Origin of the sequence: Moraxella sp. CTOTU48841 (genome assembly GCF_032061225.1) — a bacterium.
Taxonomy (GTDB): Bacteria; Pseudomonadota; Gammaproteobacteria; order Pseudomonadales; family Moraxellaceae; genus Faucicola; species Faucicola cinerea.
On record NZ_DAMBFQ010000010.1, the window covers coordinates 1 to 57,671 of the forward strand.

Genomic DNA, 57,671 nt, shown 5'->3' on the forward strand with positions numbered 1-57,671 from the left:
AAATTAAGTGGTGATGACGGTCATATTGCTTACTTAAATTTACAAAATTTACAAGCGTGTAGCATTCAACTTTGATTACAATTACGCACTATTATTGGTTTACTGTTAGATTTTGCCTTTTATCCTACGAGCCTTTTATCTTACGAGATTGTCACATGTTAGCAAAGCTCATAAAACTATCGCCTTTATTATTAGTTATATCTATTAGCGCCTGTAGTTCTAAAACCGCTATTACTAGTGGAATGTATTCGGGTAAACTGCCAGAAGTCATGACGCCAGATCAACCTGTTTCATTTGTTGCAGATAATGGTATACGATTTAATGTGGCTGAGTTAAGTGTAAACAATATACCCGCTCCTGATATTTTTGCTAAAAGAACGGTCTCTTTTCCTCCATTGACAAGAGGCGGGGGTGTATATAATCGTATTGCTAGGGGAGATGTATTAGGAATTAATCTTCCGGGATATCCTGAAGTTGTCGGTACTAGTTCAGCAGCAGGTAATAGCATTTACGGCAGTGGCTTTTTAGTTGATCAAAGCGGTTATATTCAATTTCCAATGATAGGACGAATAAAGACAGAGGGGCTTACAGTAGCTGAACTCACTAGTCAATTAACTATTCGTTTATCACGTTATCTTAAACATCCAGATCCACAAGTTCGTATACTTTCCTACCGTGGTAATAAATTTTATGTTGATGGGCAAGTAAAATCGCCTGGACAATATGACATTGCGGATCAGCCTATCAATCTTTATACCGCTATCAGTATGGCAGGTGGTACGAGTGAAAAATCTGATACAAATAATATCCAGCTGATTAGAGCTGGAAGAACCTATAACTTTGGTTTCAAGTCACTGCAAAATGCTGGGTATTCTCCGAATCAAGTGATAATTCGTAATGGTGATACAATCAAAATCGGTGATTTGACTGAAAATAAAATTACTGTCATGGGCGAGTTTAATAAAATCAGTAATATTGAAATTCCTGAAAACGGTATCAGTTTGGCGGGCGTCATAGGGGAGGCGAATGGATTAATTGGTACTACCGCAAATGCTAAAAAAGTTTACGTATTACGTGAAAATTCGTCGAATAATGCTAATATCTATTATGTTGATATGACTTCCCTAACAAATTTTTCTTTAGCAAATCGCTTTAAAATGCAACCGGGTGATGTGGTGTATGTAGACCCAACTGGTTTAACACGCTGGAATCGTATTCTTAGTCAAATCCTTCCTTCAGCGGCATTACCTGGAGTTGTAAGACAATTTTAATAGCTAGGTTTTTATTATGTCATTTAAAAAAATTTTAGTGGTATGCGTCGGTAATATCTGCCGTAGTCCTATCGGTGAAGCGCTATTACAGAAACAACACCCCAATCTAATCGTTAAATCAGCGGGATTAAGTGCATTGGTGGGCGAAGGGGCAGATGACAAAGCCATTCAAGTGATGGATGAATGGAATGTTGACATTCGTAATCATCGCGCCCAGCAGCTTACCAAAGAATTGATGCAAACCTTTGATTTAGTACTCTGTATGTCCAAAGATCAAGAGAATTGGATGAAACAAAATTACTCAAGCCAACGTGGCAAAGTATATCGGATTGGTCACTGGATAAACGAAAATGTAGCCGATCCTTATAAACTGCATATTGAGAAATTTTATGAAAGCCGCGAATTGCTCAATAAAGCCGTAGAAAGTTGGAAGGATAAATTAGCGTAAATTCTGACGCTAGCGAGTTTTTCGAAATTATAAGAAAGATTTATTTATTCTGTAACAATTAAAATGTATTTTATCGTAGTTTAGCATCAAGTGAGTAAGCATGGATCAGAAAGTGAATGATGATGAAATTGATTTAAGAGCGTTAATCGCAGTTCTATTAAATCATTGGAAATTAATTTTATCAATGCTGTTACTTGGTTTATTAGGCGGTCTCTATTATGCCCAATCGGCAACGCCAATTTATAAAACTAACTCATTGATTCAAGTTGACAAAAAATCCTCAGGCGTTTCTGCGTTAGGTGAGGATGTTGCCGGTCTTCTAAACGCTCAAGATGGTTCTGCACAAACGGAAGTAGAAATCATCAATTCTCGCATGATTCTGTGGCCTGTCATTAACCAATTGCATTTGGATTTAACTGTCAATCAACTTAAAGACAGTTTTTTAGACAAATTACTTACCAAGAAAAGTGTTCTAGTTAGTCATACAGACAATGGTGTGGGTAACTTAAAGGTGGGGCTTTGGATAGCTGAATTTAATGTACCATTAGCTTATCAAAACAAGAATTTCGTGTTGACAGCAATTGACAGCCAAAATTTTAAACTGATTTCGCCTGATGGCGCTGAGTTTACCGGTAAAGTTGCAACAGCATCGCGTTTCAAAACGAGTGCGGGTAATATAGATATTCAAGTCACTTCATTAGCACCTGGTTATTCTTATAACTTGAGTAAACTTACACCGGCTAAGGCGATAGATAACCTTAGAGCAAATCTTGCGGTGGCTGAAAAAGGTAAACAAACAGGCATTTTAGACGCTTCACTTACAGGCGCTAATCAAGATGAAATCACCCATACATTAACGCGCATCGTTAAAATGTATGAAATGCAAAATCTTGATAAAAGTAGCGCGGAAACGACAAAAACCCTGGCATTTATGCAAGAGCAACTGCCTAAATTAAAAACAAAACTTGCCGAAGCGGAAGCAAAATTTAATAATTTCCGTGAGCAAAATGCGACAGTTGATATTGATAAAGAAGCGGAATTGGCTGTCAAAGTAAGATCTGAGATTGAAACCAACCTGCGTGAGCTTGAGCTAAAACGAGCCGAATTATCCGAGCGTTACACGGATGAATACCCAGTATTAAAGCAATTAAACATGCAAATACAGGAGCTAAGAGACAAAGAAGAAGCACTTAAACAAAATATTACGCGTATTCCAGAGGTTCAGCGGCAATTTTTGGAATTATCAAGTGATGTTAAGATTAGCAATGAGATTTATTTAAATATGCTCAAAAATTATGAGCAGCTTCAAATTGTCAAATCTGGACAGCTTGGCAATGTACGCATCATCGATTTACCGATTAACACTTATATACCAATTGCCCCTAAAAAAGCGCAAATTGTTTTAATCGCGACCCTTTTAGGGTTAATGCTAGGCATCGGACTGGCCTTCTTAAAGTCATTGCTATTCGCGGGCGTGAAAAATTTGGAAGAATTAGAGAACAATACTGATGTTCCGGTTATTGGTGTCATTCCTCATTCGCCTCGATTAACGCGGTTGTTAAAAAGTAAATCAACTAAAATTCCTTTGGTTGAGCAAATCGAACCTGAGGGGATGGTCAGTGAAGGTTTTAAATCCATTCGCACTCATTTATTGTTTAATGCAACAAAAACCGATGGCAACACGTTGTTAGTGACGGGTGCAGGCCCTGGTATTGGTAAGTCATTTATTGCCGCCAACCTTGCCGTGGCAATGGCGATGACAGGTAAACGTGTACTGTTAATTGACGCGGATACTAGATTAGGTCATCTACAAGATCGATTTAATTTGTCAAATATCAATGGATTGATCGATTATTTGGTTGATGATACGATTGATGCGGCTAATAGCAGCTATATGATTCAAACCACGCTATATAAAAATCTGCATTTTATACCCAGAGGCAAAGGAAATAGCCACGCTTCAGAATTGCTCCTAGGTAAAAAAATGAAAGCATTACTCAATTTTTATCGTCAGTTCTATGACTATATTATTATTGATACCTCTCCAGTGTTAGGTACTTCAGATGCACTATCGATAGGGCAATTGGTTGATTCAGTCTTATTTGTGGCACGTTACGATATATCAACTGTAAGACAAATCAATTATTCAATTGAAAGATTACAGCGTGCGAATGTGATAGTAGAAGGGATCATTTTCAATGATGCGAAACAATCGATAATTGGCAAGTACAATGAGCAATATAGTTATGAATACAAATCAAAGAACTAATGATATAAAAATCAATCATAGCCATATTTTCTACTAGGTTTTATATGAGTAATACAACCAACGCTGCTAATGTTACTAAAGCTACTAAGACTACTAAAGTGCCTTTAGCTGTTGGCGTATTATCCAATGCGATTGAACAGCCTCGCTGGCTAAAGGTAGTGAGTCTGCTGGTGATAGATTATATTGCATCTATCATTACGTTGGTTTTAGCGATTGCCCTACGCTATGCAAAATTTGACTTTCATACCAATCTTTTGTCAATTATGCTGCTTGCCGCTTTACCTGTTATCTTTTTAGCGGTTACTAAGTTTTACTCGCATGTTATCCGAGTTTTTCAAGATGAGCGTATGCGTTGGGCGCTGCTAGTTTTGCTAGGTTATTTGTTAATTAGTCAAATACTGATTTTTTTAGGGGTAACCCCTGAGATTCCGAGAGCGGCGACCGCTATCCATGTTTTTTTGTTTTATTTATGGATATGGAATAGCCGAATTGTTTTGCAATTTATTATTTCAAGAACATTACACCCTGAATTTTACACACAAAAAAAAGAAAATGTATTAATTTACGGGGTGGGTCACGTCACTAAAGATTTGATGCATGTGCTGCATCAAACGCACCAATTTAAAATAGTTGGGATTATCGATGTCAATGATAACTTTATTGGGGCTAGGGTATTAGGGGTTAAGGTGTATCCAAAAGATAACCTTGAGTCTTTAATCACAGACTTAGAGGTTAATCACGTGTTTTTTGTATTACCTAGCCATCAGCGTCATATCCAAGAGCGTATTGTCAAGCAGTTAGAAAACGTACCAGTTAAAATTAGTGAAATTCCAAGTTTGGAAGAAATCACCAGTGGTCGTATCAAATTATCAGATATTAAACCGGTTGATGTGCTAGATGTGCTACAACGCAATACGGTTAAACCGGACACATCGCTGCTTGCCAAGAATATCAAAGATAAAGTTGTGATGGTGACAGGAGCGGGCGGTTCAATCGGCAGTGAATTATGTCGCCAAATTTTAAAGCAGCAACCCAAAGCACTGGTATTATTTGAGTTATCTGAATATGCTCTTTATGCCATACACAGTGAATTGCAAAAACTTGCCAAACATATTCAGCAAGACCGACAACTACCGGCGGTGGCGCCGCTGTATGTGCATCTAGGCAGTGTTACCAATCAAAAACTTATTGAACTGCTATGCAACCAGTACGACGTTCAAACCATCTACCATGCAGCCGCTTATAAACATGTCCCTATCGTCGAAAGCAACGAATACGAGGGTGTAATCAATAATTTTGTCGGTACGTTTAATACGCTACAAGGCGCAGTCAGCGCGGGTGTGGAGACTTTTGTGGCCATCTCAACTGACAAAGCCGTCCGACCAACCAATGTTATGGGTGCGACCAAACGCATGGCAGAGTTGGCATGTCAAGCGATGGCTGCACACCAATCAAAAACCACTATCAGTATGGTCAGATTTGGTAATGTATTAGGGTCATCAGGTTCTGTCGTACCGCTGTTTAATAAACAAATTGCCGCAGGAGGGCCTATCACCTTGACGCATCCAGACGTGACAAGGTATTTCATGACGATTCCTGAAGCAGCTCAGTTGGTTATCCAAGCAGGGGCAATGGCACAAGGCGGTGAGGTATTTGTGCTGGATATGGGTGAGCCAGTCAAGATTATGGACTTGGCCAAACGTATGATTACGTTGAGTGGACTTAAAGTAAAAGACCAACATAATCCGAATGGTGATATTGAAATTGTCATTGCGGGTTTACGACCTGGTGAAAAACTGTATGAAGAGCTGATTATTGATGGGGATAATATAGAGAAGACGCAGCATCCTTTAATTATGAAAGCCAAAGAACATTTTTATAGTGTTGATGAAATTACAAACGTAATAAATGAAGTACAAACCCAAAATAACACTACCAAGAATACTCAGTGGCTTAGGGCGCAGTTCTTTAAATATGTAGAAGGGTATAAGCCTAAGCAATAATAATTTATGATGGATTTAATTTATGACAAATAAAAATATTTTAGTTACGGGCGGTGCTGGGTTTATTGGTTCAGCGGTAATTCGCTATTTAATCAATGAAACCAATAATAACGTCTTAAATATTGATAAATTGACCTATGCAGGTAACTTAGAATCTCTTGAAACTATCAGTAACAATCCACGCTATCAGTTTTTACATGCTGACATCTGTGATAAAGTGGCAATGACAAAGGCATTTGATGACTTTGAACCTGATATTGTGATGCATTTAGCGGCTGAATCGCACGTTGACCGCTCAATTGATGGGCCGATGGATTTTATTCAAACTAATATTATCGGAACTTATACTCTTTTAGAGGTTGCGCGAAATTATTGGCAAAATTTAACAGAAGATAAAAAATCGCGTTTTAAGTTCCATCATATCTCTACTGATGAGGTGTATGGCGATTTGGAAAGTACAGAAGACTTGTTTACGGAAGAGACGTCTTATAGTCCAAGCTCGCCTTATTCAGCTACTAAAGCTAGTTCTGACCATCTTGTACGCGCGTGGCATCGCACTTATGGTTTACCGATTGTGATAACCAATTGTTCCAATAATTATGGTCCCTATCACTTTCCTGAAAAATTGATTCCATTGGTAATTTTAAATGCCTTAGACGGTAAACCATTACCTGTCTATGGCGATGGTAAACAAATTCGTGATTGGCTGTATGTTGAAGATCATGCCAGAGCCTTGTATTTAGTAGCTACTACTGCTAAAGTTGGTGAAACTTACAATATCGGTGGCCATAACGAAAAACGGAATATTGAGGTTGTTAAAAAAATCTGTCAAATTCTAGATAATTTGAAGCCCCGTGAAGATGGTGAAAAGTACGAGTCGTTAATCACGTTTGTTAAAGACCGACCTGGACATGATTTGCGATATGCAATCGATGCTTCAAAAATCAGTAAGGAGTTAAATTGGCAACCGCAAGAAACCTTTGAATCAGGTATCCAAAAGACAGTTGAGTGGTATTTAGCAAACCAAGGCTGGGTTAATCATATAAAATCTGGTGAGTATCAACACTGGGTCGAAAAACAATACCAATAGTAAGATTAAATTCAATATAAAGGATAGTGAAGATGAAAATCTTATTACTAGGTAAAAATGGTCAAGTCGGCTGGGAGCTACAGCGTGCTTTACAGCCATTGGGTGAGGTGATTGCATTAGACCGTCATATCAATAACCAAGGTGATTGTGGCGATGTTAGTAATTTTGAGCAAATCAGTCAAACAATTGCCCGCATACAGCCCAATATTATTATAAATGCGACGGCTTATACCGCTGTTGATAAAGCAAAAAGTGAGCAACTGCAAAATGACTTAATCAATCATTTAGCCGTTAAAAATTTGGCTGAACAATGTAAACATATTAATGCTTTGCTCGTGCACTATTCAACTGATTATGTATTTGACGGCACAGGTGATGGAGCGTGGCAAGAAGATGATAGCACCGCACCAGTCAATAGCTATGGTCAAGCAAAAAGAGATGGCGAAATTGCTATTGAAAAAACGGGTGTGAAGTTTTTAAATTTTCGTACCTCATGGGTTTATGCCAGTCGCGGCAAAAACTTTATCAAAACTATGCTCATGTTAGCAAAATCTAAAGAACAGTTAACCATCATTAATGATCAAGTTGGTACGCCGACATCTGCATCATTAATTGCTGATGTTACCGCTCAAGCGTTACGCTATTATTTGTTGGCAAACGATGCAGAAAAAATACAATTGCTAGGGCATTATCATCTTGTACCGACAGGCGTCACGACTTGGTGTGAATATGCCCAGTTCATTTTTGATTTGGCCAAAAAACAGGGTGAAACTTTAATGATAAAAGAGGTTTTACCAACGACCACCGATAATTATCCCACACCCGCAAAACGACCCTTAAACTCTCGACTTAACAACCAAAAAATTCAGACCAATTTTCAACTATCCTTACCCAAATGGCAACAAGGCGTTGAACAGGCGGTGATAGAACTATTAGAGAAGGCATAAAAATGACACAAAAATCTCGTAAAGGCATTATTTTGGCAGGTGGGTCAGGTACTCGGTTGTACCCGATTACCATGGGTACGTCAAAGCAATTATTGCCAATCTATGACAAACCGATGATTTATTATCCATTATCTGTGTTAATGCTTGCAGGTATCAATGATATCTTAATTATTTCAACACCCGAAGATTTACCAAATTTTGAAAAATTACTGGGTGATGGCAAAGAAATTGGGGTCAAATTATCTTACAAAGTACAACCTTCGCCCGATGGTTTAGCACAAGCCTTTATTTTGGGTGAAGAGTTTATCGGCGATGATGATGTGTGTTTAATTTTGGGTGATAATATCTATTACGGTCAAGGTTTTAGTGAAAAATTAAAACGTGCGAGTGCACAACAAGTAGGCGCAACGGTTTTTGGTTATTATGTCAATGACCCAGAACGCTTTGGCGTGGTGGAATTTGATAACTCAGGTAAAGCGTTAAGCATTGAAGAAAAACCTGAAAAGCCTAAGTCCAATTATGCGGTAACAGGACTGTACTTCTATGATAACCGAGTAGTTGAGATCGCCAAAAATATCAAACCTTCGCACCGTGGTGAGTTAGAAATCACCGATGTTAATAATGTGTATTTGCAACAAGGTGGGCTTAATGTTGAGCTGTTAGGTCGCGGCTTTGCTTGGCTCGATACAGGCACACATGATTCTTTGATTGAAGCCAGCCAGTTTGTGCAAACCATTGAACATCGCCAAGGTCTTAAGGTGGCTTGTCTTGAAGAAATCGCCTTTAATAATGGTTGGATTACTGTAGATGAGCTAAAAGAGCGTGGTGAATTTTTCAAAAAAACAGGATACGGGCAATATTTGCTAAAGCTGTATCAAGAAAAATCTACAAAAAATTAGAGATAGCAATGAATATTATCGAAACCAAAATCCATGGCTTATTAATCATTGAACCGAAAGTATTCAGCGATGAACGTGGCTGGTTTATGGAAAGTTTTAATGAGCAAAAATTTGCCGAAGCTTTGACAGAGCGTGGGTTACCCGTGCCAAAATTTGTACAAGATAATCACTCAATGTCAAAAAAAGGCGTGTTACGTGGGCTGCATTTCCAAGTCCCACCCCATGCACAAGGCAAACTTGTACGCGTGGTTCAAGGTAAAGCATGGGATGTTGCCGTAGATATTCGTAAAGACTCACCAACCTATGGACAATGGGTAGGGGTGGAGCTAAGCGGTGACAATCATAAGCAATTTTGGATACCGGAAGGTTTTGCACATGGGTTTGTGGCACTAGAGGATAATACCCAGTTTTTGTATAAAACCACGGATTATTATGCCAAAGATTGTGAAGGGGCGATTGTGTGGAATGATAAGGAATTAGCGATTGATTGGCAAATAGATGATTCAGTTAAACTAATCATTAGTGAAAAAGATGCTCAAGCTGAGAAATTTAGCAAACTTATTTAGGGTCTGGTTAATCAAAGCATATGAAAATCCGTAGCGTGAAGGTTAATTATATTTTAAATATGCTAAGGTTGACCTCAAGCATTTTAATTGGCTTGATAACAATGCCTTATATTAACCGAGTAGTTGGTCCAGTTTATCTTGGTAAAATTGAATATATAAATGCGATTATAAGTTACTTTATTTTATTTTCTGGATTAGGTATTCCTATCTATGGGTTAAAATTAGTCGCAAGGGTAAGGGATAATGCTTTAGAGTTATCAAAAGTTATTTGCGAAATATTTATTATTCTATTGTGTACAAGTTTAGTGTCCTATTTAGTTTTATTTGGGATATTATTAAATTTACCTCTATTTGCCGACTATAAATTATTGATAATTATAATGAGTTCAATGATCTTATTGACAAATATAGGTTTAGAATGGTTTTTTCAAGGGATTGAAGACCAACTGTATATTACTATCAGAACGCTAGTTATTAGATTTATTACATTAGCATTAATTTTTCTTTTGGTTAAAGATGAATCAGATTATTTATATTATGCAATTATCGTTGTTATTAATACAGTTGGTGGGAACTTATTTAATTTGATAAAAGCAAGATCTTATATAGACTTTAAAAAAATTAAGTTTAGTGATTTGAATTTGATAAGACATATAAAACCTTCATTAGCCATGTTTTTAGCCTCTATATCTATTAGTCTATATTTGCAGATAGACACTTTTTTATTAGGGCTACTGGCGGGAGATAAATACGTTGGGTATTATGCGGCTGCTAATAAGTTAGTACGACTTGTATTAGTAATAATTACTACGGTTGGCGTAGTAATGCTACCTAGATTGACCAATTATTGGGAAAATGATAGAGAATCTTATTATGAGTTACTGCATAAAACATTTAATGTTTTAGTGCTTATTTCTTTACCGTGTGCGATTTATTTATTTATCTTTGCTCAAGATATTATTAGTTTAATGGCAGGAAGACAGTTTTACCCTGCTGTTTTAACCATAAAGATTTTATCACCTGTATGCGTATTAGTCGCATGTGCTTATTTTTTTGCTTTTTTGGTGTTATATATTCGAGATTATGAAAAAGTATATTCCTACATAGTTGCATTATCTGCGATAGCGAGTGTTGCAATTAACTATTATATGATTTCTCATTATGCTCATAATGGGGCAGCGATATCTCAAGTGATTTCTGAGTTGTTAGGAGCGGTTCTTTTAGTGTTAGCGACACTAAAGCTAGGATTACTTAAAGAAGCTAAAAACAAGCTTTTGGATATAAATCTATTTAAAATAGTATTTATTAACTTACTTTTATTTATATTATTTTTTTATATTACAACAATGGATACTTTTGAAAATGTAATTTTAAGCTTTATTGTAAAATCCAGTATATATTTTTTGTTTTATATAGTTTTACTTATGGTATTAAGAGAAAACCTAGTTCTCACAAGCTTTAATAAATTGAAAAAAATTTTTTAGCCTTCTAATTATGTATTAAGTGGTCTTAAAAATGAAAGTATGTTTTTTAATAGTTATTTATAATAAAGAGCTCTTGGATTCTTTGAGCTTGAAAACGTTGATTAAATTAATAAGACAACGTAATGAAAAAGCAATTTGTCGAATAGTAAATAATGGGCCTTTGGAAGTTAAAAAAATTGACTCTGATCAGTATCCAAAGAATTTAGTAATTGATTTCCAACAATCTATTTCAAATAGACCGCTAAGTAAGATCTATAACGAGTTTTTAAATGATTATGTTGATAATGATAGATTTGTTATATTGGATGATGATTCAGAGTTATCTGAAAATTATTTACATAGAGTTTTTGATATAGAAGAGTTTGATTTAGAATTACCTAAAATTTATAACGAAAAATTTGATCTTTTCTACCCCTTAGTTGATTGGAAAATAATTCACAAAAGCTTAACTTTAATGCCAGTTAATAAATCAGAAATATTCTCAATTGGTTCAGGATTGATTATTTCTCAAAAATTATTAAAGATTTTTCGAGATAATTCAAAAATGTTATTTAATGAAAATTTTTCTCTTTATGGAGTGGATTTTAGTCTTTTTTGGGAAATAAAATATATTAAAGCTTATAATGACATTACTATTACATCTAAATCTTATTTAATTCATAATATGTCATTGCATGGTAAGATAAGTTACTATAAGCGAAAAGAACTACTTATAAGTTTTGCACTTTTGTTTAGACATTATCCAGCAATGGTAAATTTTAAAAATTTTGCTTACAGACTAAGGGAAAGCTTAATTAATAGAGAATTTGAATTGGTGTTTATTATGATAAAAATTTATTTATCAGGTACTCATCCTAATTGTACTTTAAAGGTATAAATTTTATGGTATTAAGTATTATTATAGCTTTATACAATGCAGAGCAGTATGTACTTGAATGTCTAAAAAGCATAGACTTACAATTAAATAAATCAATTGAAGTTATTATTGTAAATGATTCTAGTGAAGATAGTTCATTAATAGTCGTTCAAAATTTTGTTAATTCAAGTACTTTCAGTGCTAATTATAAGGTTTTTTCATTTGAAAAAAATATGGGTGTAGGTTATGTTAGAACCTTTGCCACACAGCAATCTAAAGGCAAATATATAGTCTCAATAGATCCTGATGATATTATTAGGAAAGATTATATTCAAAAAATAAGTAATGTCTTAATTAATGAGTTACCCGACATAGTTCAATTCCATATTAATAGATTTGAAAAAGATATTGAGCAGTCATTAAGAATGTCTAAGTTTCCTATTTCAAGTGGAATGCATAATCTAGATAGTAAACTCAAACAGAAAATTTATGAACAATCTTTCTGGAGTTTTTGTACTAGAGTGATAAAAAGAGATTTAATCGATGGATTAGATTTTTCAATGTTAAGAAATTGCGAAGATGTATATGCATTACCTCTTGTCTTATTAAAAGCGAATTTTATATACTATTTAGATGAGGAGATTTATTATTATCGATATTCAAATATAAGTTTATCTAAATCAAGCTCTAAATTTAATATAATCAATACAACAAATTCATATATATATATTATCCATAAATATCTTCATCTAATAGAATCTGGAGAAGAACAATTATATTATGCTGTTATTCCTATTATAGGAGGTTATTTAGATTTTTGTTTAAAAAATTACCCCGTCAATTACTCTTATGATGAATGGTATAAATTTAAAAAATCACTAAAAAAAAATAATAAACAATTAAAACCATGTTTAAAAGTATCTCATAACTTTTTATTATATGGGGGCGTTACAGGTTTGAGACTAGTTAATAAATTACGTGGATTAAGATAAAATGAAAAAAATTTGTTTCCTTATTGGTAATTTAAATAACTCAGGTGGTACCGAAAGAGTAACAACGCTGATTGCCAATGCATTAGCTGAAAAAAAATACCAAGTATCTATTTTAAGTCTTGCGGATGGAAAGCAGCCTTTTTTTGAGCTAGTGCCGAGTATTAAAACATATTCACTTTATCCCGAAAAAATTTCATTCAAAAAAAACTTTTTTGGCTCTGTATGGCGTATTCGTCAGTTTGTTACACAGCATCAGATAGATACTTTGGTAGTCGTAGATAGTATTTCTTGTGTTTTTACTATACCTGCATTATTTGGTTTAAAGATCAAACATATTTGTTGGGAGCATTTTAATTTTAATGTTAATCTCGGGGTGAAGTATCGAGATATTGGTCGTAAATGGGCTGCTAAATATTGTGATTATGTAGTTACTCTAACTAAAAGAGATAAAGAGATTTGGGAGCAGGGTATTAAGAATGTTAAAGCGAAAATTATGCCTATCGCAAATCCCAGCCCATTTAAAGTACAGGAAAATATACCATCTTTAAACTATAAAACGATTCTGTGTGTAGGCCGCTTAACGTATCAAAAAGGGTTTGATCTGCTTATTACTGCTTGGGCTAGAGTTGCTCAGCAAGTACCTGATTGGAAAATTGTCATTGTGGGTTCTGGTGAAGACGAGTTAATGCTAAAACAAATGGCAAAAGACTTTGCGGTAGAAGATTCAATTGTATTCGCAGGACAACAAAAAAATATGGATCAATTTTATCGACAGGCTTCATTTTTTTGTATGAGCTCGCGTTTTGAAGGACTGCCAATGGCTTTGTTAGAAGCGCAAAGTTATGGTTTACCAATTGTTGCATTTGATTGTGATACTGGGCCTGCAGAAATTATTGACCATAATATAAGTGGACTTTTAGTAGCGCCAGAAAATATAAATGGACTGATTAATTCATTATTAGAGTTAATAAACTTATCTAATATTAAGTATGAACAAATGTCATCAAATGCCGTTAAAAATAGTGTTAGATATTCTGTCAACTCTATATTGAAACAATGGTTAAGTATTATTAAATAGAGTAGTTTATGAAAATACTATATGTGATTACTGGACTAGGCCAAGGTGGCGCAGAGCGAGTTGTTTGTGATTTAGCAAATAAAATGTATGAAAAAGGGAATGATGTTAAAATTGCTTATCTAACTGGAGATATTTTAACAAAGCCACATTACCAAGAAATTGAATTAATTAAAATTAATTTAAATAGTTTGCTGTTGTTTCCTCTTGCTTATATTAAACTTTCTAAAATAATTAAAAATTTTGAACCAGATGTTGTTCATTCACATATGGTACATGCTAATATTTTTACGCGCCTTGTTCGCATCACTACCTCTATAAAGAAACTTATTTGTACTGCGCATAATAGTGATGAAGGTGGGGGAATGAGAATGCTTGCGTACAGGTTTACACATAATATAGCTGATCTAACTACTAATGTTAGTAATGAAGCAGTACAAGCATTTATCAAAAAAAAAGCAGTGCCACACTCAGATATCATCACAACATATAATGGAATAGATCTGAGTAGGTTTTTTTATAACTCAGAAGCCAAAAATAAAATTCTGAATGAACTTAATATAAATACAAATTCTTATTTGATTCTAGCAGTAGGACGTTTTAGTGACCAGAAGGATTATCCAAATTTATTGCACGCTTTTAAAACTTTAAAAAATAAGAGTCTTGGAGATATTAAATTAATTATTGCCGGGGATGGGGAACTACGTTCAGAAATTGAAAAAATTATTGATGAATTGGGTTTAAAGCAAGACATTCATTTATTAGGAAGACGCAATGATATCCCAGATTTAATGAGTGCTGCAGATTTATTTGTATTATCATCTAAGTACGAAGGATTTGGCTTAGTTGTTGCTGAGGCGATGGCATGTAAGACTTTAGTCGTTGCTACAGATTGTGGAGGAGTTGCTGAAGTTTTAAATAATGAGCAATTCTTAATACCTCCATCAAACTCAAATGTATTAGCAGAAAAAATGTATTATGCCTTAACCCTCTCTCAAGAAGAAAAAAATAAGAATATTATAAAAAACTTATGTCATATAGAGAAAAATTTTTCATTAGAAAAAATAATTGAAAAATGGATATATCTATATGATGAATAATATTTTAAAAAGAGTATCAAATAAAGCTTTGTTTTTGTGTATTGTTTACTTGGTTTTTTTAAAGGTTTTTTTTTATTTTTTAATAAAAAATGATTATATCTCTTTAAAGTTGGGTGGTGGTAGCGACGCAAATTATTATCATGACTATGCTTTAGGTTATATTGATTTGGCAGTAAATTTTTGGCCAGTAATTTTGAGGTTTCTTAATGATTTTGGCTTCTATTCTCGTGATGGAATTTCGTATTTATTTTTGTTTACAAATTTATTTATAATTCCTTTTTTAGTGGCTAAATTGTCTGGTCTTAATTTCCAAAACAGTCAGAAGTATTACCTTTATAGTGTTCTAGTATGTCTAATCTATCCTACACTTTTTTTCTTTACATTCGATATTTACCGTGATGAGTTTATGGTGCTCTCCTTTTTGGTAGGGTGCTTAATTGTGAAAAAATGTTTAAGTCGTTCGAATTTTATTTCCTTTTCTTATTTTTATATCCTTGCTATTTTAATAGGGTTTTTTTTGTTGGCTTTGCGTCCTTATCTAGGTTATGCATTTTTACTGGCTTTAGTTTTATGGAAAATTAAGCTCACAAAAAAACGTATTTTTTTATTTGCTATTTTATATTTTGTTGCATTGTTCATAGCTAATTATATTGGCGTTCTTGATAGCTTAACAGAATATCGTTCTGGTTTTGAGGAAGCTCAGGCTGGCTCCACATTAGGTTTAGACTTCTCTAATCCCGTAATGTTTATCCCTAATTTTATTCTAAGTACATTAGGACAGCTTTTTGGCTTATATATTACCAACCCTTTAGCTATGATTTTGCTTTTGATAGAAACTTTCCCTTTTTTTATTATGCTGAAATATGTAATTAAAAATATTAAAATGGCAGATAGTTTTATACGATTTTTGTTAATATTTTTTGTATTTTATGGAAGTGTCTGGTTAATTGGTAATGACAATTTAGGTACAGCCGTAAGACTACGTATGTATAATTATCTTGCTATTTACATCAGCTTTTTTTATATCTTGAATTTGAAACGACAACAAGGGATTAAATGAAAATTATTATTATTGGTACTGTTGCCTCTAGTCTTTACACCTTTCGTAAAGATTTAATTTTATCTTTAATTGATAGAGGCTGTAAAGTTTACGCCTTCACTTCAGATAGTGATGAAAAAGAACTTACTAAAATTTCATTATTAGGTGCGATCCCTGTATTTTATAAACTGAGTCGTGGCGGTCTTAATCCTTATGAAGATTTATCTAACACGATAAGTCTTTATAAAAAAATCAAAAAAATTCAGCCCGATATCGTCCTTAGCTATTTTATCAAACCTGTCATCTATGGCACACTCGCTGCCAAACTTGCCAAAGTACCTAAAAAAATCGCTATGATAGAAGGCTTAGGCTTTGCCTTTACCGAGCAACCAAATGGCTACTCAAGAAAAGCCAAAATCGTACAACGAGTGCAAGTCGCTCTATTTAAACTGGCATTGCCATTAGCCGATAAAGTAATCTTTCTTAACCCAGATGACCCGATTGATTTATTAAAATCACACCACATTGGTGTTAAAAAAATTGAGGTTTTGGGTGGCATTGGCTTGAATCTAAAAGAATATCCATATCAGCCGATTAGTTTGGAATCTCAAACAAGATTTTTATTTATTGCTCGATTGATACGAGAAAAAGGAATTTTTGATTTTGTCGAAGCTGCTAAACTTGTGAAAAAAATCTATCCAAATGCTATTTTCACAGTGTTAGGTGGTATTGATGAACACGCACACGGGGCAATGACAAAATTTCAATTAGATGAATTAGTCCAATCGAATATTATAGAATATCCGGGGCAGGTGAATAATGTGTCTGAATGGATAGCTAATAGCCATGTTTTTGTATTGCCGTCATACTACCGCGAAGGTGTGCCACGCAGTACCCAAGAAGCGATGGCAGTCGGGCGTGCCATCATCACCACTGATGTGCCTGGTTGCCGAGAGACAGTGGTTGATGGGGTTAATGGTTTTCTGGTGCCAAAGTGGAATCCGCAAGCCTTATCCGCGAAAATGATTTATTTCATCGAAAATCCAGAGCAAATTCAAGTAATGGGTGAACAAAGTTATAAAATAGCCCAAGAAAAATTTAATGCTCGTAAAGTCAATGAGCGACTACTAAAAATTTTAGGAGTATAAATGCTAAAACGTACCTTTGATATTGTCGCTTCTGCGTCTGCCCTTGTGCTACTATCGCCTGTACTTGCGATTACTGCTCATAAAGTCAAAAAAGAACTGGGCTCACCTGTGCTATTTCGTCAAACTCGTCCAGGTTTATATGGCAAGCCATTTGAAATGATTAAATTTCGCACCATGAAAGATGCGACGGATAAAGAAGGTAACGCGCTGCCAGATAGCGAACGCTTGACAGAATTTGGTAAAAAACTACGTGCCAGTAGCCTTGATGAGTTGCCCGAACTGTGGAATGTGCTGAAAGGAGATATGAGTTTGGTTGGCCCTAGACCTTTACTCATAGAATATTTACCTTTATATAACGCCGAACAAGCCAAACGTCACAACGTGCGTCCAGGGGTGACAGGTTATGCCCAAGTCAATGGTCGCAATAGTTTGAGTTGGGAAGATAAGTTCAAGCTTGATACATGGTATGTTGAGCATCAATCATTGTGGTTGGATATGAAAATCTTGCTAAAAACCGTTAAAAAAGTCATTATCAAAGACGGTATCAGTGCCGAGGGTGAAGCAACGATGACAAAATTTACAGGTACACGGGTGATTTGACGATGTCACAATTAATTGGTATCTATGGTGCAAGCGGTTTTGGCAAAGAAGTCATGCCATTAGTTAGACAACAATACCCGCAACTCAACCAAGAAAATTTCGTGTATGTTGATGATGGCGACAAGCTTGACAAGCTTGATGATTATAAAGTATTAAATTATCAACAGTTTTTGCAACACTCTGCAACTAAAAAGTGCATAACCATTGCAATCGCTAATAGCCATGTCCGTGAAAAACTCAATGCCAAACTTGTACAAGATAATATTGAAATTATTAATGTGATAGCTAATAATGCTTTACAATATCACAATATCACTATGGGTGAAGGTAGTATTATTTGTGGTTTTGTTCACCTGACTTCTAATATCAAAATTGGAAAAGGTTTTCATGCCAATATTTATAGTTATATTGCCCATGATTGTGTGATTGGTGATTTTGTTACTTTTGCGCCACGCGTTAATTGCAATGGTAATGTACATATCGAAGACCATGCTTATATTGGAACAGGCGCTGTGTTACGTCAAGGTACACCAGATAAGCCATTAATAATTGGTAAAGGCGCTATCGTTGGCATGGGTGCAGTTGTGACTAAAGATGTGCCAGCAGGTGTGACTGTAGTTGGTAATCCAGCAAGAATTTTAAATAAATAAGTGAGTTATTATGAAAATCTGCATGTTATGTCGTATATTCTATTTAGGTGGAGTTTCTACACACCTTATTGATCTATCTGAACAATTGATTAAGAAAGGACATGATGTATATATCTTAACTGCTGGCGTACAATATGAAAATTCAAAGCCAAATAAAAAATTATTTAAGCAATTATTAGATCTTGGTGTCAAATATATACGAATAGATTTCCCAAAAAATTCGAATAAAAAATTTAATTATATGTATAAAATGTTAAATAGTGTAAACCAGTGCAGAAAAGTATTTAAGGATGAACGGTTTGACATTATTCACGTTCATACGCCTGTGCTTTCTTTTATACCTAAAATACTAGGTTATAAATTTATTAGAACATTTCATTTGAATTCAATGAATATGTCGATATTTGATATTCGTGCAGATTATGAAATTGCCATAAGTACAGAAGTTTATAATTTTGTAAAGAAAAAATATAATTACCAAGATAGTGAATTACATTTAATTTTTAATGGTATTTCAAGTAGATTCTATATTGATAGAGATAAACCTTATCGTAAAGAAATTATTAAATATGGTCTCCCGATTGAAAAAATATATATAGGGTTAGTAGGTAGCATTGACGAAAGAAAAGGGCAAGACTTACTTATTAAAGCTATATCAAAAATAGAGGAAAAAGTCCTTTCAAAAATTCATGTAATATTTTTGGGAGATGGTGAGGCAGGATATATAAATTCCTTAAAAGAGCATATCTCGTTCTTGAAGCTAGAGGAAATATTTAGTTTTATTCCATTTCAAGATCCAAAAGAAATTTATGAAATCCTAGATATACATGTCCTACCTTCAAGATTAGAAGGTTTTGGATTAGTCGTTATTGAAGCAATGCTATCAGGCTGTTGTGTAGTAAGAAGTAATACTGAAGGAGCTCTCGATCAAATAAAAAATGATATTACTGGATATATATTTAAAAATGAAGATATTAATGAACTTAGTAAATTGCTAAGTGTTTTAGTTAATGAGTCTGACAAAAGAATCAAAATTGCTAAATCAGGTCAAGAACATGCTTTACACAACTTTACAAGTGAAGTTATGACTGAAAAAACCCTAAAAGTTTACGAATTACTTAAGTGATAAATCATGCTAAACACCCAATTTTCACCCTGGCCTAGCTTTACCCAAGAAGAAGCCGATGCCGTGTCACAGGTGCTATTGTCTAATAAAGTCAACTACTGGACGGGCACAGAATGTCGAGAGTTTGAAAAAGAATTTGCCGCATGGGCAGGGACAGACTACGCAGTCGCGCTGGCAAATGGCACATTGGCACTCGATGTTGCGTTACAAGCCATGGGTATTGGCGAGGGTGACGAAGTGATTGTCACGCCCCGTAGTTTTATCGCCAGTGTCTCAACGGTTGTCAATACTGGCGCGACGCCGGTATTTGCAGATGTCGAAGCTGATACCGGCAATATCTCAGCGCGTACGATTGCCCCACATATTACCGACAAGACCAAAGCCATCATTTGCGTGCATCTAGCTGGCTGGCCTTGCGATATGGATGAGATTATGGCACTTGCCAAGCAGCATAACCTATGGGTCATCGAAGACTGTGCCCAAGCGCATGGCGCCAAGTACAAAGGTAAACCAGTGGGCAGTATTGGTCACGTTGGTGCTTGGAGTTTTTGTCAAGATAAAATCATGACCACAGGCGGCGAAGGGGGCATGGTCACCACCAATGACAAAGCATTATGGCAAAAAATGTGGGAGTATAAAGACCACGGTAAAAACTACGATAGTATTTATCATAAACAACATCCACCGGGTTTTCGCTGGTTACATGACAGCTTTGGCACCAATTGGCGCATGATGGAAATGCAAGCGGTGATTGGTCGTATTCAGCTTAAAAAAATGGCCGAGTGGACCAAGATTCGTACACAAAATGCCAAAATTTTGCGTGAAGCTCTAACACAGTTTGCAGGTGGGCAACAATTTTTACGCATACCAGATATAGAATTTCACCAAGTCATGGGTGGCGATTCTGTCCATGCGTATTATAAATACTATGTGTATGTCAGACCTGAAAACTTGCCAGAGAATATCAATCGAGATAGTATTTTAAATGCGCTTAATGAGAAAAAAATTCCTTGTTTCTCTGGCTCTTGTTCAGAAATTTATTTAGAAAAAGCATTTGACAACCATCCATCACGTCCCAACGCGCGATTGACAGTTGCTAAAGAATTAGGGGAAACCAGCTTGATGTTTTTAATACACCCGACATTGACAACAAATGAAATGCAAACGATTGCTAATACCACTGTTGATGTACTAACCACTCTATTTAATGCCAACACATAAACTGTGAGCCTTGTATGAAAAATAAAACGGTTAAATATCTCTCATTGGGTGTGCTACTTGGACTTTCGCAATTAAGTCATGCAGGTCAATTAGTTCAAATTGATAGTGAGCTACGTCAAACACTTGAGATTTTAAAAATCAATGGCGTTCTAAATGTTGATATATCAACATGGCCGATTAGTTCAGAAGCCATAGAGACAGCCTTGAGTCAAGCGCAGCCCAAATCAGACAATGATAAACTGTTATTGAATCAAGTTAAACAAAAGCTTGCAGCCAACGATGTATCTAAGCTACAAATAGTAAGCAATGTCAATGGTGACGAGCGGGCTGTGTTTAGCGGTTTTAATACCGAAGGCAATACGGTGACGCCTTTGGGTGTTAGTTTTTCTCATAGCTATGCAGGTGATAACATTGATTATAAAATTCAAGGCACCTTAAATGTTGATGATGATGAGCCTAGCAAGTTATCTAATCTGGATGGCAGCTACATCGGTACCAAATTAGGCAATCATCGCCTTGCCTTTGGTAGTATTCCTGTATGGTGGGGCAACGGGGTTAATGGCAGTTTAATTCGCAGTGATGCGGCTAAACCTGTCACGGGCTTTCTAATGCAGCGCGCCAATAATACCCCTATTAATTTTCCTGTATTATCAAAACTGGGTAATTTTAATTACCAGATTACTGCCGGTCAATTACAAGACTATAAGGCAGAGCCTCACACTAAATTGATTGGCATGCGAGCGAGTTTTCAGCCGCATGAAGCGTTTCAAATCGGCGCATCGCGTTCATTGATGTGGGGGGGGGATAATAAGTCCGAAAGCCTAAAGTCTTTAGGTAAGGCTTTAATCGGCAAATATGATAATGGCGGCGAAGATGAAGATCCTTCAAACCAAATCGCAGGAATTGATGCACAGCTGAATTTAAAACCCTTGGTGAATTTGCCGGTGAGTGTGTATGGTGAATTTATTGGAGAAGATGAAGCAGGTGGTTTGCCAAGTAAACATGCTTATTTGGGGGGGATAAAAGGTACGATCCCGCTGTTTCAGCAACCTTGGTTGTGGCACGCAGAATGGGCGAATACTTACTATGATTTGGATAAAACCAATACTATTTACACCCATAGCATTTATAAAGATGGTTATTATCAAAAGGGCTTGCCGCTAGGTCATCCGATTGGTGGGGATGGTGAAATCATTAGTGTGGGGCTATCAGGTAATATTAACGCTAACAACCAGTTCGGGTTAAAATACGCCAACGCCAAAGTGAATCAGTCTAATCAAGTGATTAATTCAGCTTTTCCATCCAAGCAAGATTTGGATATTGTCGAAGCCGATTGGAAACATAGATACAATGACAAAACCTCGGTTAAACTAGGTATTTGGGGTAAAAAAGACAGCATCAGCGATGATAAAGATGCGGGTGGTAATTTAATGGTGGAGTATACGTTTTAAGGTAATTAATAAAAAAGAGCCAAATGGCTCTTTTTTTAATTCAAATTACTGCTCAACTTTTACTATTCGGCTTTTACTGCTCAACAAAGGCACGTTCAACCACATAATCACCCGTGCCGCCCATGCGTGGCGAGGGTTTAAGGCCAAACTCATCGAGTAGTGCCGCCACATCTTTATTCATAGATGGGCTACCGCAAATCATTGCGCGGTCATCGCTTGGGTTGATGGGTGGCAATCCAATATCTTGGAACAACTTGCCTGATTTCATTAAATCAGTCATACGCCCTTCATTGCGAAACGGCTCACGCGTGACCGTAGGGTAATAGATGAGTTTATCTTTAACGTATTCACCCAGTAACTCATCTTCAAACAAGTCTTTTTCAAACATCTCACGGTAGCCTAGCTCACTCACATAACGTACGCCATGCACCACGATAACTTTCTCAAAACGCTCATACACTTCTGGGTCACGGGCAAGTGACAAAAATGGTGCCAAGCCTGTACCCGTTGCTAGCATATACAAATGCTTGCCAGGGTTTAGGTCATCAAGCACGAGGGTGCCAGTGGGTTTTTTGCTCACCAATAATTTATCACCCACTTTGATATGCTGTAAAATAGACGTCAAAGGACCATCTTGTACTTTGATAGAATAAAATTCGAGCTCTTCATCATAGTTGGTGCTGGCAATTGAGTAGGCACGCATCAAAGGTTTTCCATTGACTTCCAGACCAATCATGGCAAATTCACCATTCCTAAAACGTAAACCTGCATTACGGGTAGTTTTTAGGGTAAATAATGTGTCATTCCAATGATGCACATAGGTAACGGTTTCTTCATAAAATTTTGACATAGCACCCAACCTTGTATTGGTCATAGATAAAAATAAAACTGGATAAAGAATAAAAATAGCGGGTTAATATTGACATTCTGGGGCGATATGATAGCAAATTTTTGATGAATTAGTCGAATTTGGGCGTAAAAAAATGGCATAATCATAGTTTAAAATATCATATTTTAACGACCCATTATGTTACCACAACAAATTACCCTGCCGATTATCGGCATTGTGAACTCTCCACTTAAGCAAAAGTTTGGCACACCTCGCCAGCCCAATCTTGTCGATATCAACGCTACTATCAGCATGTTGCCGCCCTACAATGTGCTCAGTGCTTTTGAAGGTATTGCCCAATTTAGTCATCTTTGGATTATATGGCAATTTCATCAAAATCGAATCAATACCAATCAGTCAAATTTTCAGACAACGGTCCGCCCACCTAGACTTGGTGGCAACCAAAAGATAGGGGTTTTTGCCAGTCGAAGTATGTATCGACCGGCAAATATTGGATTGTCAGTGGTCAAATTTTCGCATATTGAAAACAGTGAGGGCGGCTTGAGGCTACATATCATCGGCGGTGATATGATAGATGGCACACCAGTCATTGATATCAAACCATATTTGCCTTATAGCGATAGTATCGATGATGCGATTGCTGGGTATGCCAGCCAAAAACCCGTTATCAAGTCAGTACATTGGCATCCCGATTTATTGCAGGATTTATCCAATATTGCAATAAAAAGTCAGCTCAAGCAAACAGATTGGCAAACCATCGAGCAACTCATTGCGCAAGATCCCAGACCTGGGTATCGCCAGCAAGAGCTTAATACCCCATTTGTCATGCGTTATCAGAATGTCGATGTTCATTTTAGCCAGATAGCGGATAGTGTTTTGCAAATTCAAACGATTGAGCTATTAAATTAAGCGGTGGCATGGATGATATGAAAGTTTTTACTTAGCCGTATATTGCTAAACTGTTTCAAAAAATTTTACTTGTTCACAAAATACTGACTATATAGCGTAATTATTCGCTATATTTTTTTTGATTATTTAGTATGATATGGGCTGTATTTTACTTAGATAACCTTAGGACACCGTATGATTAAACTGGGCAAAATCAGTCAAGCTATGATAGGCATGCTATTAATGGGCGTCACCGTGAGTGGTATCGCTGAAGATAAAAATAACGATACCATCGCAATCGATATGTCAGAATTATCGACTACCAAAGAAGAAGTGGCGGTATTACAAGTGTTATCAGAAATCTGCCCACCCATGCTAAATAAATCGCAACAAACAGGGTTTAATACCGCTTATAATGTTGAGCTAAAAAAATTAATGCCGACCATCAGCGATCCTCGTTTAGCGGTGCAGTACTTGTCCACTCAGCAAGATTACAAGCAAATTTTGAATGAAACTCGCCAATGGACGCTCAGTTATCCAAAAGCGGACAATCTTCAATTATGTAAAGAACTTGCCAGCAGTAAATACTAGTTTAACTCAAGCCGTGCTATCAACCCCCTAACTGATTTAGGGGGTTTTATTTATGATAAATCGTTGATTTTTAGACCGAATACAGTGTTGAATCACGATTTTTTTTGCTAATATAGGCAATTTGTTTTACCAAGCGGCCAACCCAACAGGTCGCATTTGATTTGAGCCAAGAGTGAGTGAGATGAAAGCAATCGCAATACCGCAATATACCCAACGTCTGATGGTCGGCACTTTTGTCGCCGCCAGTTTTTTTGCCACAACTGTACAGGCAAATGCCGCCATACAACAGCCTGAACTAGACAATTCTGCTTTTATCTTAATTGACTATGATACGGGTACGGTATTGGCTCAAAAAAATGCCGCGCAGCCATTCCCACCCGCATCATTGACCAAGATGATGACCAGTTACATCATTGAGCAGCGGCTGCTATCAGGGGCATTAAAAGAAAACGAACCCATCCTTATGACTCCTGAAGCTTGGTGTAAAGGCTCAAGTGAAGAGTCTTGTATGTATGTCCCTGTCAACACAACCGCCCCTGTGATTGATATGTTAAAAGGTATTATTATCCAATCGGGTAATGATGCGTCAAAAGCGATGGCACAGCACATCGGCGGCAGCGAAACCACGTTTGCAGATTTGATGAATGAAGAAGCCAAAAAAATTGGCATGACCCATACCCATTTTATGAATGCGACCGGTATGCCACAAGAAGGCCATCAAGCATCTGCCGAAGATTTGGCGAAACTCGCCCAAGCGATTATCAAAAACAGTAAAAAATATTATCCCATCTATAGCCAAAAACAATTTACTTATAATGGCATCACTCAGGGCAACCGCAATGCGCTGTTGTTCACCGATCCAACGGTAGACGGTCTAAAAACAGGGCATACCGACGAAGCAGGTTACTGCCTAGTAGCATCGAGTAAACGCGGTGATATGCGTCTGATTTCAGTGATTATGGGTACTAAAAGCGCTCAAGAGCGCGCAGACCAATCGCGCAACTTACTCAACTGGGGATTTAGTAACTTTGCTACTAAAATTGCCGCCCCTGCCCAAAAAAGCTACGGCAGCGTGCCAGTCAACTTCGGTGCTGTCGATAAAGTCAACGTCGTCAGCAAAGGTAATTTACAAGTACTAGTGCCAAAACTGGATCAAGAAAAAATCAGCACTGTGGTCAATTTGCCAGCCGATGTTAAAGCGCCGTTAGCGCAAGGTCAAGAAGTGGGTAAACTGGTGGCTATGCTCAATGGCAAACCTGTGGCGTCTGTGCCACTGGTCGCTGAAACCCAAGTTCAAGAAGCTGGAATTTTTAAACGTATGTGGCAACACATCGTACTGTTCTTTAAAGGTTTATTTTAAATTACAAAGAAAAATCACAAAAAAACCCTTCAAATGAAACGAAGGGTTTTTTTAACTCAAAATTTAACTCAATATATTGGACAACTCTTTGATATATTGATCGAGTCGCTCGTCTATGACTTCTTTTTTCACAAAATAATCCACCCCAGCTATTTTTAGTAATTCAATGGTATGCGGATTTAACGCTTTAGTGTCATAAACGCAGATAATGGTGACCCTGGCTTTATTTTCACGCTCACGAAATTTGCTGACGAAGTCTAACATCGCTTGATAATCGATATTTCGCGAGATAAATAACGCATCCACCGTATGAAATAACAAATAATCTTCAAGAAGTTCGCTACTGGTAAACGTCTCAACTTTAGCACCCGCATTTTCCATGCGTTTGGCCGTTTCGAATAAATCCTCATAGTGATACCAAGCGACAATATGTTTATTTAGCAATAAATTGCGTTCATAGTTGTGTTTCCAATCTTTTAGCAGTAACGATACCTGAAAATTGCTACCCACATCAGGTTCGCTAGTAACTGTGATGCTGCCTTTCATCAGTGCTAACAGTTTTTTCACCAAAAATAATCCTGCAGAATTAGTTGATGAGGAATGTTTTATTTCAGGATTAATTTGGAAAAAAGGTTCAAAAATTAGCTCTAAATATTCCTTTGCAATGCCTATGCCAGTGTCTTCAATCTGCAGCGTCCACCGTACTTGCGTTTGTAAATGTTGCAACTGCGAGGTGATTGTTATGCTGCCTTTATCGGTAAATTTAATCGCGTTTTCTACCAATGAACTAATAATTAGGGTGATTTTTTGAACATCGCCTTCTAGGACATAGTCGGCATGATAGGGCTTTGCCTTTAACGTAATATTTTTCTCGGCAGCCAGAGGCTGATAATCATTGACAATTTGGGTGATTAACCCCGTTGGACTAAATTGGTAGGCACTGACGCCTGTTTGACCTTTATCGATACGGTTAATTTGGATGATTTGATCAAGCTTAGCATTTAAATCATCTTTGCCCAAAGTAATAATTTCAACGGCATCTTTTTGCTCAGCGCTGATATATTGATTGTGTAATAGCTGTAGACCCGATTCGATACGACTTACAGAGGATTTGAACTCATGAATCAAAATATTTTCAAATTTTGAATTGTGCTCAAGCTGCTTAATTTGGGTTTCTTCAAGGTCATTTTTTTCTTGGCGCAGGGTGTTGATTTGGGCAATTTGCGCCTTGTGCTTGTTGAGCACATACACCAAGGCTTTTTCAAATACCCAAGCCTCATTACTTTTTGGCAGCTTATACGCCTCTGCTGCTAAAAATTCATCTTGCAAAATGTGATGGCTTAAATTTTCAAGTTTTGGTAAGCGATGGGTTAAATTTTGCACCTTTTGCAACACAAACCACAAATTGAACAGCGCAATAAATGATAACACCAGTACTAACGGCAAATGTTGCCAAAACCATTGCTGGCGAATGGTTTGTAGGTCAAGGGTGATATTGTTATAACCAATCAGCTGCTCTACTTTAGTGTTGTCTTGATGGGGCTTGAATGTCAATAAATTAATTTTAACAGGTTCACTCAATCCGTAATAGCGCTCAAAAAAAACCTCTGTGACTTTAATCGGATGGGTGGTTGGGTGCTGCTGCTGATCAAATGGAAAAAACACAATGCTTTCGTACTGCGGCATCTCGCTTAATAGTTTATCAATGCTAGCGGTTGTCACACCGTTAGGACTGTTGGCAGTAGACTGGGCAAGTAGATAATTAATCTTACTGGCCTGTTTGATTTCATATTGCACTGTTTGGGTCAAGTCGACTAAGGTATAAATCGCAAGGCAAATAAATAAAACCAATAAAAAGGGTATTGCAACGATACGCTTTACCCCAATTTGATAACCTAAAGTCTTCTGTACCATTCACTCATCCCTTAAAACGCCAATTAACATAACCTTAACGTTTTTTGCCGCGTTTTTTGAATTTTTGCACTTCTCGACGTTTACGTTCTTTTTGCGCATCCGTCATGGTATTGGTGCGACCTGCGTAAGGGTTGGCGTTTTGTTTAAACTCAACCCGAATCGGGGTACCTTCAAGCTTGAATACTTTGCGAAATTCGTTTTCTAGGTAGCGACGATAACTGTTTGGCACTTGGCTGGTTTGATTGCCATGAATTACAATAATTGGTGGATTATGCCCCCCCAAATGCGCAAATCGAAGTTTAATGCGTCGCCCGCCTACCATAGGGGGCTGGTGTGCAGTAACCGCATCTTGTAGAATTTGGGTCAAGCGACTGGTAGAAATATCAAACATTGCCGCATCATAGGCACGGTGAATCGATGGGTAAAGATTGCCAACACCCGTTCCGTGAAGCGCCGAGATTAAATGGACTTTTACATAAGGGATAAAGTTAAAACGTCGATCCATTTCAATTTTGACAAAGTTCTTTTGGTCTTGGTCAAGCCCGTCCCATTTATTGATGGCAAGCACCATCGCGCGACCTGCTTCTAAGGCGTAGCCCAACAAGTTCAAATCCTGATCGGTAATGCCTTCTTGCGCATCAATGACCACGATGACTACATGGGCATCTTTAATGGCTTGCAAGGTTTTGACCACAGAAAATTTTTCAACTTTTTCATCAATACGTCCACGGCGACGCACGCCTGCGGTATCAATCAACACATAATGTCTATTGTCACGCTCATAAGGGATATAGATACTATCGCGCGTGGTACCTGGCATATCAAAAACCACCACGCGTTCTTCACCGAGCAAGCGATTGACAAGCGTAGATTTGCCGACGTTGGGTCTACCAATGATGGCGATACGTAAACCATCAGGTGCTTGTTCTTCTTGGTCATCGGTGGGCATATTGGCAGTGACGGCTTCTAATAAATTGCCCACCCCACGTCCGTGACTGGCTGCCATGGGAAATGGCTCGCCAAAACCTAACGCATAAAATTCATGAATCGCCGCTTCATGGACGCCATCCATTTTATTGGCGGCTACAAACACGGGCTTGCCAAGGGTGTGAAGTTGTTTGGCAATGACTTCATCGGCGCCTGTGATACCTGCGCGGCTATCAACCACAAATACAATGATATCGGCTTCATGGATAGCGGTATGCGATTGGTGCGACATATAGTCATCAATGGTGCCGTCACCTTCATCCACTTCGCCAATACCACCGGTATCGATGACGATAAAGGATTTTTCTTCAAAGGTTGCATCGCCATATTGACGGTCGCGGGTAAGACCTGCCAAATCAGCAACCAAGGCTTGACGACTGCGGGTCAACTGATTAAATAGGGTGGACTTGCCAACGTTCGGACGGCCAATCAAGGCAACAACTGGTTTCATAAATTTAATTTCCAAAATTTTCAAAAAGCAAGATTTTAAACAAGCAAGATTTTAAACATGCTTGAAAAATTCATTATTTCTATAACTTAACAAACCCAACATCGCGCTGCAATGCTGGGTTGTCATTTGAACTCATACTTTTATCAGTATGGGCTTCTCATCCACTCGCCAAAACCGCTAAATGCGTAAACAGTTTAACAATTAACGATTTACTTGCCAAACACTAAATGCGCCATTTGCGCTTTGGGCAATCAAACGGTTATTGATAAACTGTAATACCGCCACGTCGGATTTGGCCTGTTTTCTGTCAACCAGTGCCCCTGACGTGCGGTCATATACATGCAAATAACCCATGGCATCACCAACCACCACATAGTTGCCGATACTCACCGCATTACTTAAGCCACGATAAGACAAATTATCGGTTTGCCAATTAACCGTGCCTGTCATTTTATCCATCGCCACCAATTCGCCATCGAGCGAAGTGGCGTAAACTTGGCTAGCATCTGTGCCGACTGATTTTAGGCTCGCCAACTCTTTGACAAAACTAAGCTGCTGGGAAGCCATATCGGCAGCGACTAACTGACCACTGTAGGACACAACGTACAGCATATTGCCATCTAGTACGGGAGTGGCGTCCACATCAGAAATTTTTTCGATATCGCTACTGCCTTTGCTGATACCAAAACGTTTTGACCAAATGGGTACGCCATTATCGATGTTTAAAGCATGGATACGACCATCGGCTGTCGAAACCAGCACCGTATTGCGATTGAACAAAATCGGCGTGGCACTACCGCGAACGCTTAAATTTGGATTTTGGGTGTTAAAAGTCCAAATAGGCGCGCCAGACTCTAGCGACAGCGCACTAATTTTACCATCATTGCCAAGGGTAATGACACGGTTTTGGCTGATGAGGGCAGGGGATAGGGTTGCGGTATCTAAAGGCGTTTGCCAAATAACTTTGCCAGTCATTCTATCTAACGCAATAATTACCCCTTTGCTGTCACTGACCACGGCTACGCGAGATTGTTCATCTAGCGCCACCCCTGACATTAGGCCTTGTTTGAGTTTGGTACTCCAAAGCGCTTTGCCTTGCCCATCAAACGCTTGCACGCTACCGTCTGCTAACGCATTCACATAGCCATTGTTGTCATACGCCACGCGAAACGCGGTAGGTTGTTGGCTGATGGTGGTTTTATTGCGCAAACTGCCAAAGCGTTGGCTAACTTTTGTATTACTGCCTTGACTAAATAGCGGAGAAATCACATTTTGACTGGTAGCGAGTTTCACAAGTGTGGCAGGTTTATGAACATTGTCAGATTTTTTAAACTTATCACAACCTGTCAGGGTCATCGCTACCACCAAGGCGGTTGCAAATACGGCAGGTTTCATTAAGTTTGTCGATAAGGGTGTCGATTTTGTTGTTGTTATGGTAGTCATTGTTTATCTCGTAACGTATGATAAAGTTTAAAATGTTGTCAGTTAAAAGTTTTGTCAGGTTAAGATTTTTTACCTAATTTGCACCTATTTTATGCTTGAGGCAACAGCAGGCGCAGATGCGGTTGCAGCAGCAGCGGCAGTATTTTCAGACTGGGTAGGTGCTTGGGTAGGCTTAGCGAGTACGCCACCTGTTAAATCAGGTTGTTTGACGCTTAAGCCTAGGCTTTCCATTTTGATACGCAGCAATGCACGGTCTTGTGGGTTTGGGTTGTTTTGATTACGTTGTTCAATCAATTGCCAAGCCTTTTGGTAATGAGTAGCAGCCGCTTTTTTATCGCCTTGTTGGTTGGCAATGTCCCCCAAAATCTCAAGTTTACTGGCTTCAAAGGCAGCGGGTAAGGGGCTTTGCAAGCGTTTTTGTGCCGCATCCGCTTGATTGTCCGACAACAGGACTTGTGCTTGGCGCAAAATGGCAATGGCCTTTAGCCCATCATCCTTCAGCGTTAACTGAGACGCTTTTTGTAGCGTTGCTGCCGCCGCTTTTAGATCATTTTTATCGGTTTGTTGTTTGGCTTGCAGCATTAAGGCTTGCCATGTATAAACCGAATTATCATGGTTAGCCACAAATTCGCCCAAGTCTTTGTCCAAATTGGTTTGCGCCGTAGTCAGTTGCGCTTGTGCCTTAGTATCGGTGGCAGCTTGGGTGGTTAGGGTCTCAATGTTGTTTTGGTCGCTTTGAATTTTGGCAAAATCGTTCGCCGCGGCGCTATCTATATTACCGCCATGCTTTTGCCAGTAAGTCCAGCCAAAATAACCCGCTAATACCAACATAATGGCGGATACAATATAGCCACCATATTGTTTAAGCGCGCCTAAGGATTGCTGTTCATCATTTACTAGCTTAGGTTGTACGTCTTTAACCATTACATAAAGCCTTTCAAAAAATTACTGATATAAGTTACCCATCAAATTTGGCTCAATCGGATAGATTAGATAAAATCTGGGTTTTCGCTAAAGAGCGTGTTACTCGCGACCGTAATTTGGTCACCGGTTGCCATTTTTTTGATGGTAATTTGCTGATTGGCGACTTCATCTTGTGCGATGATCACTGACAATTGCGCACCTGATTTGTCGGCTTTTTTCATTTGCGCTTTTAAACTCGTGGCACTCGCCATTTTCACGCGAAGATTTGAACGTCGTGTACGCAGCTCATGGGCAAATTTGATGGCATCGGTGTAAACATCAGGATGGGCGACCACAAATACATCACAGGCCGGCGTTGCCTCAAACGGCTGTACCTTTTGCATGAGTAACAGCAAACGCTCAAGCCCCATGGCAAAACCTACAGCAGGCTCGGAAGCGGCTGGTTTATCACTGCCAATGGATTTGATTTGTCCGATAAGACCGTCATAACGACCCCCAGCACACACCGTGGCTTGGCTACCCAACTGGTCAGTCGTCCATTCAAATACGGTTTTATTGTAATAATCTAAACCGCGTACCAGTTTTGGATTAATGACAAAATTGATGCCAACTGCTTTAAGATACTGTTGCAAGGCTTCAAAATGCTGCTGGCTTGCTGCCCCCAAAAAGTCAGCAAGCTTTGGGGCATTCTCTAAAATTTGTTGGGTATTTTTATCTTTACTATCTAAAATGCGTAGTGGGTTGGTGGTTAAGCGGCGCTGACTATCTTCATCTAATTGAGATTTTTTATCGGTTAAAAAATCCACCAAGGCTTGGCGATATGCCAGTCGTTCGTCTATCTCACCCAAGCTATTAATCTCAAGTTGCACCACATCTAAAATACCCAATTTTTGCCACATTTGGTAAGTCATGATAATGAGCTCAGCATCGGCATCCGCTAATTCACTGCCAAAACTCTCAACCCCTAATTGGTGAAACTGACGATAACGCCCTTTTTGCGGTTGTTCATAGCGAAACATAGGACCAATGTACCAAAGTTTTGGATTGTCACCGCGCAATAAGTTATGCTCCACCACGGCACGTACCGCGCCTGCCGTGCCTTCAGGGCGTAGCGTCAATGCCGTAGGTGGGTTGGATTTGTCATAAAAACTATACATTTCCTTTTCGACAATGTCAGTGGCATCGCCAATCGCACGGGCAAATAGCTGGGTTTCTTCAACGATGGGAATGCGAATTTGCTCAAAGCCAAATTGATTGAGTACATCGATAAGGCTGCTTTCAAGTTGGCGCCACTCACTCGATGGGCGCGTAGATTCTGTCTCAATATGTAAGATATCATTAAAACCTTTAATGGATTTTAACATGGTCAATTTCCCAAAAAATACAAACTAAAAAAATAAATGACACAAAAATTATTTAACCCGTAAAATTTCATTGGCGCGCTGCGCTTCTCGTTCAGCCACTTTCTGACGGACCATGGCTTCAATCTCATCAGCAAGCTTAGTGGTATCAATCAAATGTGATTTTTCCCCATTTTTGTAGACAAGGCTATTTGGACTAGCACCCACCACGCCGATATCTGATTCTTTGGCTTCCCCTGGACCATTGACTTTACAGCCAATCACCGACACATCCATTGGCTCACGGATATCTTCTAGGCGTTTTTCTAAGTCCATCATCACCCGAATCACATCAAACTCTTGGCGTGAGCAGCTAGGGCAGGCGATAAAATTCACCCCATTACTACGAATACCGAGTGATTTTAAAATATCAAAACCGATTTTAATTTCTTCTTCTGGCTCAGCGGCTAGCGAAATACGCATGGTATCGCCAATGCCTTCTAGCAGTAGTCCGCCTAACGCAATCGCAGACTTAACGGTACCGGTGCGGTACACTCCCGCTTCTGTCACACCTAAATGCAAGGGATTGTCAACTTGTGCAGAAATCAACCGATACGCATCCATGGTCAAAAACACATTACTGGCTTTGACTGAGATTTTAAATTGGTCAAAGTTATTACGATCTAAAATATCAATATGGCGCATCGCCGATTCAAGCATGGCTTCACCCGTGGGTTCACCATATTTTTTTTGGATGTCTTTTTCTAGCGAACCTGCGTTTACGCCAATGCGCATACTGATGCCATGATGTTTGGCGGCGGCAATCACTTCACGCACTTTTTGTTCATTGCCGATATTACCTGGGTTGATACGTAAACAGTCTGCACCTGCATCAGCCACCGCCAGTGCAATTTTATAATCAAAATGAACGTCTGCCACTAGGGGCACAGAAACTTGTCTTTTGATTTCGGCAAAGGCGGCAACGGATTCCATGGTAGGGGTGGAGACGCGCATCAGATCAGCACCGGCATCGACACAGCGCTGAATCTGTGCCACAGTGGCATCAACATCGCAGGTATCGGTATTGGTCATACTTTGCACACTAATGGGGGCGTCACCGCCTACTGCGACATTACCGACGTAGATTTTTTTGGTGAGTTTACGTTTGATGGGGTTATGCGCTGACATAGGCGTTCCTATTATTATAACTGTTATAACGAATGATTTAGCGTATTTTAAAAGTTATAAGCCGTTAAGGTTTTAAAGTAAAATTGGCTTTATCGTTTTGGGCATAATTGCTTAATTTAATCGGTTGTTTGTTCAAATCCAAGCTCACATTGCTGGCTTTGTCGATATTGACTTGAAACGGCGCTTGACCTGTCAATTGGTAACTACCGCGTGCTTGATCACCATCTAAAATCGTATTGCCTGTCGCATCCACAATGGTGATTTTGGTGGTATCTTTCACAAAAATGTCAATCGAAGCTTTAGCACCAGCTTGTCCTGTCGCTGCTGTACCACTGGCATTATCAGCACTCACCGCGACACCAGTAATGGCAGAGCCCGTGGCGGGTAACCCGCTGGCAGTGACTGTGTTAGTCACAATCGCGGAGCCTGCATTATTAAGCGACGCACCGCTGACTTGGTCTTGAGTTGGTATACTGGCAACAGCACTAGCGGGCGCTTGTTCAACCGAGTCATTATGGGCTTTGCTAACTTTATTAAAAATAAAAATCGCCAGCCCCAAAACCAATAAAATCCCACCAATGACAAAAGGGTTAATACGCACACTAGGACGCGCTTCACGATTAAGCGTGCCCATCGGCTGCATCGGGGCATTGATGACCGTGGCATATTTTTGTTTGAGGGTAGCGGGGTATTGGGCATCAAAACTTTGCGCGACCAGATTTTTATCCAAACCCAAAAAACGCCCATAGGTAGTGGCAAAACCGCGCGCAAAGGTAGGCTGTGGCAAGGCTTCAAAATCATTGGCTTCAAGTGCTCGAAGATGACTTTTTAAAATGAAAGTTTTGGCAGCGACATCCTCAATCGATAAGCCTTTTTTCTCACGGGCTTGTTTAAAACGCTGACCCAAAAGCTGGGTTGTGTCATGAACCGGGGTAGAGTTTTGTTGATTGTCGGTGTTATTGCTGTTTTCCATCTTATTTCCAAGTTGACGTTGGGGTTAAAAGTCCAGAACGAATCTGCTTTGCTTCATCGCTAAGGGGATAGCGATCCAAAAGCTGCTGCGCTAATTTTTGCGTTTCCATGGTATTGTTCGCAAGCTTGGCAAGCCTAATCCCTTGCGATAAAGTGCGCGGGTCAAGGTTGGCTTGACCAATAATTTTAACCAAATCATTATACAGCGCCTGTGCCTCCAAAAATTTGCCATCAGCCAATAAAATATCAATGAGCTCTGTACGGGCGACGATGCTTTGGCGGTTGGCATCGAGTGCTTTGATAAATGATTGTATCGCCAGTGGTTTGTTTTTGACCTTTAACGCTGTACGACCTAAATTCTCTAAGGCACTGGCACGACCCTCATACCCTAAGGCAGAACCCGCAATTTGAAACTGCGCAATCGCTTCTTGGTTACGACTGAGTTGGGCGAGATATACGCCATAGTTGTTGTTTGCTTGACTAAATTCAGGGTTAAGTGCGATGGCGTTTTTAAAATAAGCCTCGGCTTTTTGCATATTGCGCGGGCTGCCTTCTTGCTGCAACAACACGCCCATCATATCATTGGCTTCTGCTGACTTTGGATAAGACTTTAATGCACTTTCTAACTGTCGTTTGGCATCGTCTAATTTACCACCACGAATATATTCAGCGGCAATCGCGGTGCGAATTCTGGCGATTTCTTCTGGATTTTTTTCCCAACGACTTGGGTCACTGGCGGTGACTGTCTGCGTGGTGACTTGTCGGGTAGTGGTACAACCGGTTAGGCAAAGGGTGAGGCTTGAAAGGCCAATCATACCTGCGGCAAAAACCTTCGATAAAAAATTTGATTTGCCGGGCATTTTACCGTCGTCTATATCGTTGTCGTCTAATTGACACAAAATAGCAGGTTGACTGTGGTATAAATGAGTTTGACGTGAGTGACATGGTGGCATAACAAACTTACTCATAATCAAATGAACTAAATTGAATAATTAAAAATTTTGACAGTCGATAACGATTTTTAATTGTCGATAAAAGCCAATAGCAAAACAAGCCTATCATTAAAAATGGCTATTACTATAGCAAAAAAACCTTGATAACACCAACCGTTAAGGCTAACTTGCGCCTTTATCACGCCAAACTATTATAATGATAAAAGATTTAATGAGATGCTTTAGATTGTAATGTTTTGGACACTTTTTCTTGCCATTGTTTTGCTCGGCGGGTTTTATCGGTGACTTGTCCGACCAGCTGTCCACACGCCGCATCAATGTCATCGCCGCGGGTTTGGCGAATGGTACAGACAAAGCCTGCTTGGTTCAAGATATTGCTAAACGCATGGATGCGATTGTTACTAGAGCGTCCATAAGGCGCATGCGGGAACGGATTAAACGGAATCAAATTAATTTTGCAGGGCAAATCTTTGAGCAGATTGACCAGCTGACGGGCGTGCTCATCCGTGTCATTGACGTCTTTTAACATCACATATTCGATGGTGACATGCTTTTTATGACGGGGGTTTTCGTCATATACATAAGATTTGGCGGCGGCTATCAGCTCTTTGAGTGGATATTTTTTATTGATGGGTACCAGTTCGTTACGTAGTTCGTCATTGGGTGCATGTAGGCTGATGGCAAGTGCCACATCAATGTCTTTGGCCAGCTGATACATCTTTGGCACGATACCCGATGTAGATAGGGTAACGCGGCGTTTGGACAAGCCAAAACCAAAATCATCGAGCATCAATGACATACTGGCTACCACAGGCTCGTAATTTAACAGCGGTTCACCCATGCCCATCATCACCACATTAGTGACCCGATTTTCACGTTCAGTGACAGGCACATTTTCCATATAGGACTGGTTGGCAACCCACAGCTGTCCGATAATTTCGCTAGGCGATAAGTCCCGCTCAAAGCCTTGTTTACCGGTGCTACAAAACGAGCAGTCAAGCGCACAGCCGACTTGGGATGAAATACACAAGGTTTTACGTCCAAACTGTTTGTTATCGTCAGCTGGGATGAGTACGGTTTCCACCAGCGAGCCACCTGCTACTTCAAACACCCATTTGCGGGTGCCATCTTCGCTAAATTGTTTGAACTTGACCGTTGGGGGCGATACAGTTGCCACTTCATCCAATGTTTCTTGTAGTTTTTTGGACAAATTCGTCATTTGATAAAAATCGGTCACGCCAAACTGATAAATCCACTTCATGACTTGGGTGGCACGAAACGGTTTTTCGCCGAGCTTGGCAAAAAATTGTCCAAGCTCAGCCTTACTCATGCCAAGTAAATTGGTTTTTGCGGTAAGGTCTTGGGGATTGACCATTTCTGGGTTTTGAATGACAGGAATTTGGGTCATAGCGGTCGTATAAGCGTGTCAAATAAACAAGATAGTATACTAAAATCTCAACTATTTGTCATGGTAAAACATAGTGACTTGTTAGCGGTTTTATATACAATATCTTTACCTCCCATATGTTGCCCAAATTGGCATGGCTAAATGGGTAAAATATCGACAAATCAAATAGCGATAATAAGAATTATCATGATTAGGCATAAAAATGCCAATAACCACTTCCATTCAAGCGAAACAAAATCAACCATACGGCGAGCCACCCTAGCAGACCAATGGGGCAGCTGATAAACCACTTCGCCATTGACATGCTTACCGCCCCGATACCAAAGTTTAAGCTGTTTTAACATATGTTTATGCCCATTTCTATGTCTAAATCTAGGTCTAACAAATTGATGAGTATGACACTATTAAACTTCTATTGGGTTAAGTCTATATGACAAACAAATAAAAAATCGTAAAAAATTGATATAAAAACTCACCCGATTGTTTAAAAGAGGGGGAAATGGGGAGTATGATAAATGCGTAATATTTTTAGCCAAAGCATGGACAATAAAAGTTATAATGTTTCCCCATTTTTGAGCCCGTCATTCTTTTGTATTTATGTCCAACCATCCATTGCTTACTCCCCTCAATATCGGCGACCAGACTATCGCCAACCGCATCATCGTTGCCCCGATGGCAGGGGTCACTGATAAGCCTTTTCGCATGCTAGCCAAATCCTTTGGCGCAGGGCATGCCGTGTCAGAGATGATGACGTCTGATGCCACGCTATTTGCCCATCACAAAACACTGTATCGTGCCAATTTTGATGGCGAAATCGCGCCTATTTCTGCGCAAATCGCTGGTTCAGACCCAGAAAAAATCGCCGAAGCCGCTCGCTATCAAGTTGCCAATGGGGCGCAAATTGTCGATATCAATATGGGTTGCCCGGCAAAAAAAGTATGCAAAAAGCTTGCTGGTTCAGCGCTACTCAAAGATGAAGATTTGGTCAAGCGACTATTAGATGCCACGGTCAATGCAGTGGATGTACCAGTCACGCTAAAAACCCGTCTAGGCTATGCCAATGGCGAAGAAAATATTTTACGTGTCGCAAAAATGGCAGAAGAGGCAGGTATCGCCATGATTGTAATTCATGGACGCACCCGAGAAGATAAATATCTGGGCAGCGCTCGCTATGAGTTAATTAAAGAGGTCAAAAATCTTCTCACCATTCCTGTTATCGTCAATGGGGATATCGACAGCCCGCAAAAAGCCAAACAAGTATATGAGCAAACAGGCGCTGATGGCATTATGATTGGGCGGGCAGGGCAAGGGCAGCCTTGGATTTTTCGCGACATTGCGCATTATCTAAAGACTGGTGAAATCCTGCCCAGTCCAACGATGGATGAGTTAAAAGAGATTGTATTGAGCCATTTGCAGGAGATTTATGCGTTTTATGGCGAATACTCGGGGTGTCGTATCGCTCGTAAACATATTGCTTGGTATACCTCAGGCATTGCCAATTCTAATGCGTTTCGCCAAGCCATGTATGAAGAAGATACCACCGCTGGGCAGTTTAACGTGGTCGCGCAGTTTTTAAAGACCGCGGAATTTGATTAAAACCTCCACTATAGAACAGTCAATCGTAGGGTGCTTATGACTTTTTAGAAACAAAGATTCGCAAAAAGTCATGATTAATGAATTTAAAATCTGTTAAAATTTTGCTGAGTCTCTGTGATAGACCGATATCAAACAATAACCATATACGATTAATCAAATTATAAGGAGTCAGCGATGGCACAATTACGAATTGGCGACACGGCACCAAATTTTGACGCACAAACCACCGAAGGCAACATCAATTTTTACGATTGGCAAGGTGATAACTGGGTGGTTTTATTCTCACATCCCGCAGACTTTACCCCAGTCTGTACCACGGAGTTAGGACGCACGGCATCATTGGGTGATGAATTCAAAAAGCGCCATGTCAAACCGATTGCTTTATCAGTCGATAGTGTCGAAGATCACAAAGTTTGGGCAGGCGATATTTCAGAAACCCAAGGCTGCGAGGTGAATTTCCCCATCATTGCAGACGCTGACAAAAAAGTATCGGAAGCTTACGACATGATTCACCCAAATGCGTCAACCACGCACACGGTTCGTAGCGTATTCATTATTGATCCACAGCATAAACTGCGGTTAACTTTCACTTACCCAGCTGCCGTAGGTCGTAACTTCAATGAAATTTTACGGGTGATTGATGCCTTGCAATTGTCAGATAATTATGGCATTGCAACGCCAGTTGAGTGGCAAGACGGGGACGATGTGATTATCCCGCCGAGCGTCAAAAATGAAGAAATCGCCGCGAAATTCCCAAAAGGGCATACAGAAATCAAACCTTATCTACGCACTACGCCACAACCGAATAAATAATCGTTTATTTTAAGTTTGAAATCAAAAACCTAGTCGCTTGACTGGGTTTTTTTATGTCAACTCTTCCATTAAATATACGCAACTAAATTTAAACGTACTAAACTAAATTTACAGAACGGATGCTGAATAACCAAAAATATTTGGCTAAACTTCAATTAATGGCGTAATAATGGATATAAAGAATGATAAACAATCAAGTTAAAGGTGGCTTTAAAACGAGCGCATTGCTCATGCTTGCCCTGACGGGTTGCCAAACGGTGAATACTAACCCATCAGCGCCGAGTGAAAGAGTGCCTGATGCCCAGCCTGCGATATTTATTGGTAAAGCACCGACTGTTGATGATTTGCAAAGTTATCATTGGCAATTGTCTGGCATGAATACTTATCCCAACAGTACCAATCCACCGCCATCCGATCACTTGAAGCCGCAAATTGATAACCACAAGGTAACACTTGATTTCACCCAAAATCGAATCAGTTACAGTGTAGGCTGTAATCAATTATCGAGTGGCTATAGGTTACAAGGGGACAAGCTACAGGCAAGCACCAATGCGGTGACTACCTTGATGGGTTGCGGCTCTCTACAACAAAGTGAAACTTGGTTGGCTCAGCAAATGCAAAGCCAAAGTCAACTATCAATGATGATAATGAGCTGGCAAACACATGCAATGTTGCAACAAGATTTGGCAGACGGCACTGCGTTAATTTGGGATGGCATATTAAAGCCTGGAGTAAAATACGGTAAAGGGGAAACCGTATTTTTGGAAGTCAAACCCAAATGGCAGTATTGCGATAACGTGACCGATAGAAAATGCCTACAAGTGCGTGATATCAATTATGACACTCAGGGACTAAAAACAGCGGTGGGTCAATGGTATATTCTCGATGCGCCTATCATGGGTTATCGTCATGATGAAAGCGCACAGCGGGTTTTGCGCTTGACTCGCTATCGCACACCGCCCACCGATACCAAAGGCTATGGCAACCTTTATCAGCTTGATAGCGTGATTGAAACCAAGACTCTGGCAAAATAACCGAACTCATCAAAAAAAGCGAAGGCTAACACGAGTCATTGCTTTTTTATTGGCAAATTATTTGTGGCGAATCGCCCACGACTGGTGAATAGGGCGTTTACTATCAAAATCAAAGTCGATGGTTTGGTTGGTCATTTCTTCAACGTGATAACGGTTGCTGATTTCGTCATCTAGCACAAATTTGGTAAAGTTATTGGAAAAATACAACACGCCTTCAGCGGATAAGCGATTCATGGCACGGTTGATGAGTGGTACGTGGTCGCGCTGCACATCAAAAGTACCTTGAAATTTCTTGGAATTAGAAAAAGTCGGCGGGTCGATAAAAATCACATCGTACTGCTCGGTGTTGCTTTTAATCCATTCAAAAATATCTTGGGCAATAAACTGGTAGCTTGGCAAATCTGGCAAGCCATTTAGGGCAAAATTTTTGCGTCCCCAATCCAGATAGTTTTGTGATAAATCCACCGATGTCACCGCTTTTGCGCCGCCCAATGCCGCATGCACGCTGGCAGTACAAGTATAAGCAAACAGATTAAGCACTGTTTTACCACGTGATTTTTCTGCAATAATTTTTCGGATGCTGCGATGGTCAAGAAATAGCCCCGTATCCAAATAATCGCTAAAGTTCACCAAAAAATACGCCCGTTGGTTGTTGGCGGTTGGCTCGCTGACCACATGGAATTTACCCGAATTGGCTTTTTTCTCATACTGCTCATTGCCGGATTGGCGGGCGCGGGTTTTGATAAACACTTGCTCACGGTTTACTTGCAAGGCTTCACGCACGCCATGCAGCGCTAGATTAAAGCGTTTTTTGGCGGTCTCTAACGGGATTGATTTGGGGGCGGCATATTCTTGCACATGCACAAATTCGCCATATACATCCACTGCTACTTTAAAATCAGGTAAGTCGGCATCATACACCCGCAGATTGGTTACAGCTTGTTTGTGAGCAAGCTTACGCAGATTGGCAAGATTTTTTTGTAGTCGATTGACAAAATCTTGACCTTCTTCTACGGCGATTTCACGTTTTTCAAAACGCGTAATCAGCGGTGTGTCTTTACTCTTTAACAGCTCACCATAACGAAAATAAACGGTGATAGCACCGTTATGACAGCGTAGGGTTTTTGGCTCGGCAAGGGGTAGTACGTCAGCTTGTTCAACTTTGGCAGCGAGGACACCCAAAGTCACTTTGGCAGGGCTATCTGCAAACAGGGCTTGTAATTTTTTACCCAGACCTTGATACAAGGGTTTAATCAATTCTTCTTCACCCAAGCGCTCACCATACGGTGGGTTGGTGATAAACAAGGGATTGACCCAGCCATTGACTTGTTTTTCTAGTGCCAAATTAAGGGTCGCTAGTGAGCGCTGCTGCAAGGTAATACGGTTGATGATAGGCGTCAAACCTGCGGCGATTAAATTTTTGTGCGTGGCTCGAACCGCGCCTGAGTCCATATCAAAAGCAAATACCGCGGGCATCTCGCCATTTGCCATGGCATTTAAGCGATGATGAAAACGGGTTTGCGCGTCTTGCACCATAGCCTCCCAAAGGGCAGTATCATGATGTTGCCATGCATAAAACCCAAATTGGCTATCGGCTTTATCCAGTCCCACGGCATAATCTGCGCTCATCAGTAAGGCTTCAATAATCAGCGTGCCTGAGCCGCACATCGGGTCGACGATACTGTCAAATTGGGTGGTGTGAAAATTCACGCTATAGAGCAGCGCAGCCGCCAAGTTTTCTTTGAGTGGCGCTTCGGTCATCGCAGCACGGTAACCACGGCGGTGCAAACTGGTCCCTGATAAGTCTAAATACAATTCAGCTTGTTTGTCACCCACCGTAGCGACAATGCCAAAATCGGGGTTTTTATCGACATTGGGGCGACGACCGAACTGCTCGTTAAATTGGTCGGCAATCGCATCTTTGACACGCAGCATGGTGAATTGCTGGTTGGCTTGTACGCGCTTATCTAGGGTCAAACGAATCGCAAAGGTCTGTTCCAAATCAAATAACTGGGTCCATTTGACAGTTTTGGCAAAGGTATAGAGCTGATCTGCAATATCGTACTCGGGATTGATGTTCTTTTTGCCCAGTGGTAACAATACCCGTGATGCCACACGAGACCATAGACAAACTTGATAAATCTGCGCTAACGTCAATGTCGCCATCAGCCGACCCGTGCGCTCAATTTGTGTATCTATATCAAAGCTTGCCAGCTCAGTTTGCAAGGGAATCTCTAGCCCATCCGCACAAGTGATTACAATGTGAAAAGTTTGCCCAACGGGCGTTGTATTGCTGTCTGTCATAAATACTGCCAAAAAAAGTCAAAGTTGATTAATGGCGTATTTTAGCATGATTAGCAAAGGACAAATGACAGAATGTCTGAAATTATGGGGAAGTTTTTACCGATGGGGCTACTTCGTTTGGCATTGCGCTTGGCATTAAAAGCTGCATATGAGGATAAGGTGTAGCAATGCTGGCATCATCTAGTGCTACTTTGATTTGTTCGCGTAGATTTTCTTTGATAAATGGCATTCGAGACACGTGTGGCGGATTGACCCAAAACCGCACAATAAAAAACACCCCAAAATCGCCAATTTTGTCCACTGTCGCTGTGGGCGCAGGACGCTCTAATATCTCTTTGGTGTTGGCTAAAATATCAAGAATGATAGCGCGAGCGCTTTCAATATCCGCTTCCAACGCGATACGCACTTCAATATCAAAACGAATCAGATTTTTGGCAGTTAAATTAATGACTTCGGCTGAGGCAACGGTTGAATTGGGGAAAATCACGGTGATATTATCACGGGTCAAAATTTGGGTAGTGCGCAGGGCAATTTGCACCACTTTACCTTCTTTTTCATTAATGCTGACCCAATCACCGACTTGAAACGACTGCTCAATCAAAATGGTGATACCGGCAATAAAGTTGGCGAGTGTGGCTTGTGCCGCAAAACCCACTGCGATACCCGCAATTCCAAGACCTGCGACCACGGACACAATATCAAAACCAAATTGCGACATCACCGAGGCAATCCACAATACGATGATGAGCATGGACAACAAATTATGCAGTAGTTGTTCAATCGACGCGTTTAGCCCATAATTTTTGAGCATTTTTTGCATCAAATAACCGAGGTTGTACCACGCCATATAAAAAATCACTGACCAAATACCTGCTTTGGCAGTGGCTTTGACTGTTTCAGGTTCAAAATTAAGCTGACTCATCACCGCAAGCAAACTTGAAAACAACCACATCAACCGTGCGATGAGCCTTAACGATTGGCTGTATTTACTGTCTTTGGCGATAAAACGGGCAGAATTGATGAGCAATAAACTTAACCGATAGACCACGCCCAAAATTGCCAACAGCACCATAATTTTAATGCCTGTACTGGCAAGTTTGGATAGATACAGCGGCCAATTAACCGCTTCATCTTCGAGCGAACCACCGACTGCTTTATAAACGTCATAATACAAGTCGTGATAGATATTTTTAAAAAATTGGTTCACGGACATACAATGAGTGATCTCGAGTCAAAAAATCAAAATAAAAATAATGTAAGGCGTTTGGGTTAATTTAGGTTAGTTTGGGTTAAAGGGTGGGTAATATCGCAAGCAATTTATCCATATGCCCCTTGGCGCGGACATTACGCATCTCATGAACCAGCTTGCCTGCGTTGTCGAAAATTAAGGTTGAACGTACCACGCCAAGACTGACTTTGCCGTACAGTTTTTTTTCGGCAATGATGCCAAAATATTGGCAAAGCTGTTCATCGGTATCACTCACCAGCGCAAAATTAATCTGTTGGTTGGCGATAAATTTTTCATGGCTTTTGACACTATCTCTTGATACGCCAATGACTTGATAGCCAAGCTGCTGCAGTTGAGTCAAATGCTGGCTAAAATCTTGCGCTTGTACACTACAGCCTGAGGTGTTGTCTTTTGGATAAAAGTACAGAATCAAGCCTTTCTCTGACTGTTTGGCATATGCTGGCAGGTTGATTTGGCGCTGGATAAATTGCGGCTGCGCTGTGGCATGACGGCTGGTATCCGCTTCAACCGTGGTGACCAAAAAATTGGGTAGTTGAGTCATGGGCATTTCCCAAGCAAAAATTGAACTAACAATATCAGAAAGCCAGATTGAGTACAAACTTCTTCATGCGACAAAACAAAAAAAGACCAGTAAACAACTGGTCTGGTGGTGCGGCGCTATCGATTATTGACTTGATTGTAGCCGTTTAGGGACGGGCTTTGTTAAATTTAACGCCGTTGCCACACGCTTTCATACGAGCGCTGATGGTTTGGAAAGTTTTGTTTTGGCGAACATCTTTTCCACTTTTTACCCAAGTATCAAGCTCATTTTTTTGCGCTTGGGTGATTTTTGCTTGTTCATCTACCACACAAGTACATACTTTTTTTGCAGAAGCGGCATCAGTGATGTGTTTTTCGGTCATTTGGGTGGCGCAAGCATTGACATATTGTGGGTTGGCGGCATGCGCGGCAAACGGCAAAACCATGCTAGCAAATAGGGTCACGATGGCTGAATGTTTCATAGTTTATCCTCATAAGAGACAGCAGTATAGAACAGCAGGTGTTCAATCGTACAATGGCTAGCTTTACCGTTGACGCAATAAAGCTGGCAGGATTTAATGATGATAGATTACTGATAAATAGTTGGGTCATCTATTTCAGCTTGTAAAAAACCTTGCTGTCGTAAATAACAGCTATCGCAGTGCCCACAGGCTCGCCCTTCGCTATCTGCGCGGTAGCATGACACGGTCAAAGCATAATCAACCCCCAGCGATACCCCCAACTTAATGATTTCTGCTTTACTTAAATGCAACAATGGCGTTGCAATGTGGAGATGATTGCCCATCACACCGGCTTTGGTAGCGAGATTTGCCATCTTTTCAAAGGCTGCAATATATTCAGGACGACAGTCAGGATAGCCTGAGTAATCCACTGCATTGACGCCAATCACAATGGCATTGGACTGTGTCACCTCTGCCAATGCCAGCGCATACGACAAAAAGATGGTATTACGCGCGGGTACATAAGTAATTGGAATGCTGTCATTATGCTGATTATCGCTAAAATCTGTTTGTTTGGCATCGGGTACCACCAGCGAAGCATCGGTCAGCGCTGAGCCACCTAGCTGTGCCAAATCAATATCGATAATACGGTGGTTGACTTGGGCTGTCGCGGCGATTTTTTTGGCGGCATTAAGTTCGCTATTGTGGCGCTGACCGTAGTTAAAGCTTACCGCTGTGACGTTGGCATAATTGGCTTTTGCCCAGTAAAGGCAAGTCACGGAATCTAGCCCGCCCGAGAGTAAGACGACGGCGTTTTGTGGTGTGGTTAATGTACTCATAAAAATTTACTAACGACAAAAAGCGTATTTTATCAGAACTTAAGCAATTGTTAATGGGAAAATATTGGGAGAAAAATAGTCAACGCAATATTAGCCAAAAAACATTTCAAAAAACTGCTATCACTACCAGTAAATATTTGCGTATTCCACTAAAAAAACTTATAAAATAACAAAAAGTTTTAAACCGAGCTTTAAACTACGTTATCCGACACTTTAGCCCGAACCATACCATTGTCGTCATTGTACCATTTTTTATTTTCTTCATTTTTTCTTTGTTTAAGGTCACTCATGATAGTTCAAACCCATTTGATTAGCCATACTGCCATCTTATCAGCCGTGAGTGTTGGCTTGCTGTATTTGACAGGTTGTAGTGTTAAGCCCTCAACCGCCAAGCCCGATAGCAATACTATTACTATCCCTGTCACTATTCCTACCACCCAAGCGAACCCAGATACTCAAGCACTCACCGCGCGTCCGCTAGACAAGGCGCTACAAAAATGCGCCAGCGAGTTTTTGGAGAAAACCCAGCCGACAATGACCGCTAAGCTGTCGCAAAAAACCTATCCACTGTGCTTTAATGGCTTTGCGGTGATGTATTCGGGTGTGACCAAAACCCCTATTTGGGTCGCTGAGCATTTGACGCGACAACGAATAACGGCTGCCAAAACCTTGGTCAGAGAGGATAACTTTCATGAAGAAACTCGCCTGCCAACCGAGGTGCGTAGCTTATTGAGCGATTATACCCGTACCGGATATGACAGAGGGCATTTAGCGCCCAATGCTGATATGGCAAACCCAGACTCACAATTTGACAGTTTTAGTTTGGCCAATATTGCCCCACAAACACCTGATAACAACCGTAAAACTTGGGTAAAAATTGAAACACAAACTCGTAACTTGACCAACCAATACGGCTCAGCCTATGTGGTGACAGGGGTGGCGTTCTTAACACCGGAAGTCAAACGGCTAAAAAATCGCGTGTTGGTGCCATCGCATTTTTTTAAAGCGGTATATTTGCCATCACAACATCAAGCGATGGCATTTTTTAGCCCGAATGATGATAGCGGAACCGTTGAAAAAATTAGCCTAAGCACCCTTAAAAAACGCACTGGGGTAAATGCGTTTCCCAGTTTGCCGAGTAATGTAGCGACTATTGCACCATAACCACAATCAGTAATTAGCAAGTCAAAAACTAGCAAATCAGCAACTAAACAGGGGAAAAAGATGAGTGCTTTTAAACCATTTCAAAATGATAGCCAAAGCGTGGAATTGGGCGAATTTACCCTTGAGAATCAAGGAGAGCAAGTCAATCTATATGGTAGTGCAACGTTTACGTTGGATAAACAAAGTTTAGCCACGGCAAAACAATTGCAAGATGTGTTGAGCCACATCATTGCGTATTTAGAAGCCCATCAAGCGCAAACGGTGGAAAAATCTGCCACGCAACAACAGCAAGCGTCGCACGTGGACGAAGTGAATAACCCTTTTTTATGAATAAAAGAAGCGCAAATCAAACAATTTGCGCTTTTTATGGGCAAGCTAAGCTTTAAAATTGATAATTAAAGCCAATTTTAGTTTTGCTATCGACACGGTTATCAACCAGTGGGCTGTCTTTTTGCTCATCGCTCAAATATTCTAAATGCTGACTGATAAACGCACTCCAGCGTGGTGAAATGGCGTAACTGGCACTGACATTGACATAGGGGGTAACGCTACTATCAGCGTTATAAGCTTTTATCCCGGTGCGTAGCGATTCTTGCTCAGAAACACCAAAGTAGTAGTTGTTGTACTTATCATTGTACCACTGCAGTCCTAACTCAGGATAAATGGTGATTTTATCATCCATTGCTTTAAATCTGCTCAAGTGCGCCACTTTTGCGCTGGTACCATCACTGCGGCCTAACGCATCAGTTTCCAGTTGTGCTTTAAAGCCACCATACGGGGTTATGCGCATATAGCTAGTGCCCACCATAGCAGACCATTTACGCTCATCGAGTCCTTTTAACGCCGCTGTGCTCGCATCGTCTGGATCAAATGAACGGCTATCGTAGCTTGCAGTCAATCGCCATTCGTTTTTTGCATCTTTGTAGGGATAATAACCCGCTTCACTGCCTTCAATGTAGAGTCGATTGTTGTCATAAAATGCCTGTGGCATGATAGTAACATCATTGTCCTTGTCGTACGCATAATGATTGATAGACGCGTTTAACCCCAGTTTAAAGCGGGCATTGGTATCCACTGGCATAGAGGCTGCGTGGGCAAATGTTGTGCCCAACATACTGGCAAGTACCAGACAAGGTGCGAAAAATTGTTTCATAAAAACATCCTGTGAGAGTGGGTCATACAAAAAAGTGCTGACAGGCGTAAAGCGTAGAAAATAACAACCGATTTGCCTGTGAACCATACAGCAAGGTGATAAATTTATTATGGCATAAAAAGGTGAGCGCAAATAGTTGAATTTAAAGCTGCGATAGATGAAATCCAAGGCAGCATAAATCCTTGAGCTACCTTGAGAACACCATTAAAATGTTATAATATAACATTTTAATATTCTCAATACTTGATTTGGCGACCCAGCATGATAAACGCATTGATTAACAAATATGCTTTTTTTAGCCGACCTTTGCTACTACTAAGGCTACTAAAAACCCCCACAATTGCAGGGGTAACATTGACGATGAGCCTATTGGGGGGATTAACAGGCTGCCAAAAGCAAACTGATAATCAATCCACTTCAACGCAATCAGCCTCAAATCAATCCGCATCAAATAGCTCAGCTACAACAGTCTCATCAAACACCGTTATTAATACCCAATTACCCACGGTGTATGCCACTACCAATGTGTGGGGTTCGGTGGCTAAAGCGGTCGGGGGGGATAAAGTTAATGTGATTGTGGGGGTCAATGATTTATCACAAGATCCGCATGATTATCAAGCCACAGCGACCGACAAGCTTAATATCACCAAATCCGCTGTTATGCTGGTCAACGGTGGCGGGTATGATGATTGGGGTATGAGCTTAGCTCAGTCGGTAAGTCACAAACCTGTAGTGATTAATGCCGTAGCACTTTCAGGACTGTCGGCTAACACGGACAATGCGGCAGATGAGTCTGCCAGTGAACAACACCAACACGATACCCAACACGAAATAAAGACCGCTGATCCGCAGCCATCAGATCATCCTCACGTGCCCAGTGAAGGGCATAGTGAAGTACATGGTCACTCGCACGGTGACTTCAATGAGCACGTGTTTTTCTCCCTCGATACAGCAAAAAAAGTGGCTGAAGCGGTCAACAAGCAATTGGCTGCAACATCACCTGCCAATCAAGCAATTTATGCAAAAAATACCCAACACTTTATCCAGCAAATTGATGCGCTTAAAGTCAAAGCCCAACAAATCGGACAGCAAAAAGCCATCACTGCCTTTGCTACTGAGCCTGTCATCGGGTATTTGCTAGCCGATATGGGCATCAAGGATGTGACACCAAAAGCCTATGTCGTTCAATCAGAGACGGATGCAGGGGTGTCGGTCAAAGTGCTCAATGACAGCAAAAGCCTGCTGAGCAATAAACAAGTCGGTTTGTTGGTGGTCAATGCCCAGACCGAGGATGCTACCTCAAAGCAACTAATCACATTGGCGAAGGCATCAACAGTCCCAGTTGTGGCGGTCTATGAAACCCTTCCCGATGGCGTGACAAGCTATACGCAATTTATTGAAAAAACTCTGGATGATTTTGCGGCAGCGACGCGCTAATTTTAACTAGCCTAAAAATTTTAGATTACCCATTAACGCATTTGGGGAAAAATTTGCGTTAATTGGTATAGTATTGGCTGGTTATCGCTTATAATGCTTAATTTTTAGCCCAGATTTTTTGCAATGTGATATTGCCAATCAACCATCCTTGCCTTTAGGATCTTGTCATTAGCATCTTGCCGTTAGGATGAAGAAGTAGCCACCATGCCCATGTCAACCACCAAAATAGCCAATAGCGAGCGGCAGTTTGCGCAGGCCATTCATTGCCAATCGTTTGTCAAACTGCCCCAATCACAGCAAGTCGTTTTGCAAGTCAAAGATGGCAGTATGCACTTTGGACAACGTCTGCTCTGGCAGGATGTCAATTTTTCGATTTTATCGGGTGAATTTGTGGCATTGCTTGGCGCCAATGGGACAGGCAAGACCACACTGCTGCGAAGTTTACTCAAACTTGTGCCACTATCAAGTGGTTCAATCACGCTTGGCAAAGATATTCGAGTGGGCTATGTGCCTCAGCTCAAAGACTTTGCGCCAAAACTACCGATTCGGGGTAGGGACTTGGTGCAGCTAGGGCTGGATGGGGAAAATTATCTGTTTGGTCTGTTTAGCCCCAAAAAAACCTTGGGTGGTTTTTGGCAGACAGCAAAACAAAAAAAATATTTGGTGGATAAAGCCATTGCGGAAGTCGGCGGTGAGTCATTTTGTGATGCGCCGCTTACCATGCTCTCGGGTGGTGAGCAGCAGCGCATGCGTATCGCCCAAGCCTTGGTCGCTGAGCCTGATGTTTTGTTGATGGATGAGCCGCTGCTGAGCCTTGATGTGGCAAGCCAATATGTGGTCAGTGATATTTTAGCCCATCGCAAACAGGCGCATCATACCGCGATTTTGATGATTAGTCATGAACTCGAACCGATTATACCTTTGGTAGATAAAGTGCTGCGCCTTGAAAATGCCACTGCCAACCTCGGTGGTATCGACTTAATCAATCGATTTCGCTAATTTATTTGCTTCAATCAAAAACAAGCCATCACATTCGATGGTTTTTTAACTTTTGGAAATTACATGCTGCTCACGACTTGGCTACATACCATCATCAATTTTGATAACTTTGCTGAGCTGTTGCCCTTGGTATCAACATCCATTGTGGCTGCGGTATTGTTGGGTGTGATGGCGGGATTCATTGGACCGATGGTACAGGCACGGGATATGGCGTTTGCCGTGCATGGGACAGCAGAGCTGTCATTTGCAGGGGCGGCGTGTGCCTTATGGTTAGGGTCTTCAGTGACGCTAGGCGCCGTCATTGGGGCGGTGACGGCTGGCATGGTGCTGGGTATCATGGGTATTGATGGCAAAAACCGCAACTCAGTGGTGGGTATTTTGTTGCCATTCGGGCTTGGGCTCGGGGTGTTGTTTTTATCCTTGTATCAAGGTCGCTCCTCCAATAAATTTGGCTTATTAACCGGGCAGATTGTTGCAATCACGCCCACTGAATTGCAGTCAATGCTAGTGGTCGCGGTGATTGTGCTATCAATCATTGCCATATTTGGTCAGCGTATGTTATTTGCCGCAGTTGACCCGCAAGTTGCCCAAGCGCAGCATTTGAATTTAACATTTTTATCCTTGCTGTTTATGTTTGCGCTGAGTCTTGTGGTGGCGGTAAGTGTGCAGTTTGTCGGTGCATTGCTGTTATTATCGTTACTCATCACGCCTGCGGCAGCGGCAAGTCAAGTGACGGCTAGACCTATCTATGTCTATTTGTTGTCCATGCTGTTTGCCATCACCGCTGGGGTCGGCGGGATATTACTGTCGTTAGGACCTGGGCTGCCGATTTCACCCTATATCACTACCATTTCATTTGTGATTTATTTAAGCTGCTGGGGAATTGGCTACCTACGAAAAAAAGCAGGGTGGAACAAACGCCTAGCCGCAAACTTTTCTTAATCAACAGGGTATAAAAAAAGCGCAAATGATATCAATTTGCGCTGTTTGTGTCTTAGTGTATATTAAACTTTAAACTTTAAACTTCCGCCAGGCTAGTAGGGGCATCAATGGTCTGAATCACGCCACCGCCTAAACAGATGTCATCTTGATAAAACACACAAGACTGACCCGGTGTCACCGCGCGCTGTGGCTCGTCAAACACCACTTTTATGGTGTCACCCGTTTCATCAAGGGCAAAAACTGTACAGGCTTGATCGGGCTGACGATAGCGGGTTTTGGCGGTACAGCGATAACCTTGAGCAGTAAACAATTGGGTGGGTGCATCAACCACCCAGTCAAGCTTATAAGCAGTCAATTCATTGGATTGTAACATCGGATGGTCATGCCCTTGACCGACAATCAGGCGATTATTATCCAAGTCTTTGTGCAACACAAACCAAGGCGCCTCATCTCTATCTTTGACCCCACCAATACCAATACCGCCACGTTGACCAAGTGTGTAATACATTAAGCCATCGTGGGTGCCGATTTTTTTGCCATCATCGGTATAGATATCGCCTTTTTGAGCGGGCAAATATTGCTGTAAAAAGTCTTTAAAGCGTCGCTCGCCGATAAAGCAAATACCCGTAGAGTCTTTTTTCTTCGCTGTCGCTAAATCATACTGCTCGGCAATACGGCGTACTTCAGGTTTTTCTAACTCACCCACAGGGAACAAGGTTTTGGCGATTTTATCGCCTGCCACCGCGTGCAGAAAATAGCTTTGGTCTTTATTGTTATCAAGTCCGCGCAGTAGTGGCGCTTTGCCATTTTCATCGCTAAAACCGCGGCGCGCATAGTGACCGGTGGCAATATAATCCGCCCCCAAGGTTAACGCATAATCCAAAAAGGCTTTAAACTTGACTTCTTTGTTGCATAAAATATCAGGATTTGGGGTGCGACCGGCGCTATATTCCGCCAAAAAATGCTCAAATACGCGATCCCAATATTCCATGGCAAAGTTGGCGGTATGCAGTTTAATACCGATTTTATCCGCCACCGCTTGCGCATCGGCAAGGTCAGTCATGGCGGTACAATATTCGGTACCGTCATCTTCTTCCCAGTTTTTCATAAACAAGCCTTCAACGTCAAAGCCCGCTTGTTTGAGCAAAACAGCGGTGACAGAAGAATCAACGCCCCCTGACATCCCCACAATGACGCGGGTTTGGGCAGGGCTCGCGATATCAGATAAATTAACAGCAGTTGAATAAGTCATAATTTTTAAAAGTGCCAAAAGCGTTATTATAGCAAATTTATTGCTTGTTAAAAATCAATAAACCTGCCACAATACCGTTATCGGATGAGCCGATATCGAAAAAACCCAACTTATTCTCGTAAGTTGGGTTTTTTAATGGGCAAATTATATTAATTGATTTTTTCAAATTCACTGATTGACTTTAATAGATAAAGCGACATTGTAAATTCACAAACATTCTTTATATAACCTTTACTTATGATAAAAAATTTGGGGCTGGTATGCGTTGGATATTTCTGACCGTCATTGTATTGTTGTTTGAATTGTTTACTTATGGGGCAGGGCGGGGGCTGCAGTGGTGGGCAGGGTCTTGGTTATCCGATCGGTCTTCTCGTTATTTGATGATTAGTCTATTTGTGATGAGTAATGCGTTATTGGTATTTGGCATCGCACGATTGACGAGCTTTGGGCTTAAGCTGTCTATGACTTGGCTGACTATTTTGTGGTTTGTCATCATGTCGATGGTGGCGGTGGGTATTATCAATTTGGTGTTGATGAAAGTTGCTCCGCAATTTTTTAATGCCGTGAGTTATCAAATCTACGGGGAACGCATTTTGTTGCCGCTGGTGTTTTTTGGCATGGTGTTGATGGGTATTTATAATGCTTATACACCCACCATTCGTCATATCAGCTTGACTGCTAATCAGCCACTTGCCAAACCGATTCGGATTGGGATGGTTTCAGACTTGCATTTGGGTCTAATGGTCGGTGAGCGGCAAATTAACCGATTAACCGATATGGTAAAAGCACAGGACGTGCAACTGCTGCTCATGCCTGGCGATATCATGGATGATAATGTTGATTACTATACCTCGCAAAATATGCAACCAGCACTACAGCAACTAGCAAGTGCAGTGCCAATGGGCGCGTATGCCACGCTAGGTAATCATGATATGTATGGGCATGAAGGCGAGATTCGCGATGCGATCCAAAAAGCCAATATCACCTTATTGGCAGATGATAAAGTGTTGGTTGATAATCAGTTTTGGTTGGTAGGAAGGCTGGATAATCATGCCAGTTATCGTAAAACGACCAAGGACTTAATGCCGTCAAATACGGATAAGCCGATTATTTTACTTGACCATGAGCCCAATGAGATTGAACAAAACGTACAATTACCGATTGATTTGCAAGTGTCTGGACATACCCATAATGGGCAAATATTTCCTGCCAATTTCATTGTCAAATTCTTAAATCGTTTGGGTTACGGCTATGAACGTATCAACAATACCGATGTGATTGTAAGCTCGGGGTATGGTTTTTGGGGTGTGCCGTTTCGACTGGGCTCGCAAGCGGAGCTTTGGGTAATTGATTTAGTCGGTAAAAAATCCTAAATCTAGTTTTAGCGCTTAAAACTGGCTGCTAATGAGCGTATCGAGGTTATTGTAAATTATGGTGATGAGAGATTACTGTATAGACACTGTCTGCACCATCAGTTGTATATTGCTACGAATATCCTCGAGTGACATTTGGTGGTCTTGCTGTAGGCAGTAACTTAAATTATTTAATATAATCCCTGCATACGTATGCCCTTGAAACTCCAAGTCGCCTGGGCGTCCATGACGCTTGGCATGCTCAATATAATTTTGTTTGATTAACGCATACATATCATCATATAAATGGATATTGGGGGTTTTGATTTGCCAAAAAGCCAGTATGCGTTGTTTTTGCGCGTGTATAAACGCCCAAAATTGTTCCAAACACATCAGTAAATTTTCTTGACTGGCGACACTAAAGCGTTCAGTTAAAAACTTCTCATACACTTGGCGAAAATTACTCACCATTTTCTCTGCCAACGCCTCTTTACTGGCGTAATGACGATAAAAGGTTGAGCGGTTGATCGCTGCAGTATCTAAAATATCTTGGACGGTGATGGCGCGGTAAGGTTTCTGCTGCAGTAATGCCAGAAAAGCTTGCTCGATATGTTGTTCAGTCTTAATGACCCGTAAATCATTTTCGTTCATCGCTTCTTGGTATCCTTACGCTCTTTATCTTACGCTTTATGTCTTAGCCTTTAAATTTTAGCAATCGGACGAATCGCGCAAAATTTTTACAATAAACAACATTATCTACCTAACTGTATTCTTATGCAACATTTATGTTTTATTTGATGCTTGAAGGCTGTTTAGGATAGTTTTATATTGCCACCCATTAAGCATATTAAATTACATAATCGAGGTATTTTCTAGCATAAATCCGTCTGTCAACCGTCGGATTTTTTAGATTTTGCCACTCAAGTTTAGCGATAAGGACGAAAAAATGGCTGAAACCATGCCGACTGGGGTTGATGATAGCCCTGAACCAGCACCGACCCCAGAATCTACGCATAACACAACCCAACGCCCCGCCAAATCCAAACGTAAAAAAAACCTATTGTTATTTACCTTGATTGTTTTAGCGATTGCTGCGGTGACGTTATGGCTATACTTCACCCAATGGCGCTACCAAGTCAGTACCGAAGACGCCTATGTGAGCGGCAACCAAGTACAAATCAACGCGCAAATATCGGGAACGGTGACAGCAATTGGGGTCAATGACACGGATATGGTCAAAGCCGGGCAAACCTTGGTGGCGTTAGATCAAGCGGATAATGGCTTAGCCCTTGAAACCGCCAAGGCACAATTGCGCACAGCAATCAGACAGTACAAAACCCAAACCGCAACCATCCAACAAGCTGATGTCAATATCTCGCAAGCGCAAACTGCGATGAATGAAGTGCAATCACAAATTGAATCGGCGAAAATTGCGCTGCTTGCGGCACAATCTGACTATCAACGCCGCGCCGCTTTGATGGCAAGTCAAGCGGTATCGCAAGAAGAAGTCCAGCATGCTGCCGACACTGTCAAAAAAGCCCAAGCCCAGCTCGACGCGGCAGTTGCCAAGCAAGCCACCGCTCGCTCTGCGGTTGTGACTGCCCAAGCGCAGCGCAATGTGACAATCGCCAATCTGGGTAAAAATGATGTACTGTCACAACCTGCGGTGCAAACCGCGATAGCAAATATCCAAACCGCTTGGCTCAATCTCAACCGTACCCAGATCGTGGCGCCCATCGATGGGCAAATTGCCAAACGCGGTGTGCAATTAGGTCAAAAAATCAGCGCAGGCACGCCTTTGATGGTGATTGTGCCGTTACATGATTTGTGGGTCGATGCCAATTTTAAAGAAAGCCAAATTAAAGATATTCACCTAGGTCAAGCGGTGAATTTAACATCAGATATCTATGGTAAAGAGGTTATTTATCATGGCAAAGTGATTGGCTTATCAGCAGGGACGGGCAGTGCGTTCTCGGTTTTGCCTGCCCAAAACGCCACCGGTAACTGGATCAAAGTCACCCAGCGTCTGCCTGTACGAATTGCACTCGATAGCAAAGAGTTACAACAGCATCCGCTACGCGTGGGGCTGAGTATGCATGCCGAGCTTGATAGCCGAGACCAACAAGGCAAACCGCAGGTGGCTACCGCGACCGCTAGCAACAAACCGGTTGCCCAGCTGCAGCCGCAAATCGATATGTCAGGCGCGACCAAAATTATCCAACAAATCATCCAGCAAAACCAATCATGAGGTGAAAAATGGCGGAAGCAATTTCACCCACTATGGATACGAAGCAGGCAGCGGCTAGTAGTCCAGCCCGTAGTCAGCTAAATCAACCCGCGCCTTTATCAGGGATGCCACTTGCGATTGTGACATTTGCCCTATCGATGGCGGTGTTTATGATGGTGCTCGATTCGACCATTGCCAATGTGGCATTACCGACCATCGCAGGGGATTTGGGTGCGGCGACCTCGCAAGGTACATGGGTGATTACCATGTTTGCTGTTTCCAACGCGATATCTATTCCACTCACAGGGTGGTTGGCTCGTCAGTATGGCTCGGTCAAAGTGTTTTTGGTGTCGGCAAGTTTATTTGTGTTTTGTTCATGGCTATGTGGGGTGTCGCATAGTTTGACGATGCTGATTATTGCCAGGGTAGCGCAAGGCGCAGTAGCAGGTCCGATGATTCCACTGGCACAAAGTCTATTATTACAGTCTTTTCCGCTTGAAAAACGGGCGATGGCGCTTGGATTGTTTGCTATGGTGGTCGTCACCGCGCCGATATTAGGCCCGATTTTGGGTGGCTATATCTGCGACAACTATCACTGGGGCTGGATATTTTTTATCAATATTCCGATTGGTATTGTCGCCATTATTTTGGCATGGCAACAACTTAAAAACCGCGAAACACCTGTTATCAAGACTGATATTGATAAAGTAGGCCTTGTTTTGATGATTGTCGGGGTGGGTGCACTGCAGTTTTTCTTGGATCGAGGGCGTGAGCTCGATTGGTTCGCTTCCCCTGAAATTATTGCTTTAGCCATCATTAGCGTTTT

At 40.6% G+C, this 57,671-nt stretch carries 53 protein-coding genes (1 of these 53 running past the window's edge); 34 read left to right on the forward strand and 19 right to left on the reverse strand.

The genetic code is table 11. The features are described 5' to 3' along the window. Positions 1-155 precede the first annotated feature (155 nt). The 20 genes from RT034_RS09165 (at position 156) to RT034_RS09260 (ending at position 22,235) form a co-directional block, all read left to right on the forward strand. The gene (locus RT034_RS09165; RefSeq protein ID WP_313016079.1) at positions 156-1,271 is read left to right on the forward strand and encodes a polysaccharide biosynthesis/export family protein; all 1,116 of its coding nucleotides are present in this window, start codon (positions 156-158) and stop codon (positions 1,269-1,271) included. A 16-nt stretch (positions 1,272-1,287) separates the two neighbouring features. Beyond that, the gene (locus tag RT034_RS09170; protein ID WP_313016080.1) at positions 1,288-1,719 is read left to right on the forward strand and encodes a low molecular weight protein-tyrosine-phosphatase; all 432 of its coding nucleotides are present in this window, start codon (positions 1,288-1,290) and stop codon (positions 1,717-1,719) included. Positions 1,720-1,819: 100 nt separating this feature from the next. Further along, positions 1,820-3,988 carry a polysaccharide biosynthesis tyrosine autokinase gene (locus RT034_RS09175; RefSeq protein ID WP_313016081.1) on the forward strand — a complete coding sequence of 723 codons (2,169 nt, stop codon included), beginning with the start codon at positions 1,820-1,822 and terminating at the stop codon, positions 3,986-3,988. Between the two features lie 44 nt (positions 3,989-4,032). Further along, entirely contained in the window at positions 4,033-5,991 is a 1,959-nt protein-coding gene (locus tag RT034_RS09180; protein ID WP_313016082.1) for a polysaccharide biosynthesis protein, read from the forward strand. Between the two features lie 22 nt (positions 5,992-6,013). Then, a complete protein-coding gene (gene rfbB, locus RT034_RS09185) occupies positions 6,014-7,081 on the forward strand; it encodes a dTDP-glucose 4,6-dehydratase (RefSeq protein WP_313016083.1) in 1,068 nt (355 codons plus the stop codon). Positions 7,082-7,113: 32 nt separating this feature from the next. Beyond that, on the forward strand, positions 7,114-8,028 hold the full coding sequence (gene rfbD, locus RT034_RS09190; RefSeq protein ID WP_313016084.1) for a dTDP-4-dehydrorhamnose reductase: 915 nt from the start codon (positions 7,114-7,116) through the stop codon (positions 8,026-8,028). 2 nt (positions 8,029-8,030) lie between these two features. Further along, positions 8,031-8,927: a glucose-1-phosphate thymidylyltransferase RfbA gene (gene rfbA / locus RT034_RS09195; RefSeq protein WP_313016085.1), complete on the forward strand. Its 897-nt coding sequence runs from the start codon at positions 8,031-8,033 to the stop codon at positions 8,925-8,927. Between the two features lie 8 nt (positions 8,928-8,935). Beyond that, positions 8,936-9,493: a dTDP-4-dehydrorhamnose 3,5-epimerase gene (rfbC, locus tag RT034_RS09200; RefSeq protein WP_313016086.1), complete on the forward strand. Its 558-nt coding sequence runs from the start codon at positions 8,936-8,938 to the stop codon at positions 9,491-9,493. Positions 9,494-9,513: 20 nt separating this feature from the next. Then, entirely contained in the window at positions 9,514-10,977 is a 1,464-nt protein-coding gene (locus tag RT034_RS09205) for a flippase (protein WP_313016087.1), read from the forward strand. Between the two features lie 31 nt (positions 10,978-11,008). After that, the gene (locus RT034_RS09210) at positions 11,009-11,854 is read left to right on the forward strand and encodes a glycosyltransferase family protein (protein WP_313016088.1); all 846 of its coding nucleotides are present in this window, start codon (positions 11,009-11,011) and stop codon (positions 11,852-11,854) included. Between the two features lie 5 nt (positions 11,855-11,859). Next, positions 11,860-12,825 (forward strand): glycosyltransferase family 2 protein, encoded by a 966-nt coding sequence (locus tag RT034_RS09215; protein WP_248147457.1) that lies wholly within the window; start codon positions 11,860-11,862, stop codon positions 12,823-12,825. A 1-nt stretch (position 12,826) separates the two neighbouring features. Further along, the gene (locus RT034_RS09220) at positions 12,827-13,903 is read left to right on the forward strand and encodes a glycosyltransferase family 4 protein (protein ID WP_248147459.1); all 1,077 of its coding nucleotides are present in this window, start codon (positions 12,827-12,829) and stop codon (positions 13,901-13,903) included. An 8-nt stretch (positions 13,904-13,911) separates the two neighbouring features. Beyond that, on the forward strand, positions 13,912-15,000 hold the full coding sequence (locus tag RT034_RS09225; RefSeq protein ID WP_313016089.1) for a glycosyltransferase: 1,089 nt from the start codon (positions 13,912-13,914) through the stop codon (positions 14,998-15,000). Next, entirely contained in the window at positions 14,990-16,060 is a 1,071-nt protein-coding gene (locus tag RT034_RS09230; RefSeq protein ID WP_313016090.1) for a hypothetical protein, read from the forward strand. The genes RT034_RS09225 and RT034_RS09230 overlap by 11 nt, the downstream gene beginning before the upstream one ends. Then, positions 16,057-17,187: a glycosyltransferase family 4 protein gene (locus tag RT034_RS09235; protein WP_313016091.1), complete on the forward strand. Its 1,131-nt coding sequence runs from the start codon at positions 16,057-16,059 to the stop codon at positions 17,185-17,187. The genes RT034_RS09230 and RT034_RS09235 overlap by 4 nt, the downstream gene beginning before the upstream one ends. Then, positions 17,188-17,787 carry a sugar transferase gene (locus RT034_RS09240; protein ID WP_313016092.1) on the forward strand — a complete coding sequence of 200 codons (600 nt, stop codon included), beginning with the start codon at positions 17,188-17,190 and terminating at the stop codon, positions 17,785-17,787. A 2-nt stretch (positions 17,788-17,789) separates the two neighbouring features. Next, positions 17,790-18,437, forward strand: coding sequence for an acetyltransferase (locus tag RT034_RS09245; RefSeq protein ID WP_313016093.1), 648 nt, complete (start codon positions 17,790-17,792; stop codon positions 18,435-18,437). Between the two features lie 10 nt (positions 18,438-18,447). After that, entirely contained in the window at positions 18,448-19,563 is a 1,116-nt protein-coding gene (locus RT034_RS09250) for a glycosyltransferase family 4 protein (protein WP_313016094.1), read from the forward strand. 6 nt (positions 19,564-19,569) lie between these two features. Continuing rightward, a complete protein-coding gene (locus tag RT034_RS09255) occupies positions 19,570-20,784 on the forward strand; it encodes a DegT/DnrJ/EryC1/StrS family aminotransferase (protein WP_313016095.1) in 1,215 nt (404 codons plus the stop codon). 14 nt (positions 20,785-20,798) lie between these two features. Further along, on the forward strand, positions 20,799-22,235 hold the full coding sequence (locus tag RT034_RS09260) for a capsule assembly Wzi family protein (RefSeq protein WP_313016096.1): 1,437 nt from the start codon (positions 20,799-20,801) through the stop codon (positions 22,233-22,235). A 73-nt stretch (positions 22,236-22,308) separates the two neighbouring features. Here RT034_RS09260 and RT034_RS09265 read toward each other — a convergent pair whose 3' ends face one another. Then, positions 22,309-23,085, reverse strand: a complete 777-nt coding sequence (locus RT034_RS09265; protein WP_050325758.1) for a ferredoxin--NADP reductase — start codon at positions 23,083-23,085, stop codon at positions 22,309-22,311. 177 nt (positions 23,086-23,262) lie between these two features. Between RT034_RS09265 and tsaA the strand changes: the two genes are divergently transcribed. The 3 genes from tsaA to RT034_RS09280 all read left to right on the forward strand — a co-directional run bounded on the left by tsaA (position 23,263) and on the right by RT034_RS09280 (position 25,924). Beyond that, entirely contained in the window at positions 23,263-23,994 is a 732-nt protein-coding gene (gene tsaA / locus RT034_RS09270; RefSeq protein ID WP_313016097.1) for a tRNA (N6-threonylcarbamoyladenosine(37)-N6)-methyltransferase TrmO, read from the forward strand. A gap of 174 nt (positions 23,995-24,168) precedes the next feature. Beyond that, on the forward strand, positions 24,169-24,564 hold the full coding sequence (locus RT034_RS09275; protein WP_188874181.1) for an MCR_0457 family protein: 396 nt from the start codon (positions 24,169-24,171) through the stop codon (positions 24,562-24,564). Between the two features lie 220 nt (positions 24,565-24,784). Further along, entirely contained in the window at positions 24,785-25,924 is a 1,140-nt protein-coding gene (locus tag RT034_RS09280) for a D-alanyl-D-alanine carboxypeptidase family protein (RefSeq protein WP_040403236.1), read from the forward strand. 63 nt (positions 25,925-25,987) lie between these two features. Here the strand turns inward: RT034_RS09280 and RT034_RS09285 are convergent, their stop codons facing one another. The 10 genes from RT034_RS09285 to RT034_RS09330 form a co-directional block, all read right to left on the reverse strand. Beyond that, entirely contained in the window at positions 25,988-27,838 is a 1,851-nt protein-coding gene (locus RT034_RS09285; RefSeq protein WP_313016099.1) for a sensor histidine kinase, read from the reverse strand. Positions 27,839-27,872: 34 nt separating this feature from the next. Beyond that, positions 27,873-29,276 (reverse strand): ribosome biogenesis GTPase Der, encoded by a 1,404-nt coding sequence (gene der, locus RT034_RS09290; protein WP_313016100.1) that lies wholly within the window; start codon positions 29,274-29,276, stop codon positions 27,873-27,875. A 201-nt stretch (positions 29,277-29,477) separates the two neighbouring features. Continuing rightward, positions 29,478-30,719: an outer membrane protein assembly factor BamB gene (bamB, locus tag RT034_RS09295; RefSeq protein WP_313016101.1), complete on the reverse strand. Its 1,242-nt coding sequence runs from the start codon at positions 30,717-30,719 to the stop codon at positions 29,478-29,480. An 84-nt stretch (positions 30,720-30,803) separates the two neighbouring features. Continuing rightward, positions 30,804-31,643, reverse strand: coding sequence for a YfgM family protein (locus RT034_RS09300; protein WP_313016102.1), 840 nt, complete (start codon positions 31,641-31,643; stop codon positions 30,804-30,806). A 65-nt stretch (positions 31,644-31,708) separates the two neighbouring features. After that, on the reverse strand, positions 31,709-33,007 hold the full coding sequence (hisS, locus tag RT034_RS09305) for a histidine--tRNA ligase (RefSeq protein WP_313016103.1): 1,299 nt from the start codon (positions 33,005-33,007) through the stop codon (positions 31,709-31,711). A gap of 48 nt (positions 33,008-33,055) precedes the next feature. Further along, the gene (gene ispG, locus RT034_RS09310) at positions 33,056-34,171 is read right to left on the reverse strand and encodes a flavodoxin-dependent (E)-4-hydroxy-3-methylbut-2-enyl-diphosphate synthase (protein WP_188874187.1); all 1,116 of its coding nucleotides are present in this window, start codon (positions 34,169-34,171) and stop codon (positions 33,056-33,058) included. Between the two features lie 64 nt (positions 34,172-34,235). After that, positions 34,236-35,144 (reverse strand): RodZ domain-containing protein, encoded by a 909-nt coding sequence (locus tag RT034_RS09315; RefSeq protein ID WP_313016104.1) that lies wholly within the window; start codon positions 35,142-35,144, stop codon positions 34,236-34,238. 1 nt (position 35,145) lies between these two features. Continuing rightward, a complete protein-coding gene (gene pilW, locus RT034_RS09320) occupies positions 35,146-36,096 on the reverse strand; it encodes a type IV pilus biogenesis/stability protein PilW (protein ID WP_313016105.1) in 951 nt (316 codons plus the stop codon). 208 nt (positions 36,097-36,304) lie between these two features. Then, the gene (rlmN, locus tag RT034_RS09325) at positions 36,305-37,504 is read right to left on the reverse strand and encodes a dual-specificity RNA methyltransferase RlmN (RefSeq protein WP_313016106.1); all 1,200 of its coding nucleotides are present in this window, start codon (positions 37,502-37,504) and stop codon (positions 36,305-36,307) included. Positions 37,505-37,665: 161 nt separating this feature from the next. Further along, positions 37,666-37,848 carry a hypothetical protein gene (locus RT034_RS09330; RefSeq protein ID WP_313016107.1) on the reverse strand — a complete coding sequence of 61 codons (183 nt, stop codon included), beginning with the start codon at positions 37,846-37,848 and terminating at the stop codon, positions 37,666-37,668. A gap of 253 nt (positions 37,849-38,101) precedes the next feature. Here RT034_RS09330 and dusB point away from each other — a divergent pair, with 253 nt between their 5' ends. The 3 genes from dusB to RT034_RS09345 all read left to right on the forward strand — a co-directional run bounded on the left by dusB (position 38,102) and on the right by RT034_RS09345 (position 40,947). Next, on the forward strand, positions 38,102-39,100 hold the full coding sequence (dusB, locus tag RT034_RS09335) for a tRNA dihydrouridine synthase DusB (protein WP_313016108.1): 999 nt from the start codon (positions 38,102-38,104) through the stop codon (positions 39,098-39,100). Between the two features lie 174 nt (positions 39,101-39,274). Further along, a complete protein-coding gene (locus tag RT034_RS09340) occupies positions 39,275-39,913 on the forward strand; it encodes a peroxiredoxin (RefSeq protein WP_313016109.1) in 639 nt (212 codons plus the stop codon). A gap of 182 nt (positions 39,914-40,095) precedes the next feature. After that, positions 40,096-40,947: an META domain-containing protein gene (locus tag RT034_RS09345; protein WP_313016110.1), complete on the forward strand. Its 852-nt coding sequence runs from the start codon at positions 40,096-40,098 to the stop codon at positions 40,945-40,947. Positions 40,948-41,004: 57 nt separating this feature from the next. Here the strand turns inward: RT034_RS09345 and rlmKL are convergent, their stop codons facing one another. The 5 genes from rlmKL to queC form a co-directional block, all read right to left on the reverse strand. Beyond that, positions 41,005-43,251, reverse strand: a complete 2,247-nt coding sequence (rlmKL, locus tag RT034_RS09350) for a bifunctional 23S rRNA (guanine(2069)-N(7))-methyltransferase RlmK/23S rRNA (guanine(2445)-N(2))-methyltransferase RlmL (protein ID WP_313016111.1) — start codon at positions 43,249-43,251, stop codon at positions 41,005-41,007. Between the two features lie 82 nt (positions 43,252-43,333). Next, positions 43,334-44,458 carry a mechanosensitive ion channel family protein gene (locus RT034_RS09355; protein ID WP_409566363.1) on the reverse strand — a complete coding sequence of 375 codons (1,125 nt, stop codon included), beginning with the start codon at positions 44,456-44,458 and terminating at the stop codon, positions 43,334-43,336. An 82-nt stretch (positions 44,459-44,540) separates the two neighbouring features. Further along, the gene (locus RT034_RS09360; RefSeq protein ID WP_313016113.1) at positions 44,541-45,041 is read right to left on the reverse strand and encodes a peroxiredoxin; all 501 of its coding nucleotides are present in this window, start codon (positions 45,039-45,041) and stop codon (positions 44,541-44,543) included. 145 nt (positions 45,042-45,186) lie between these two features. Next, on the reverse strand, positions 45,187-45,501 hold the full coding sequence (locus tag RT034_RS09365; protein WP_036589692.1) for a hypothetical protein: 315 nt from the start codon (positions 45,499-45,501) through the stop codon (positions 45,187-45,189). A 107-nt stretch (positions 45,502-45,608) separates the two neighbouring features. Further along, positions 45,609-46,319, reverse strand: a complete 711-nt coding sequence (gene queC, locus RT034_RS09370; RefSeq protein WP_313016114.1) for a 7-cyano-7-deazaguanine synthase QueC — start codon at positions 46,317-46,319, stop codon at positions 45,609-45,611. Positions 46,320-46,607: 288 nt separating this feature from the next. Here queC and RT034_RS09375 point away from each other — a divergent pair, with 288 nt between their 5' ends. Together RT034_RS09375 and RT034_RS09380 are read left to right on the forward strand one after the other, a co-directional pair. Then, positions 46,608-47,483 carry a DNA/RNA non-specific endonuclease gene (locus RT034_RS09375; protein WP_313016115.1) on the forward strand — a complete coding sequence of 292 codons (876 nt, stop codon included), beginning with the start codon at positions 46,608-46,610 and terminating at the stop codon, positions 47,481-47,483. A gap of 60 nt (positions 47,484-47,543) precedes the next feature. Then, positions 47,544-47,813 carry a hypothetical protein gene (locus tag RT034_RS09380; protein ID WP_313016116.1) on the forward strand — a complete coding sequence of 90 codons (270 nt, stop codon included), beginning with the start codon at positions 47,544-47,546 and terminating at the stop codon, positions 47,811-47,813. A gap of 52 nt (positions 47,814-47,865) precedes the next feature. On the opposite strand, the gene RT034_RS09385 is transcribed toward RT034_RS09380, so the two are convergent. After that, positions 47,866-48,636: a MipA/OmpV family protein gene (locus RT034_RS09385; protein ID WP_313016117.1), complete on the reverse strand. Its 771-nt coding sequence runs from the start codon at positions 48,634-48,636 to the stop codon at positions 47,866-47,868. 261 nt (positions 48,637-48,897) lie between these two features. On the opposite strand from RT034_RS09385, the gene RT034_RS09390 reads away from it, so the two are divergent. The 3 genes from RT034_RS09390 to RT034_RS09400 all read left to right on the forward strand — a co-directional run bounded on the left by RT034_RS09390 (position 48,898) and on the right by RT034_RS09400 (position 52,014). Next, positions 48,898-50,073 carry a metal ABC transporter solute-binding protein, Zn/Mn family gene (locus RT034_RS09390; protein ID WP_313016118.1) on the forward strand — a complete coding sequence of 392 codons (1,176 nt, stop codon included), beginning with the start codon at positions 48,898-48,900 and terminating at the stop codon, positions 50,071-50,073. A gap of 204 nt (positions 50,074-50,277) precedes the next feature. Further along, entirely contained in the window at positions 50,278-51,072 is a 795-nt protein-coding gene (locus tag RT034_RS09395; RefSeq protein ID WP_313016119.1) for a metal ABC transporter ATP-binding protein, read from the forward strand. Positions 51,073-51,135: 63 nt separating this feature from the next. Further along, positions 51,136-52,014 carry a metal ABC transporter permease gene (locus RT034_RS09400; protein ID WP_313016120.1) on the forward strand — a complete coding sequence of 293 codons (879 nt, stop codon included), beginning with the start codon at positions 51,136-51,138 and terminating at the stop codon, positions 52,012-52,014. A 76-nt stretch (positions 52,015-52,090) separates the two neighbouring features. Here the strand turns inward: RT034_RS09400 and mnmA are convergent, their stop codons facing one another. After that, entirely contained in the window at positions 52,091-53,266 is a 1,176-nt protein-coding gene (gene mnmA / locus RT034_RS09405) for a tRNA 2-thiouridine(34) synthase MnmA (protein WP_313016121.1), read from the reverse strand. A gap of 260 nt (positions 53,267-53,526) precedes the next feature. Between mnmA and RT034_RS09410 the strand changes: the two genes are divergently transcribed. Beyond that, positions 53,527-54,639: a metallophosphoesterase gene (locus RT034_RS09410; protein WP_313016122.1), complete on the forward strand. Its 1,113-nt coding sequence runs from the start codon at positions 53,527-53,529 to the stop codon at positions 54,637-54,639. Between the two features lie 72 nt (positions 54,640-54,711). Here the strand turns inward: RT034_RS09410 and RT034_RS09415 are convergent, their stop codons facing one another. Beyond that, positions 54,712-55,269, reverse strand: a complete 558-nt coding sequence (locus RT034_RS09415) for a TetR/AcrR family transcriptional regulator (RefSeq protein WP_313016123.1) — start codon at positions 55,267-55,269, stop codon at positions 54,712-54,714. 295 nt (positions 55,270-55,564) lie between these two features. On the opposite strand from RT034_RS09415, the gene RT034_RS09420 reads away from it, so the two are divergent. Together RT034_RS09420 and RT034_RS09425 are read left to right on the forward strand one after the other, a co-directional pair. Then, positions 55,565-56,866, forward strand: a complete 1,302-nt coding sequence (locus RT034_RS09420) for an HlyD family efflux transporter periplasmic adaptor subunit (protein WP_313016124.1) — start codon at positions 55,565-55,567, stop codon at positions 56,864-56,866. 8 nt (positions 56,867-56,874) lie between these two features. Next, on the forward strand, positions 56,875-57,671 hold the 5' portion of the coding sequence (locus tag RT034_RS09425) for a DHA2 family efflux MFS transporter permease subunit (protein WP_313016125.1). It continues 781 nt past the right edge of the window; only the first 797 of its 1,578 coding nucleotides appear in the window; the start codon lies at positions 56,875-56,877; its stop codon lies beyond the right edge, outside the window.

What these genes read in the sequence shown, in the direction of transcription:
- RT034_RS09165 (WP_313016079.1), top strand. Translation starts at nt 156, where the DNA reads ATGTTAGCAAAGCTCATAAAACTATCGCCTTTATTATTAGTTATATCT.
- RT034_RS09170 (WP_313016080.1), top strand. Translation starts at nt 1,288, where the DNA reads ATGTCATTTAAAAAAATTTTAGTGGTATGCGTCGGTAATATCTGCCGT.
- RT034_RS09175 (WP_313016081.1), top strand. Translation starts at nt 1,820, where the DNA reads ATGGATCAGAAAGTGAATGATGATGAAATTGATTTAAGAGCGTTAATC.
- RT034_RS09180 (WP_313016082.1), top strand. Translation starts at nt 4,033, where the DNA reads ATGAGTAATACAACCAACGCTGCTAATGTTACTAAAGCTACTAAGACT.
- rfbB (WP_313016083.1), top strand. Translation starts at nt 6,014, where the DNA reads ATGACAAATAAAAATATTTTAGTTACGGGCGGTGCTGGGTTTATTGGT.
- rfbD (WP_313016084.1), top strand. Translation starts at nt 7,114, where the DNA reads ATGAAAATCTTATTACTAGGTAAAAATGGTCAAGTCGGCTGGGAGCTA.
- rfbA (WP_313016085.1), top strand. Translation starts at nt 8,031, where the DNA reads ATGACACAAAAATCTCGTAAAGGCATTATTTTGGCAGGTGGGTCAGGT.
- rfbC (WP_313016086.1), top strand. Translation starts at nt 8,936, where the DNA reads ATGAATATTATCGAAACCAAAATCCATGGCTTATTAATCATTGAACCG.
- RT034_RS09205 (WP_313016087.1), top strand. Translation starts at nt 9,514, where the DNA reads ATGAAAATCCGTAGCGTGAAGGTTAATTATATTTTAAATATGCTAAGG.
- RT034_RS09210 (WP_313016088.1), top strand. Translation starts at nt 11,009, where the DNA reads ATGAAAGTATGTTTTTTAATAGTTATTTATAATAAAGAGCTCTTGGAT.
- RT034_RS09215 (WP_248147457.1), top strand. Translation starts at nt 11,860, where the DNA reads ATGGTATTAAGTATTATTATAGCTTTATACAATGCAGAGCAGTATGTA.
- RT034_RS09220 (WP_248147459.1), top strand. Translation starts at nt 12,827, where the DNA reads ATGAAAAAAATTTGTTTCCTTATTGGTAATTTAAATAACTCAGGTGGT.
- RT034_RS09225 (WP_313016089.1), top strand. Translation starts at nt 13,912, where the DNA reads ATGAAAATACTATATGTGATTACTGGACTAGGCCAAGGTGGCGCAGAG.
- RT034_RS09230 (WP_313016090.1), top strand. Translation starts at nt 14,990, where the DNA reads ATGATGAATAATATTTTAAAAAGAGTATCAAATAAAGCTTTGTTTTTG.
- RT034_RS09235 (WP_313016091.1), top strand. Translation starts at nt 16,057, where the DNA reads ATGAAAATTATTATTATTGGTACTGTTGCCTCTAGTCTTTACACCTTT.
- RT034_RS09240 (WP_313016092.1), top strand. Translation starts at nt 17,188, where the DNA reads ATGCTAAAACGTACCTTTGATATTGTCGCTTCTGCGTCTGCCCTTGTG.
- RT034_RS09245 (WP_313016093.1), top strand. Translation starts at nt 17,790, where the DNA reads ATGTCACAATTAATTGGTATCTATGGTGCAAGCGGTTTTGGCAAAGAA.
- RT034_RS09250 (WP_313016094.1), top strand. Translation starts at nt 18,448, where the DNA reads ATGAAAATCTGCATGTTATGTCGTATATTCTATTTAGGTGGAGTTTCT.
- RT034_RS09255 (WP_313016095.1), top strand. Translation starts at nt 19,570, where the DNA reads ATGCTAAACACCCAATTTTCACCCTGGCCTAGCTTTACCCAAGAAGAA.
- RT034_RS09260 (WP_313016096.1), top strand. Translation starts at nt 20,799, where the DNA reads ATGAAAAATAAAACGGTTAAATATCTCTCATTGGGTGTGCTACTTGGA.
- RT034_RS09265 (WP_050325758.1), bottom strand. Translation starts at nt 23,085, where the DNA reads ATGTCAAAATTTTATGAAGAAACCGTTACCTATGTGCATCATTGGAAT.
- tsaA (WP_313016097.1), top strand. Translation starts at nt 23,263, where the DNA reads ATGTTACCACAACAAATTACCCTGCCGATTATCGGCATTGTGAACTCT.
- RT034_RS09275 (WP_188874181.1), top strand. Translation starts at nt 24,169, where the DNA reads ATGATTAAACTGGGCAAAATCAGTCAAGCTATGATAGGCATGCTATTA.
- RT034_RS09280 (WP_040403236.1), top strand. Translation starts at nt 24,785, where the DNA reads ATGGTCGGCACTTTTGTCGCCGCCAGTTTTTTTGCCACAACTGTACAG.
- RT034_RS09285 (WP_313016099.1), bottom strand. Translation starts at nt 27,838, where the DNA reads ATGGTACAGAAGACTTTAGGTTATCAAATTGGGGTAAAGCGTATCGTT.
- der (WP_313016100.1), bottom strand. Translation starts at nt 29,276, where the DNA reads ATGAAACCAGTTGTTGCCTTGATTGGCCGTCCGAACGTTGGCAAGTCC.
- bamB (WP_313016101.1), bottom strand. Translation starts at nt 30,719, where the DNA reads ATGACTACCATAACAACAACAAAATCGACACCCTTATCGACAAACTTA.
- RT034_RS09300 (WP_313016102.1), bottom strand. Translation starts at nt 31,643, where the DNA reads ATGGTTAAAGACGTACAACCTAAGCTAGTAAATGATGAACAGCAATCC.
- hisS (WP_313016103.1), bottom strand. Translation starts at nt 33,007, where the DNA reads ATGTTAAAATCCATTAAAGGTTTTAATGATATCTTACATATTGAGACA.
- ispG (WP_188874187.1), bottom strand. Translation starts at nt 34,171, where the DNA reads ATGTCAGCGCATAACCCCATCAAACGTAAACTCACCAAAAAAATCTAC.
- RT034_RS09315 (WP_313016104.1), bottom strand. Translation starts at nt 35,144, where the DNA reads ATGGAAAACAGCAATAACACCGACAATCAACAAAACTCTACCCCGGTT.
- pilW (WP_313016105.1), bottom strand. Translation starts at nt 36,096, where the DNA reads ATGCCACCATGTCACTCACGTCAAACTCATTTATACCACAGTCAACCT.
- rlmN (WP_313016106.1), bottom strand. Translation starts at nt 37,504, where the DNA reads ATGACCCAAATTCCTGTCATTCAAAACCCAGAAATGGTCAATCCCCAA.
- RT034_RS09330 (WP_313016107.1), bottom strand. Translation starts at nt 37,848, where the DNA reads ATGTTAAAACAGCTTAAACTTTGGTATCGGGGCGGTAAGCATGTCAAT.
- dusB (WP_313016108.1), top strand. Translation starts at nt 38,102, where the DNA reads ATGTCCAACCATCCATTGCTTACTCCCCTCAATATCGGCGACCAGACT.
- RT034_RS09340 (WP_313016109.1), top strand. Translation starts at nt 39,275, where the DNA reads ATGGCACAATTACGAATTGGCGACACGGCACCAAATTTTGACGCACAA.
- RT034_RS09345 (WP_313016110.1), top strand. Translation starts at nt 40,096, where the DNA reads ATGATAAACAATCAAGTTAAAGGTGGCTTTAAAACGAGCGCATTGCTC.
- rlmKL (WP_313016111.1), bottom strand. Translation starts at nt 43,251, where the DNA reads ATGACAGACAGCAATACAACGCCCGTTGGGCAAACTTTTCACATTGTA.
- RT034_RS09360 (WP_313016113.1), bottom strand. Translation starts at nt 45,041, where the DNA reads ATGACTCAACTACCCAATTTTTTGGTCACCACGGTTGAAGCGGATACC.
- RT034_RS09365 (WP_036589692.1), bottom strand. Translation starts at nt 45,501, where the DNA reads ATGAAACATTCAGCCATCGTGACCCTATTTGCTAGCATGGTTTTGCCG.
- queC (WP_313016114.1), bottom strand. Translation starts at nt 46,319, where the DNA reads ATGAGTACATTAACCACACCACAAAACGCCGTCGTCTTACTCTCGGGC.
- RT034_RS09375 (WP_313016115.1), top strand. Translation starts at nt 46,608, where the DNA reads ATGATAGTTCAAACCCATTTGATTAGCCATACTGCCATCTTATCAGCC.
- RT034_RS09380 (WP_313016116.1), top strand. Translation starts at nt 47,544, where the DNA reads ATGAGTGCTTTTAAACCATTTCAAAATGATAGCCAAAGCGTGGAATTG.
- RT034_RS09385 (WP_313016117.1), bottom strand. Translation starts at nt 48,636, where the DNA reads ATGAAACAATTTTTCGCACCTTGTCTGGTACTTGCCAGTATGTTGGGC.
- RT034_RS09390 (WP_313016118.1), top strand. Translation starts at nt 48,898, where the DNA reads ATGATAAACGCATTGATTAACAAATATGCTTTTTTTAGCCGACCTTTG.
- RT034_RS09395 (WP_313016119.1), top strand. Translation starts at nt 50,278, where the DNA reads ATGCCCATGTCAACCACCAAAATAGCCAATAGCGAGCGGCAGTTTGCG.
- RT034_RS09400 (WP_313016120.1), top strand. Translation starts at nt 51,136, where the DNA reads ATGCTGCTCACGACTTGGCTACATACCATCATCAATTTTGATAACTTT.
- mnmA (WP_313016121.1), bottom strand. Translation starts at nt 53,266, where the DNA reads ATGACTTATTCAACTGCTGTTAATTTATCTGATATCGCGAGCCCTGCC.
- RT034_RS09410 (WP_313016122.1), top strand. Translation starts at nt 53,527, where the DNA reads ATGCGTTGGATATTTCTGACCGTCATTGTATTGTTGTTTGAATTGTTT.
- RT034_RS09415 (WP_313016123.1), bottom strand. Translation starts at nt 55,269, where the DNA reads ATGAACGAAAATGATTTACGGGTCATTAAGACTGAACAACATATCGAG.
- RT034_RS09420 (WP_313016124.1), top strand. Translation starts at nt 55,565, where the DNA reads ATGGCTGAAACCATGCCGACTGGGGTTGATGATAGCCCTGAACCAGCA.